Origin of the sequence: Peribacillus sp. NPDC097295 (assembly GCF_044761665.1) — a bacterium.
In the GTDB taxonomy this organism is placed as follows: Bacteria; Bacillota; Bacilli; order Bacillales; family DSM-1321; genus Peribacillus.
Genome location: NZ_JBIWCW010000005.1, coordinates 120,469 through 178,139 on the forward strand (window position 1 = coordinate 120,469; position 57,671 = coordinate 178,139).

The following is a 57,671-nucleotide window of genomic DNA, read 5'->3' on the forward strand; positions in this document are numbered from 1 at the left end:
AGTCATACTCTTTTCCAATCTATGAACTTAACTTGATGATCACACAAAGTGGAGTGGAACGGAAGGTACGAGACTCCTGCGGGACATGCGCGTCTAGGTGAGACCCCACAGGCGAAGCCGAGGAGGCTCACCGACCGCCCGCGGAAAGCGAGTGCCTGAAGTGAAAAGCAACATTCCATGTAACCAAGTCATACTCTTTTCCAATCTATGAACTTAACTTGATGATCACACAAAGTGGAGTGGAACGGAAGGTACGAGACTCCTGCGGGACATGCGCGTCTAAGGGAGACACCGCAGGCGTAGCCGAGGAGGCTCCCTGACCGCCCGCGGAAAGCGAGTGCCTGAAGTGGAAATCAACGTTTTAATTGATAAGCACATTTTTATCGAACTAGTCAATAGTCTAAGCAGAAGGCGTTTAGGAGCCTTCTGCTTTTTTGCTATACCTATCAGTTGTTCGCAAAAGGAACTTGCTACACTAGGAATTTCCCAAAGGTAACCAACCTTTTAAGATTGCACCACCTTCTGGATTATTCCCAACTACTAATTCTCCACCATGCTGTCTAATGATTCGCTGAGAAATGGTTAGACCTAACCCTGCTCCTCCGGTTGAGCGATTTCTCGATGCTTCCCCGCGATATAGTGGTTCGAATACTCGTGGCAGGTCTTCCATAGAGAACCCCTCCCCTGTATCTTGTACGGTAAAGATCACTTGTTTATCCTCTCTATTGCAAGTAATGAATATTTCTCCATTCCTAGGTGTATGCCTTACCGCATTATCTAGCAAGTTATTCAGGGCTCGCTCCAATAAGTGCGAATCACCCTTGATATGGACGTCACAAGTAAAGTTATCCGCAATGATGGAAATCCCCTTTTGCTGAGCCTGCAGGCGCAGACTTTCTATGGAGTTCTTGAGAACATAGCACAGATCAATCCTGTTTTCAGGCAGATTCACTTCTTGGTATTCCGTCTTCGCAAACGTGAACAGATCCTCCACTAATCGATCCAACTGCGCCGACTTCTCCTTACATACCGCCAAATACTTTGCTTTCTTTTCAGGTGTATCAGCAATGCCTTGCTCTAAACCATCTAGGTACCCCCGCAAAGCAAATAATGGCGTTCGTAAATCATGTGCCACAGCAGTAATCACAAATTTTCTTTCCGCTTCCAATTCACCCTGTTTCTGAAAAGATTTTTTTAGACTATCTACCATAATAGTAAATCCGTCATGAACCTCAGCAATTTCTGAAATCCTTGATGTAGGTAACTGGATATCCAGATCTCCCTCTGCAATCTGTCGAGCACATAGGCCCGTTTTCTCCAAAGGAGTGAGAATATATCTTCGCATTGCATAGGTAATGACCAAAATCGCCACAATTAGGCCAGAAATGACTGCGATTATTTGAGTCATTTTTGAATTATCTTGATAGATGACAACCCTTCCAAGAATCTGCCCATCCTGTAAGATTGAAAACTGTTCCACGCTCGCAGAGGACGGCCCTCGGTCAGAGTCCGTTTGAAAAATCTCCTGATTAGATCCGGATAGTATCGACACCCCCATATCTGCTTTCTCTAACTGCCCGCTTAATTGGTCTTGCCAAGCAGGACTTTTCCATTTATCAGTATTCGTTTCGATTAAGTGAGTTATCGCTTCCATATTCTCCTGTTGTGATTCATCCATTCCGAGATTGAATGACTGTGTTTCAAGAATATGCCCACCTACATAAAATACCCATGGGAAAGTAAGGATAATGAGTAGGCAGAGGATGGTGAAATTACGAATTCGAATAGTTTTCATTTTATTCTCCTTTGAAACGATAGCCTATACCCCATACATTGACTATAAATTTCGGTTCGTTAGGTTCCGCTTCAATTTTCTCCCGAAGTCGGCTTAGATGGACTCGAATCGTATGTTTATCACCAATCCCTTCCCAAAACTTTTCGAGTAATTGCTCGTATGTAAAAACATATTTCGGATGTTCCGCGAATAATTGCAGTAAATCATACTCTTTCGGTGTAAGTGAGATGGGCTGCCCTTCTATAGATACTTCTCTTGTGGCTAAATCCAACGAGAGGCGTCCATAATCCAAGACCTTTCTCTTTAACTCCTGCTGAGAACTGGAGCGCCGTAATACCGCCTTCACTCTTGCAACAATCTCTCCAGGCGAAGCGGTTTTGACTATATAATCATCTCCTCCAAGTGCAAGGCCTCGTATCTTGTCTACATCATCACTAAGTGCACTCAAAAAAATTATCGGGACATTGCTTTTCATACGAAGCTGCCTACATAACTCAAAACCATTTTGTCCCGGCATCATGATATCAAGGACAAGGCAATCGATTCTACATTGCTTTAACACGTCAAGCGCCTGAGTAGTATCATAAGCAAGTTTCACCTGAAAACCCTCATTCATTAAGAAATCCGTCAATAGTTCAACAATGCTATGGTCATCGTCCACAACTAAAACGGTATATACATCCTTCACCAATCTATTTCCCCTCTCTGATGGATCTTCCTTACAATTGATTTAATTTTATCACTTTTTTGAAAAAGGAAACGTTTTAGGATGGATTGTGATTCTTTTGTGATGGTTTCATACCATTTTTTGAGATATGTAACGGTTATTCTTTAACTGTGAAACGAACTTCAACTATTGTAAGATTTCGTTCCACAATTTTAAATACTTCGAGGGGGATTTAATAATGGGTGTTGAAGATCAAAGTTATTCATTTTTTCCATTTGGTGCCTTGTTCTGTCTAACACTATTTTGTTTTGTAGTCGTTCGCATATTCGCCATACGATCTCGTTATAAGGATTTCGATCCACTTACCCATCTAAAAAAGCTGGTAAGTAAAGGGGAAATGACAGAGGCTGAATATCAAAGATTTAAAGAACTTCTTACTAAATAAACACATAGGAAATTAAATTTTGGAGGGAACATGTATGCATATCCAAATTGCATTGTTTGATGGATTTGATTTGTTAGATGCTATTGCACCTTATGAAGTGTTTACTGCTGCTGAGATGTACTTTAAAGATGATTTAACCGTCACACTCGTTTCAGCAGAAGGGGAACGAATGGTGACAAGTGGAGTGAATGGTTTACAGATTCAAGCAAGTGGTAAACTGGACGTAACTCGTAAAGGAGTCATTCTTATTCCGGGAGCCTCCGGTTCTGTTCATGATACCGGAGCCGAATCGATACCGGTTAGACTACAGCAAGCATCTGAAACGAACTTAAGGCAATTATTAAAAGAGGCCATTGAAAACCCAGATATATTACTATCCACCGTTTGCGGCGGTTCCCTTATATTGGCCATGAGTGGCTTATTGGAAGGGCGGCATGCCGTTACCCATCACATGGGAGTAGGGGTTTTAAGTGCGACAAATGCGATTCCTGTTCATGCTCGAATTGTAGATGATGGGGATATTGTTACTGGCGGTGGCGTTACCTCTGGACTCGATGTTGCCCTTTACCTGGTTGAACGAGAATTAGGCCCCCTAATAGCCATTGCGGTGGAGCAGCTGTTTGAGTATGAACGTAGAGGTACGGTTTGGAGAAATGAAGGAAATGTCCCGAAAGAAGTCCAGCAGGAAAATCATATGGTAACGACAAGTAATGATTCCATTATCCCAACTGATTCAAGAGATGACTTCCAAGGCAAATGGGATACCACAATCTCCACTCCTATCGGAAGGCTTCCGGTTTTAATCAATTTAACGAATAAAAATGGACATATCGTAGGGACCGCAAAGCAAGGAGATGATATTGTCTCTTTGGATCATCCAGTACTCGAAGCGAATCAACTGAAGTGGTCCATGAAGGTGTCTAAGCCCCTGCCTCTTACTTTAAAATTCAGTGTATCTATAGACGGAAACAAGATGATCGGTGAAGCAAAGGCAGGAATGTTGCCTTCATCAAAGTTAGTTGGGCATCGAATTACATGATATGAGGCAACTCAATCTATAAATTGTCAAAAACAGATTCCAAATTTTAGATTGCTCTACAAATAAGTAAACGACTTAAGATCTAGAAATTCAGAACTTAAGTCGTTATCTAAATCATCACCAGTCCCACATTATTTCTACTTCGGGAGTCGCTTTTATTACTGATGGATTTTTCAACATGAATTGGTATTCTAGATGGTTTAACGATTTAACTACTGTCTACTCATATTAGCTCATTTATTTGTTTCGTCAACTCGTTAAATCTTAGGTCCAGCTCCGTGTACGCTTTGTCTTTAGGAGTCATGAAACTGAGTTTCCCCAACACTTCTTGCCTTTCATTTTCTAACTTTAATCGCTGTTCATCCTGACTATCTCTTTTTTGTGGCGCTTCCTGCCATTGCTTTTGGATGCGATTGTTTGAGATGACAAGTTGACTGCTCACTGTTTTATCAAGGAAATACCGATCATGCGAAACGACAAGCAACGTGCCATCATACTGCGCTAATGTATCTTCAAGCTGTTCGCGTGAAGGTAAGTCCAGATGATTCGTCGGCTCATCTAAGATAAGCGCATCTTTCTCTTCTAAAATATAGACCATCAGCTTGCACTTCACCCGCTCACCCATGCTCATTTTTCCAATCGGTTCTGTCCACTGGGAGGCCGTAAACCCTAAATGCTTCATTAAATTCTGGACTTTTCCTCTCGCTTTGAATGTCTCTTTATAAAATAGCTGCGCAGGTGTTTGATTCAGAGGTAAATCGAACACTTCCTGCGTCAAGTAACCGATATTGGCAGACGGTGACATCCATACATCACCTTCAGCCGTTTCCCTTCCACACATCACATTCAACAAGGTCGTCTTGCCACTACCATTTGGACCCATCAATGCAACCTTCTCCCCATGTTGAATCGTAAAATTGACGTCTTTGAATAACATCCGTCCGTCAAACTCCTTGGTCAGGTTCTTCACTTCCAAAAAACGTTTTCCGACCTTATTATTCGGTTTTATAGAAAAATGCACAGTATATTCGGACTCAACACGTTCTACTTTAGCCTTTTCAAGTTCTTTTTCAAGACGCTTTCGCTTTGATTTTACTTGGGCATCCATCCGCTTTGCTTTTACACGATAATATTCTTTCTCTCCTTCCTGTTTCGTCGATTGAGCATGAGCCTTTTTTGACCAGGAAGTGAGCTCGTTCATTTGTCCTTCAATGTCTTCAATCATTCTCTGCTGTTTTTCATAGGCACGTTGCTGGGACTGTCTTTTCTGTTCACGCACCTCCATATAACTAGAATAATTCCCCTTGTGCTCCAACACCTTTTTACTTTCAATGGCCCATATTTTTGTTGCAACCCTATCCAGGAAATAGCGATCGTGCGAAACCAAAATAATCGTCCCTTTGTATTTCTTGATCTGTTCGATAAGGAAGTCCGTACTTTGCTCATCAAGGTGATTCGTCGGTTCATCTAACAATAGAAGGTGGGCATCGGTTGCAAACCCCTTTGCAAGTCGCACCTTCAATTTTTCTCCGCCGCTTAATTTTGAAAAGTTCCTGTTTGGTACATGCCACTTTTCTAATAAAGCACCCTCTAATGGTGTGACGGCATCAGAAGAAAATGACTCGGTCTCTTGTACAACTATTTCAACTTCCACGTTCTTTTCCATCCACTGAATATGCTCCTTTTCAGGCTCCAATTCATCGGTAAGCAATTGCAACAAGGTCGATTTCCCCGCACCATTTTTTCCGATGATTCCGATGACCTCTCCTTGTTGCACACTGACATTCACTTCTTCAAACACGGTATAGTCGTTTATGACATAGCTTATATTTCGTAATTTCAACAGTTCCTTCATGCCTTCCATCCTCTCTGTAAGGGGAGAACAAAAAAATCCTCCCAATTCAATTGGAAGGATTAGTCGCATTTTCATCATACTCAAACAAGCCAATTCAAATGGCTCAACCGCTTAGAGAAAATGGGCAGACTAATCCTATTTCGTAAAAATTTGAAATATGCCATTTCAAACTTAAAAAATAAGATTATTTATCCATCGTCCACCCATCATCCCTTCTTTTATTAGTAAAAACATTGTAACATAATTCAACGAAAAAAGAATCGTCATTTTACATAAATTATCCATTATAGATTGATACTACCATATACAAACAAAGACTAATCATAATCATTCACTCATATAAATCCTTTTTCTTCATTAATGCCCTTTTCCGCTGAATGATTTTTATAATGGGAATGGCGATAAGAAACGCTACGGCTACGTTAAAAATACCAACAGCTGAGTTAAAGAATTCTGGCAGTGACTGATCCCCTAAAACAAATACGTTCAAAATACCAGACCATACATTAACGAAAAAGAGCAAGAGAAAAATATTCAACATGCGCTTATAATAGTCAATCTTTGAATGTGTATCTGTATATAATTCAAAAGGGCCTTCCGCTGCCGCCTTCTTCATGTAAACCCAGCCACCCAATTCATAAATGATGGTAATCCCGCTGTCTTTAAGCAGTTCAAAATAATCCTGCTTCTCCTGTTTAGAGATTGCACCGAGAAATTCATTACGGTAAGTGAATGCACCCTGCTCTCCCTTTGTAAAGGTGAACCTGTTCAAAAACCATTTTTCTAAGTGCCACCCTTGTGCGGCCATCTCATTAATCCACTTTTCTTCTTTTTCATAATCCAAATACAAGCGATACCTAACTTCCTTCATAGCTATTTCTCCCCCTTCGTAATGAGCAAACCGTTGTGATACAACTCATGAAGTCGTTTCATTTCCTTTTCAACCGTCAACTTCCCAGCATCCGTAATGACGTATTCCTTTTTTCGGTCACCCTCATCTAAAGGAATAATCCATTTTCGCTTAACCAATGTTTTAATCGCTCCATAAATCGTTCCAGGGCCAAGCTCAACACGACCATCGCTAAGCTCGGAAACATACTGCATAATTCCATATCCATGTCTTGGCTCATATAAAGATACAAGGATATAATAAACACCTTCTGTCAAAGGAGCATTATCGTCCATCGTTACACCACCTATCGTCTGACGTTATATCGACTGTTGATATATTTATTATATCAGCAGTCGATATATATGTAAATTGTATACATATATAGTTTTTATTTCTAAATAAAACTCATTCCCTTAAGGTTCAGCTCAGGGAGAAGGATTCTTTCTAGGAGGTAACAAATAATTGATTGGAACGGAAGGCGCGAGACTCCTGCGGGAAACGCGTGTCTATGTGCGACCCCGCAGGCGTAAGTGAAGTGCAAGCCGAGGAGGCTCGTGGACCGCCCGCGGAAAGCGAGTGCCTGGAGTGGAAATCAACGTCCTCCTATTCAACATCCATGACTTTAGGGAAAGGATTATATCTAGGAGTTAATACATAGTTGATTGCAACGGAAGGCACGAGACTCCCGCGAGAAACCTAATGTGGTTGCTTTTTAGAAAATTACCAATATTACTATATCAACTAAAAAATGTATATGATAGTATTAATCAACAGGTATTTTTTACTAGTCATAAGTACCCACATTTAGCGAATAGCGAATGAACTCAATCCCTTGGTCTCTAACGTACTATCATAAAAGGAGCTAATTTTCTATGATCAAGAAACTCAACATGTCTATTAAAGCAAAAATCTATACGATTATTACTGTCGTAGTGGCAACAAATATACTATTAGGATTAATCGGGTTATACAATCTTCATAATGTCGAATCGTCATTGGAAGATAGTTTAGAAAGTAGGGCAAAAAATATTAATCTACTACGAACGGCTGGTATTGACTTTCACCAAATGTACTTGGCCGAGAAAAATTTATATTTATATGCCCCGGGTACTGATGGATTTAAAGCCCAATTAGAAGAATATAATAGTCAGATAGATGATATTGAAGAAAGATTTTCCGATTACTACTCTAATATCATAAATCTCCCGAATGAGAAAGAACTTGCCCAAACACATATCAAGCTAAAAGAAGACTATTTTGCGATATCTAACGAAATTATCCAGTTATATTCTTCTTCCAAGCCTAATGACCGTGAAAAAGGCCTTCTCCTCTCTCAAAGTGAAGGATTCAAAAAGTTTGAAGCTGCAGAAGATTCTTTGGATGTGATCGGAGACTTATATTTCAGTAACAATGAAAAAATGCTAAAGGATGTAAAAGAGGAATACTCCTTTCTCTTTATCATGACGTGCATCATTATCTTCTTATGTTTACTTGTTAGTTCATGGCTGGGCTTTTTAGTCATCCGTTCTATCAATCGCCCTATTCTAACTTTGAAGAACAATGTTAGAAAGATGGCAGAGGGAGACCTGACAGTTAAGATAGATTCGTTCGCCAATGACGAGTTAGGTGAATTATCTGAGGACTTCAATTTAATGGCCAAGCAGACAAAAGAATTACTATCGACTGTGAGAAATACCGTCGATGATCTTAGTGATTCTTCCCAACAACTTCGTTTAATCTCAGAAGAAACGAGTGAAACAGAGAGTAAAATCAGTAAAGAAATTTCAGAAATTGCGGATGGTGTTGCCAAGCAGGTAGCACTATCTGAATCGACGGACCAAAAGACCTTGGACCTTTCAAGTATCATCGATAAATTAAACAAGAATAATATTCATATGGATCAACTATCATCCCATGCAAAAATAGTCCTTCAACAAGGTTTAGGAAAACTGAAAGACCTACAAACTAAAACAGAAACCTCCACGGACGTTACACAAGAAGTCGTTAAAATGGTCCAAATACTTGCAGAAAATATGAAAAAAATCAGTTATATTGTCGGAACATTAAATGATATATCTAGTCAAACGAATTTACTCGCTCTGAATGCAAGCATCGAAGCAGCAAGAGCAGGCGAGTACGGAGTTGGATTCGCCGTCGTTGCATCGGAAGTGCAAAAATTAGCGTCACAATCTTCAATGGCCTCAAAAGAAATAGAAGTCACCATCACTGCAATAGAAAGTGATACTGTGAAAACCCTAGAATTAGTGAAACAAACTGAACGGGTAAACAGCGATCAAGGGAATATCGTAGTAGAAACGAGTGAAGCATTTCATTCAATAAATGAAACGATTAGCCATATCCTTCAATCGCTTGATAATATTCATGACGAAATTTCTTCAGCAAACCATATTAAAGAAGATGTCGTTAGAGCAATTTCCGACATATCTAATGTGGCAAATGAAGTGTCACTAAAGACTGAGTTAATCCATACTTCTGTTGGCCAGCAACATGAGGCATTTAGAAAGCTTCAAAAATCTGCGGAAATGTTAAATGAGTTAAGTGAAAAAGTAAATCAAATGATCCGTAGTTTCCATATTGAATAATAAATCACTGATCCGTTGTTTTCATTCTATCTGACGATGCATTATGGTTATAAATAAATTTGTTTCTTTTTAGAGGGTATAGATAAATAAAAGTTTTCAGCATACTGAACCCCGAATAGGTCATTTTTACAGAAGTGACCTATTCGGGGTTCTCATATTTAGTCCTTCTTCAAACCAAAACCTCACTTACTAATCCATAAGGTTCACCGTAAATAAATGAGATTCATTACTCCCTTTGGCTTTTTAGCTGAGTCGATTACTTAGAACTCCATCCACCATCAATGATCAATTCTTCACCAGTAACAAACTTTGATTCATCAGATGCCAAATATAAATTTCCATTAGTAATATTAATGGCTACCCAAATAGCTGAGAATGATACATAGTTTATGAGATTGTCTACGGGAGGCTCATGCATCGCCCGCGGAAAGCGAGTGCCTGTAGTGGAAATCAACGTCCTCCTATTCAACACGCACGACTTTAGGGAAAGGATTCTTTCTAGGAGTTAATACATAGTTGATTGGAACGGAAGGTACGAGACTCCTGCGGGAAACGCGTGTCAACGGGAGTCCCCCGCAGGAGCAAGCCGAGGAGGCTCGCGGACCGCCCGCGGAAAGCGAGTGCCTGTAGTGGAAATCAACGTCCATATGGAACAAGCCATAAAAAAAGTAGACAAACCGATTTTCAAGTTTGTCTACTTTCTGCATACCCAAAGCTATGAGATGTGGTTTGCATTCTTTTCTTCTTTTTTCAAATGGACGAACATCCCTTTCGAAACAATCAAGCCGAATACCGAAAATGCAATCAAAATGTACATAGTCACTGAGTACTGAATTTGTAGGCTGATAATGACCGATGCGGCTATTGAACCGAAGTAGCGAAACATCGAATAAATGCCAGAAGCTACCCCTGTTAATTCCTTCGCAACAGACTCAAGAGATGCCGCTTGCATGGAAGGAACGCCCAATCCCGAGCCAATCCCACCTAGAAATAAAATCAAACCGGCAACGACTAATATATCAATCGTCGGAAGAATAACATATAATCCTAATGCCAGAATTAATAGGCTAAAAGATAGTCTAACAGTCCTACCCTTTCCCATATTACCTTCTACATATCCACCTAGCCATGATGCAATCGAAATAGCTAACGAGAATACGAACAACAGAAGTCCAATCGAACCGATAGAGTATCCAGCATCTCTTTCTAGCATCATCGGCATTATTAAAATGGTGCAATACATGATGGCATTGTTCAGTAGGATCGATAGATTTGCACTTGTAAAACTAGCGTCTTTAAAGAGTGAAAAATCAATGATTGGATGGCCATATCGCTTCTCTCTATATACGAATAGAACGAAAGATAGTAAGAAAATCAACCAAAGCCAAACATTCGTGTACCATTCATTTGTCACAATCAGGACAAGGACCGTTAAGAATGTACCTAATAGAATGGACCCTTGGATATCTAATCGGGTATGGCTTTTCGGTTCGATATTCGGTAGGTATTTATAGGCAATAAGGAAGGACAAAACCGTAAAGGGAATGTTTATCCAAAAGGTGGACTGCCAACCCCAAGCTCCAATCAGGAAAGCTCCAAGAAGTGGTCCAAGCGCCGCCCCAATGGACATCGCAAAACCAAACACACCGAATGCTTTGGTTAACTTAGTCTTAGGTGTGATAAAACGAATGATTGCCGTCCCATTAGGGGTAATAAAAGCCCCACCTAAAGCTTGAATGGCTCTACCAATGATCAATACAGGTAAATTAGGTGCAAAAACACATACTAATGAAGCTCCTAAAAATAACAGCAAGCCAAGTAAGAACAACTTGCGTGTTCCATACATATCCCCGAGTTTCCCCGCTATTGGTTGAGCTACGACCATGATAATGAGATACACCGTCACAATCCAGGAGACATTGGCTACATTCGTCTGAAAGTAGTCCATGATGGTAGATAAACCAATTGTAATCATTGTTGAATTCAACGGGACTAGAAAAGCCCCCGTTAAAATCGCCAGCAAAGAAATAGTATTATTCTGCTTTAACAATGTACACGACTCCGTTTGTTCCATCCACACGTACTGTATCACCATCTTGTAACATTTGCGTTGCCACTCTTGTACCTAAAACAGCTGGCAGTTTGTATTCACGTGCAACGGTTCCAGCATGAGAAAGGATTCCTCCTGCGTCCGTAATAACAGCTCCGGATATTGAAAATAGTACGGTCCATGGTGGAAGTGTAGTTTTACATACGAGTACGTCACCCTTCTGGACTTTAGAGAAATCATTCTGATCACGAACGATTCTTACCGTACCAGTGTGTACTCCTTTTGAGGCTGCATATCCTTTAAAGCTTTGTTCTTGTTCATCCACTTCCGCGGTTCTTGTTCCAAAGATTCTTTCGATAACAGGTGCCGTTTCCTCTTGTGGTGCCACGCCATATGTTTGAGGAACATTTTTCTTCGAATCTCGCTCATGTACAATCTTACGTTCCACAATTTTGGTGGTTATATCTATTGGATTACTTACTAATTCGACTAATTCACCCAGGTATAAAAAGAAGATATCACTATTCTCTTTGATTGATTTTGCTTCAACTAAGCGTGTTCCTATTTCCAGTAGAACCATTCGAGCTTTTGCAGGAAGCATGGCATCGATATAGAAATGATGGTCTTCATCCACACCCCAATACGCTAACGCCCATTCGTGGATCTGCTTGAACCTTGCTTTTGCATCACTCTCCGGATACTTCTCTAAAAGAGCTGTTACCTTATGTTCACGTTCCTCTACAACCTGTGCAAATTCTTTGTCGAAATTAAAGTCTTTCTTAATATATTCCGCAATAACAGCTAAGGCATATTCAGGATTCTCAACCCATGTTTCTTCAGAAAACTCATGGGAATTTGCGATACGCCAACCGTAAGTTTCTAGAATATCTTGTATTAATAAAAGGAAGGATTGACCCTCGGGAGATGATTGAAGCACCGATACTAACCCTTCATTAGGAACTGAAGCGAAACAGTTCGATAAAACCGTAGATTCATTAGCGACCTTTGAAATCATATATAAAGCTCGATCCGTTTCTAATGATTTGTTCATCACTCCTTCGAGGAGATCATACACGTAGGTTGTATTCTTATCACCCGTTAAATTCTTATAGGCATCTTCCAAAACTAAACCGACAGAGCCTCTTGGCATGACGACTTCAAAATGAATTTCCCACGCACGTTTGAAAAATTCAAATAACTCTACAAGAATTCCCTTGGCCTCTGTCAAAGCAATGCCATCTTTACGATATTGATCGAGTGTATGGAAGTACGGCATCAATTCTTGATTCATATAATTCCAGAATATATCACTTAAGTTCGGCAATAACGCTTCTATCTTCTCGGCGTTTTCTTCCAACCGTTTCGCGATATCCCCTTTATATGAAACAGTATTCTGATAATAGTGAGAATCAGAAATTTTAATATGGAATTGATGGATAGGGAGTTTTAACGTTTCATAAGCCTTTTTTGTCCCTTCTGTCACAGCGGGTGCCATATAAGACGCAAACAGGGGGGTTAAAGCTCCGGGTAGATGCAATTCATCTAGAAACCAAAATCCATTTTGTTTATCTTCTTCGTTAAGCATTAATTCATTTTGAAAATTTTTAACATTCAACATATAGCTGTACCTCTTCCTTGTTTCTAAGATGTAATGGGTCTAGATTGAAGAACAAAAATTGTGTCATCTTTAATGGCAAACTCTATATCAACGGGAAACTCGTAAAATTTCTCTAATTTACTTGTTACAGACTCCAAAGATAAAATGCCATCTTCATTAAGACAGAAGGAGTCACTTTCTTCTGGTGTCGTTTCCACTTCAATGATTTGATTATCAAGAGGCAATATCTTCACTTCTTTTAGACCTAAATCTTTCATAATGGACTTTGTTTCTTTATTCACGATGAAAGTATCGGGGGTCACAATCCCTGAAACTATCGATTCACCCAAGCCGTAACTCGCATTAATGATGATTTCATTCGTATCTTGGGTAATCGGGTTCAAACTAAAGATCACTCCGGATACATCCGGGAACACCATTTGCTGAATTAAAATCCCCATCGGAAATGCATCTAAAGAAATATCCTTTTGTGCTGCATATTCACGAACACGATCAGAGAACAGGGATGCCCAGCATTGCTTGACTGCATAAAGCAATTGTTCTTCATCACAAACGTTCAAGATTGTCTCATATTGACCGGCAAAGGAAGCATCTTCTAAATCTTCCGCAGAAGACGAAGACCTAACAGCGACCGACAAGTCAACGGATCCTGTCAGTTCCTTCAATTTTTCATAAGAAGCTAAAACTTCCTTTTCTATTTCTTTTGGAAGAGGAGCCTCCATGAACACGTCAATAAATTCCTCTTTATGTACTTGGGTATGTAAAGAATGTTCTTTCATGAAAATTTTCAATGCATTTGCTTTAAGAACAAATCCATTAGGGATATTAACTCCCTCGTTTATTACATTTGCCAAGTGCAATGCTTTAGACCCTACTTCTAGTAGTGATTCTTGGTTAGCTTCTTTTAGGAATACTGTAAACACTGAAAAATAAACCCCTTTTCTTTATTAACACTGTAATGATAGTACAAAATACACAGTAATATATAACCACTTTTTCTATTAAACTCTAATATATTATACTTTGCAATCCATATTAGAATATATTCTCATAAATAACTAAGTTTTACTATATAACCATTTACTTAAAAATCCAATTTTCCTATCTAAGTTATTCCATGAAGACGAACACAAAAAAGGGCTGTCTCAAAAGGGTGAAGATTTCCGTTCCAGGCGTTTCGCTTTCCGCGGGCGGGCGGTGAGCCCCCAACGCTCACGCTCTTGTGGTGTCTCACCTGACCCTCACCTCCCGCAGGAGTCTTCACGCCTTCCACTGCAATCTTTCTTATTACATATGGTGGGGAGGTAAGAAAAAATACCGTAAACAGTACCCGGTGTTCCCCGAGTTTGTTTACAGCCCTTTACTTTATACGTGAAGAATAGAAAACGAACGGAACAAAAAAGAAACCTGTAGCCACGGCACATCATTTATTGAAAGAAGCTTGCTTGAGTCAGCTACTTTCATGGAAACATGATTAAAATAGAAAAAAAGGTGGAGAAAAACGATTCTTTTTTCTCCACCTTTTTTATTTTAGGGACTTTTTAGACAGCCCCTTTTAGCTTGCTAACGGTACGTTTCCCGTATTTGTGCTATCAAGCTACTTTAACTAAACGTACTTTACTCTTGTTCCCCGCCTTATCCTTTGCGAATACGGTTAAGGTAATGCCTTTCTTTTGCTTCGCTATAGTGATCTTGATATTGCCCGATGCATCAACGATCCCTTTATTTACATACTTCTTGCCATTGTATATATAGACGGTTGCTCCTTTTTCCGCTTTACCTGTCAGGACTTTCGCATTCGACGTCACTTTATTGATCTTTGGTGTCGGTGGCGCCGTTTTATCGATGACTGTAACCGTCTTTGTTTTACTGATATGGTTTAAGGGATCTTTTGCGTATACTGTGATTTTTGTACCCGCTTTTTGTTTGGGAATTTTAATACTATAGTTCCCTTTGCTAGAAGCCTTCGCCGAGTTAAGGATGGTTTGGCCTTTTTTCGCAAAAACTGTCGTATTCGGTGTCGCTTTTCCCTTCACTACTTCATGCGAATCCGAGACAGTCTCTACTATTGAAATCTCTGGATTGCCTTTAAAAATATTCTTGATTGTAATCGATTTTGTCGTCACATTGCCAGCCGCATCTTCTACTGTGAATGTGTATTCCCCTGATTTGCTCACGACATAGATCGCATTTGAGCCATTTATACGCTTGCCATCAGGTAACTGAATGCTTTTCACGCGAATGTTATCGGCGGTATTTACGACAATCGTGACATCTTTCTTCGTAGGTTCCGTCGTACTCGCAGATAATACGATGGTTGGTTTTACTGAATCGATATTGTTAATTTGGATTGATTTTTTATTAGTATTCCCCATTAAATCTTCAATCTCGAATGTATACGTTCCGTTTCGACTCACTGTATACAGCGCTTTGTCGTTATAAACGATATCGTTATTCGGCAGAGTAATGGAGCGAATCCCCAAATTATCGTACCCTTGGATGGTAATATCGACAGGTTTACTCGTTGGTGAGGTGGTACTTTGCATAATTGTCATAACTGGCAACTCTTCATCCACCACCGTCACCTCCATCCTATATGCTTTATCTAATACCGCTGCGGATTCTTTGCTCTTCGCCGATACCTTCACCGTATACGTTCCTTGATGGCTTGGACGCCACAAAAAATTCGGCGATGGACTGAATGTTTGTAGGACGCGTCCTTGACTGGAGTATCCTTCGAACACTTCGAATTGATACAATGGATCACGGCCACCCGATGCATTTGCTGTGAACGTATACGCTAATGGCGCTTTATTGCTGTTCAAGGCCATCGTTAGCTCTGCGACTGGTGCGACGGCTGTGGTAAATTGAATTGTATGATCTTTCGCCAGTGACTTTCCTGCATAATCAGCCAAAGCCCCTTTTCCAATCGTCAACGTATAGGTTGTATAATCCATTAAATATTCTGGGGCAATCGTCAATTGATTCTTATTTACCGCAACCCTCACATTCATATTCCCAGTAGGGCTTTTCAGCGTTATTTTCCCTTTATCTTTTAGGGTCATTTTATGGTTAAACGTCAACTTGAATTCGCTCGATGTCGGGATATTTTTTGTTTGGTTGACTAATTCTTTCCTTCGTAATGTATCGCTTTTATCATAGGCCGTAAAAGATTGCTCATCCACAGAAAACGGACCTGCGCTATAGTCTTTCATATACTCTAGTAAATGGTTCCCTTGACCATCTGAATAAAAAGCTAATAAACCATTTTTAAACAATAATTTATCCACCGTGACGTTACGCTTTAGCGTATATACATATTCATTCGTATCATATGTATACACATGAATACCGCCATCCCGACTTGCGGCAAATGTGAGATTGTCTTTCAAGCTAAACTCAAAATCGTTATATACTTCATCAAAGGTATATTGAATAAGTAAGTCCTGTTCTTTCTCTTTCGCCAAACTGAATACCGACGAAGCACTATAGATTCGTTTGTCATCCGGTGAGATCTTCGCCTCCTTACTCATCTGGAAATCTCCATGATAAGGCGAGTCGTGTTTACTCGATATGACCCCCTGATGGACATCGTAAGCATCAATGTCTCTTGGCGATATGGTCGAATCCGTTGTATAGAGCCTAGAAAGCGTTTGATTATACGTAATGGAGGAACTTTGATAGATGCCCGCAAGAGAACTATTTTTCACCTCTGTTTTATCCGCTAGTGAGTAGACCCTTATATACGAATGCTGGCCCGATCCGGATGTAATATATAAATAACCGTCCTTATCCACTATCAGATCATAGGGATCGATCGACACCGGCAACATCTCTTGAAACGAGAAGTCACGCGTCGAAACCATGGCCACACTGCCATTATACGGACCGAAATTTGTCGAACTATGCTTAAACTTAAGCTGTGTAACATAAAGCGTGCCATCATATATCGTTAACCTTTCCGCTATATACGGCAATTCCAATGTCTCGATGACACCCGTTTCATAATTGACACCATAGATCACCCTACTACCACTTTGCGTCATGTACACAACAGGCTCATGCGGATCTAAAACTGTATCAAATGGCTCAAAGCCAAGATTAATAGATTTACTGGCTGCGTTTGCACGGTCACTAAAACCACCTGAAAGTAAAAAGCACAAAACTAAAAACGACAAAACAATAATACGTCTGCTATTCTTCAAAAAAACCCTCCTCATGTTGTACCTCGAATATTATAACATCTACCAAATTTAATAATCATTCTCAGGAAAAATATTTTTGTGTAACTACACCTAATTATGGTAAAGTTCACCGTGATGTATGTAAATGAGGTTTCATAGCATTCTCAAGGTATACGCACTAGCTACTTTCTTGCTTTTGCCCATGCATTCACAAGCTCTCGTTTACCATCAGATTTTATTAATGTACCCTCAAGCTTTTGGATCGGATAAGATTTTAGTGAAATTATGCGTATATTCGAATTGTTTATCTCGATTCCTTACCTATCCCCAATCTCTATAGTCCCTCATATATCTCCGAAAACATCCAATTTATCGAATATGCTAAAATAATAGAAAAAACCTGTTTCAGCTTACGATGAGAAAGGAATCTCTTAATGGAAACTTCTTTAGATATGTTATTGCAACTGTATGAACGTGCAGCCTTACTTCTAATTTGTTTGTTTTTTATTATCAGAATACCTCGATTTAAGGAAACACTTCAAAGTGACAAACATTCTCCATCGGAGCTTACACTTTTTACAATTATTTTTTGCCTGTTCGCTATTTTTGGAACATACTCTGGGATTGAAGTAAATGGCTCTCTCGTAAATATTCGAATTATTGCCGTCGCTTCTGGAGGGATATTGTTTGGTCCTTGGGTAGGTATAGTTACTGGGATTATCTCAGGTTTACATAGATATCTAATTGATATGGATGGAATCACCGCTATCCCCTGTCTTATTACAAGTATCATAGCGGGTATTATTTCAGGATATATTAATAGAAAGGTTAAAAAGTCATTGCATTGGATTTATGGCATCATTGCTGGAATGCTATGTGAGGTGTTAACGATGTTATTAATTCTTGTAATGGCTGAACCTTTTGAGCTTGGATTAAACATCGTTTCGAAAATTGCCTTTCCTATGATTGCAGGGGAAATCAGTATTGGCTTCATCGTATTACTTGTTATGAGTGTGGAGAGCGAAAAAGAAAAGATTGCTGCGCAACAAGCGCAAATGGCACTGGATATTGCTAATAAAACCTTACCTTATTTTCGTTCTATTAATAGTGAATCGTTAAAAACCATCTGTACCATCATTAAAGATGAAATTAAAGCAGATGCTGTTGCCATTACGGACACCGAAAATGTACTCGCCTATGTAGGTACTGGGGAAGAACAATATATAATTGGCGAAGGGATTATGAATAACTTAACAAAATCAGCAATTGAGAGCGGGGAAATTATCATCTCTGATCATGTGGCTGAGCATAATATCCCTCCATTTCAGTACTACCTTATTATGCCGCTAAAAGAGGGCGGTATTGTTACGGGGACCCTCAAAGTGTACTTTTTGAAATCATATAAGATAACATACCCTATTCAGACAATGGCAATTGGTTTGTCTCAAATCGTTTCCACTTTAATGGAAGTTTCAAGGGTTGAACAAATTAGAGAAGATGCAAATAAAGCAGAATTAAAGGCATTGCAAACGAAAATCAATCCCCACTTTCTATTTAATGCCTTAAACGCCATCGCTTCTACTTCTCGGAAAAACCCCGAGAAGTCTCGTGAATTGATTATTAATCTAGCCAGCTATATGCGCTTCAATTTAGAATTAAGTGGTGAATTGATAGATATTAAAAAGGAACTTCAACAAGTGAAAGATTATGTTGAAATTGAAAAGGCTCGTTTTGGCTCTCGTCTCCAAATAGAGTATATTATTGATGATGTTTCCTTAATGATACCCAGTCTACTCATTCAGCCGCTTGTAGAGAATGCCATAAACCATGGGATATTAAAAACAAAGGGCCCCGGAGTCGTTACTATCTCAGTGAAGGATTTCGGTGGAAAAGTAAGGATCAGCGTGAAAGATACTGGTCCAGGGATTGAGGAAGAGGTCATTCGAAACCTCTCAAGTGATAATGTTCCAGCGAAAAAAATTGGTTTATATAACGTACATCAGAGGGTTAAACTCATTTATGGCAAGGGACTTGTTATTCAACATCTATCTCCTGGAACAGAAATTTACTTTGATATAGAGAAGGTGACCAAATGAAGGCTATCATTGTCGAAGATGAAATACCTGCACGTGAAGAACTAGAATATTTAATTGAAACCTACAGTGAAATCGAAGTTACAGAATGCTTTGAAGACGGTTTAGATGTATTGAAGTTTCTGCAGGAAAATGAAACAGATGCGATTTTTCTGGATATTAATATCCCTTCATTAGATGGAATGTTATTAGCAGGTAACATCAATAAATTTAAGAAAAAACCTTATATCATTTTTACGACAGCTTATAAAGAACATGCTGCGCATGCCTTTGAATTAGAAGCATTTGATTATATCCTAAAACCATATGATGAAAAACGGATTGCAGCGATGTTAAATAAGCTCGAAAATTCATTTATACGTGAGCAATCAAACAAGGATAAAACCGTTAACCCTTCCATATCAATGAATCAAGGAGAAGGATCAATAGGAACGAACAACCGCATCAATCTACGTAAGAATAATTCTATTATCGTAACTGATGTGAATGATATTTTTTATGCTGTAGCAAATGAAAAGGTTACGTTAGTGTATACACTCGATGAAGAATATACAATGCCAATGAGTATATCCGAATTCTATTCGCGTCTTCCTCAAAACTTATTTTTCCATTGTCACCGGTCATATACAGTTAACTTATCCAAAATCTCTGAAATCGTTCCCTGGTTTAACCAGACCTATATCCTGCGCTTAAAGAATCTTAAAACGGAGATTCCAGTTAGTCGAAGTAAAGTAAAGACATTCCGGAAAATAATGGATCTACAATAGCACTTTTATCCACGTAATTAGTAAATAGGTATATTTAACTCTGATTTTTTTATTAAAAAAGTCAGAGTTTCTCTCTATATTCCATGTTGTGAATCCCCCTTCAATATCCTTTCTTGAAAACGTTTGCAACAGATCATGCATTTACCGCGACCGTTCATTCCCTATTCACGTCATTTCATTCCAAAAATGATCTATTCTCTTTTTATGGTGTTATGATTCTTTTCAAGACAGCATCAGAACAGATTGCTAACATCGTCTAACCTTCGAGAGAAAAGAGGAGAACATTATGAAAGAAAGTAAAATTAACCGAATTTCTATAATAGTGGGAACCATCCTCGTCATGCTAGGACTAGGAACTATCTATACTTGGAGTTTATATAATCAGCCTTTAGCAGATCTTTACGGGTGGAATGTAAGCGCTGTATCCACAACCTTCTCTATCATGAGTTTTGCTCTTGCGTTCTCAACATTATTTTCCGGTAAGATTCAAGAAAAAATAGGATTACGTCGTTTAATCGCTATTTCAGGGATTACGCTGGGAGCCGGATTGATGATTAGCTCCCAAGCTACATCGATTGCATTACTGTATATATTCGCTGGTGTTGTGGTAGGGGCCGCAAATGGCGTTGCCTATATGACAACCCTGTCCAATATCATCAAATGGTTCCCTGAAAAGAAAGGACTCATATCAGGTATTGCGATTGGTGCATACGGTAGTGGGAGTTTAGTATTCAAATATATTAACAGTTTCATAATTGAATCAGCAGGTGTTAAAGCGGGATTTTTCTATTGGGGTTTGATTGCTCTAATCATGATTGTCGCTGGATCCTTATTAGTGAAGGAAGCAAAAGTTAGTGGTAACACTAAAACAGCTACTGCAGCCATGCAAAGGGATTATTCACTAAAAGAAATGCTGAAAACAAAAGAAGCTTACCTATTATTTGTGATTTTATTTACAGCTTGTATGAGTGGATTATATCTCATTGGAAGCGTCAAAGATATTGGTGTTAGTATGGCTGGATTGGATATTACATCTGCAGCGAACGCAGTTGCCTTAGTTGCAATATTCAATACACTCGGCCGAATTATTCTTGGTGCCCTATCTGATAAAGTCGGTCGATTGAATGTGGTAGCTGGAGCCCTCCTCGTAACAGCTATTGCGGTCATAGTACTTAGCACAGTTGAATTAAACTATGGAATATTCTTTGTTTGCGTAGCTACAATTGCCTTCAGCTTTGGCGGTAATATCACAGTATTTCCAACAATTGTTGCAGAATTCTTTGGTTTAAAAAATCAAAATCAAAACTATGGAATTGTCTATCAGGGCTTCGGATTAGGGGGACTATCAGCATCCTTTATCTCGGTTATTCTGGGAGGCTTTCAACCAACTTTTAAATTTATAGCGGTCTTGTGTTTTATCTCTTTCATCATTTCCATGACACTAAAAGCTCCAGGTTTAAAAACAAAAAACAAAAAAAATTGGACAATGGAATCCTATCAAGAAAAGCATGCAAACTAATGTTACTCAAAAGACTGGAGCCATACCGATTGGTGTAATAAAAACAAATTGAAGATCGGTGGGATTTAATCTTATTTCATGAAAAGTAAAAAGTCCCCCCTCAATAACGGTAAATTGATGATCAGAAATATAAATACAAAAAAGACTAGGCTAGCTATTTTTTTAGCTAGCCCAAAACCTCATTTACTTATGGTACAGGTCTCCGAAACTCTCTAAAATCGATTATATCGATTCATTTCCCCATATCGATTTTTCTTGCCCATCCAATCGTTTGCTTCTCTCCACTTTAGATTTTTTGCTGCTCCTATTCACGTAAAATTGACCTGAAACAGAACTCGCAGAAACAGCACAGCAAAAAGCGATTGCTCAACATCTAGCAATTGCTCCCTCGTTCTTTTTATCATGGTTTCGTCTTGATTTCCGTCGATAACTGGGACGGAGCCTTGGGGACTTTTTTCCGTTCGTTATTAATCATATCAGAGAAGTAAAGTGTGACAATCATGCTTAAGGGGATAGTTTTAAAGACTTTTTCCTCTACTGAAAACAAAGGCAAGAAGCCAATCCCCCAATGATTGTTTACCGCTTTTTTTATCGTTTCTACACTGCTTAGTTCCATGGATATAGTATGAGATATAGTGTTTTCATTTAATTTTTCAAACAAAAAAGCCCGATACGTATAACCTTTTTCTGTTAGAATAAATGATTCATCTTGTAGATCTTTTATTTCTAACTCACATCTATTAGCTAATTTATGATCATGCGACACAACAAGACCCATGGACTGTTTCTCTAAAGATTTTCAACTTCAGGGATATGATAGGGATAATCTAAAGTCAGACCAAAATCAATCGACTTTTCTTTGATCATTTTTATTTAGAGATAAAGTAACTCTTCCATTCTAATATTGCACTATCCCCATGCCAGTACCTCTCCTCTTTTTCGCAGTTTCCCACTCTAAAAAGAGGCTACAGGACAGTTCTTTTAGTTGCAGGGAGTCCATTTCAGAATAGAAAGGGTTCAAAGCCATTTGACGGTAATTATAGTTAAAATATTTTTCAAAAAATGGTTGGTTATATATGCTACTATTATAGAAAAAGACACAGAGGATAAATTCATGAATGGACTAGTATTTGAAAAGAGGGATTTTACTCCTGATCATTTACATACTCTAAAGACACTACATCTAAATAACTATCCGATTTTATATATCCTTTATAATGAGAAAAAAAGACCCTCTGCTTATATTGGGCAAACGGTTCAAGCTTCACGACGTTTAAAAACTCATTTAGAGGATAAAAAACGTAATAATTTGAATCGTTCTATTTTAATTGGGCATGAGAAATTCAATCAGTCTGCGACGTACAATATTGAGTCGAACTTAATTAACTACTTCATCGCCGATAACCACTATCAACTGCAAAATGTGAGCCAGACCAGATCAAGGGTCATGCATAATTACTACCAGAAATCGTTTTATAATGAAGAACTCTTTCAAGTTATTTGGGAAAAACTTAGAGAAGAGAACATTGTCAGCGATACAGTCGAGAACCTTAGAAACAAGGACATTTATAAGTTATCTCCTTATAAGGAGCTCTCTCCTCAGCAGCTTGAAATCAAAAATGAGATTCTCGATTTTTGCAAAGAACATATTAGAAAAGACGGAAATCACGTAATTGCGATTGAGGGCGATGCAGGCACAGGTAAAAGCGTCTTATTAAGCTCTCTGTTTAACACGATTCAAGATTTGGCTAAAGATGATGGATCTCTTAAAAATAAAGATAATTACTTGCTAGTAAATCACACGGAGATGCTGAAGACATATAAAAGTATTGCCAACAGCTTACCCAACTTGAAAAAAAAGAATCTAATGAAGCCCACGCCCTTTATTAATGAGAAGACAAAAACGGGAGAAACAGCCGATATCGTATTGGTTGACGAAGCTCATTTGCTTCTGACAAAGGAAGATTCTTATAATAATTTCCGCTATCAAAACCAACTAGATGAAATCATTAAGCGTAGCAAAATCACCATAGTCATCTTTGATCCAAAGCAAGTGCTGAAGATTAAAAGCTATTGGAATGATCAATTGCTAGAGGAAATCACAAAGCAATACAGTGCGAAAACTGTTAAGCTTACGGATCAAATGAGAATGAATGCGAATCCAGAAACCATTAAGTGGATTGACAAATTTATTGCAAAGGAAGTTCTTCCTTTACCGTCAGAGGAAGACTCCTCCTTCGAACTTGAATTGTTTGAAGATGCTGAGACGTTTAAACACGCTATAGAAAATAAAAACAACGAAATCGGTCTTTCTCGCATTGTCTCAACCTTCGATTATCTACATAAAAAAGATGGAAAAACTTATATTGTCGATGAAGAGGGAATTAATATGCCTTGGAATATCACCCAAGATAGTGTGACGTGGGCAGAGAATCCGGGCTCCATTAAAGAGGTTGGTTCCATTTATACCGTACAAGGTTTTGACCTAAATTACGTTGGAGTCGTTCTTGGCCCTTCCATAAGCTATGATGAAGGCAAGAAAGAATTAATCATTGATTCTTCCAAATACAAAGATACAGGTGCATTCATTTCACGGACGGATTTATCACCAGAAAAAAATCAAGAAATTAAAGAAGAAATCATCTTGAATTCCATTAATGTCTTGATGAAACGGGGTATACATGGTTTATATATTTATGCCACAGACCCAAAACTAAGACAAAAACTACTTGAGCTAAAAAGGGGAAAATGATGATGAACGATATTCAAGCCTTAATTAAAGCAATCAATGAGTTTAGAGATGAAAGAGACTGGAGACAATATCATAACCCAAAAGACCTTGCTATCTCTATCTCCATAGAAGCAGCAGAACTTCTAGAAGACTTTCAATGGGTTAACAATGAACAAGCACTTAAGGATAATAAAGAAAACATTCGTGAAGAAATTGCTGATGTTTTGATTTACTCATTCATGTTATGTTCCGATCTAGGGTTAGATGTAAAAGAGATTATCGAAGAAAAGATCGTGAAAAATGGGAAGAAGTATCCCGTTAATAATAAATAATCAAAAGACAGCCAAGCTCATCTTCAGGATAGCTTGGCTGTCTTTTGGTATAGGATTTTTTAATACTTCCTAATCACAATCAGTTTATTGTGGATTGATCTTGATCTCTTTCGGTAATTTAACTGGCGCCTTGGGAACTTTTTTCTGTTCGTTATTAATCATGTCAGAGGAGTAAAGTGTAACGATCATGCTTCCTCCATAGCGTTTGGCCCGAATCAATACAGGCTGATTATATTTGTTCACAAAGCGAAAGTCAGGTCCGTACCAGCTTACCGTCGCGTCACGCCCCGGTGGCACATACGGTACGCGCCTACTATGCGAATAGCGCTCGGCAATCTCGAGCCCGGCACGATCAACCGCATTAAACAAGGTGGATGACACCTGACAAATCCCCCCACCAACCCCTTCTGATAATTCACCTCGAACGATAATCGGCGCACTCTTATACCCCTTATCTCTCGTCCTCTTCCCCACAACTTGGTTAAAAGAGAAAATCTCATTCGGAAAAACAACATGATTATCAATCGCTTTGGCCGCAAGTGAGATATTATGTGAACGACTTTTATTGTTAGAATTAAAATATGTCACGTATTGACCAATCTTCTGGTGGCGAATGTGTGCAAGTATTTCACTATCCACTTTAGGATAAACGTCCATCTCCGGAACCTCGATCTTCGAGGGTCCCTTCCCAAAGAAATAGGCATAAAACTGCTCCTTGAATGCCTGTCGGTACAGTTTGTAACCTACCTGACCTGGAACAATTCCTCCTTGATCATTAAGCCTCGCATTTATAGGAGCTTGATATACTTGTTGATCGAGTTTATCAATGAACGTACGTAACTTTTCATCATCAACCATTGGAGTACCAGGAAGGGGCAGTGAAAAGTTTTCACGCTCCACACTAGCTATGGGTTTCCCTTGTTGAGTCACCGTCAAGCTGTCCGACAGCTCGGCGGGTTGTGCAAATAACAAAAGACCAGTTAACCAAATATGTATCATAAATCGGCATACCTCCCAACATTAGTATGAACGGGAGGTAGTGCTTTGATGTAATGCTTCCTTGATAATGTCGGAAGTATATCTAAAAAGTTATACACAAACAGGCTCGATGATCAGGATTTCCCTTTATCACTCAAGCCTTCATCCACATCTTATGCACAAATTGAAATATCGTCGCGTATTGTTTATAATTTCGATGTGCTTCTTTTCTTAAGAAGCGCCTAATTCCCCTTTGGTAATATGGACTCCTGCATCTTCGAGTATTTCGATCACGTTGTTTCCTCCAAAAATAGTACTTAGTACAATTGTTGCATAATTGCTATATGGATTCGCTATATATAAATGGGAATCCAATGTAAAAAGGAGCACCTGTATAAATAAGACAGATGCACCTATACTCCTTACAACAATTCTTCTAAATTTATTGAGTTTATCAATTCTTTCATCTTTTTGGGGCTCGTTGAAGATGCATTGTATTCAGGGTCTTCAAGATATGACTGTTTAAATAGAGAAGAAATATAACCTAGAAACTTTTCTAGGACCAATTCATTATCTAAAGTATCTAACGAAATTCCACCATAAATCATTTTATGAAAAGTCCCTGCTAACAACATCCCAATTGAAATTTGGAATTTATAATTCCTACTTGAAATTCCATAAATTTCCTTAGAAAATGGGAATTCTACTTTTTTACCTATTGACTCAATAACTTTATTAAAACTCTCAAACCTGTCTTTTACAAATAGAAAATTATCATGTGCATTTTCTGATTTGTTTTTCTCTAATCGGGACTTTTGCTTCATGTATTCCTCTGCATATATAGAAGATTTAGAGTAGTTCTCATTTAAGCCATTTTCTAAAATATTCATTATAACAAAGATACTCTCTTGAATTTTCTTCTTTTGATATCTATCTTTTGTAGCGTTATAAGCATTCTGAAGTTCTTCAGAGGTCTTTTTATCAACCATATCTTTAGCAAATTTATTAACATAGTTATTTAAATTAGAGTTATATACTGCATGTCTAATTTCTTGTGGTGTTAACGGTTTAGTCCCTTTATTATACCTGTTGAAAATTTCCAATTCAAAATCAAGTCCAGGGAAATCAGTAAATACAATAGCCGCAAGTTTATGTGTTAAAATTTTCTCTTTTATACTAAACTCTAAATCACTGAATTTGCTTCCGTTTAACCCATCTAACAATTTCAATCCAGATAAGCTGAATTTATTTTCCTTAAATCTATAAAAAGCTCTAAGTCTATGTTGTCCATCAACTACATTTAAGACTTGTAGTCCCTCAAACCTATCATTAGCTAAAAAGACCGGAGGAATTGGTATACCAACTAGTATAGATTCTATTAGTGAACTTTCATCCATAACTGAGGCTCTATAATCCCTCTGGTAATCTGGTGCTATAATAATAGAGTCTGATAGTTCTAATTTTAAATCTTCATCCAAACCACCAACATCTTCTATATTTTGCAATTTAAAACCGTTAGTTATTTGGTTAATTATGTCTTTAATTGCTATGTCTTGTGACTTATGATTTGCTGCAGTAAATTCTGTCATTCTATTCATCACCTGCTCTCAAATACTCTTGAATATTCAGCTTCATTATTATATCTTTTGAAACAGACTGAAGCTCTGGATATAGAGTGGTAAATCCTATACCCATTGAATATAAAGAAGAGAGAATATCTTTTTTGTATTCACCCTTTATTACTAATCTCTTTAAAATATTTTCATCAACAATCTTATTTAGTGGAGATTCAACGGGGTTAATAACATCTTGAAAGTAGACAAATAAGCCATTTTGGGCATTAATTCTCTCATTTAATTTCCTTGATTTAATTGCTATAGGCCCTTCATAATTTTCCAAGTTTAAGCTTTCACCATTTGCAATATTTAATATCTCAGAACGATGTGCAAATTTATTATTCAACTGTATTGGATTTAAAAACCATACTTCAGCATCTTTATTCTCTTCATCTTCAAAAGCATTTTCTACTGCGAACATAAGAGATACTACGTGAGAAAATGTAAAATCTAATAATCTAGTTGGTATTCCATAGTGTTGAGCGTAGACCATCCACTCATATTCACTATTTATATCAGTTGGAAACCTCATATAATTATGTGAGTTTATTTTAAATTCATTTAAAAAATATTGTGATGCCATTCTGGAGTATTTTCTAATATTACTTTTATCCAGTCTTAGTGAACTAGGTAATAAATCATATTCTCCAGCTTGTCCTCTAGATAACATAAATTCATTGGGTAACGACTCTACAAATTCAGTAAATTCACTTAATTTCTCAATCGGTTCATTGCTAATCACTATTATCCCTCTTTTCTAACAAAAAACTCCTTTTTCAATAATAGCATATATTTTAAAGGTAATTTTACATCTTTATACAATAAAAACCATTTAATTATGGTAAGGCTCTCTGTAATTATATTAAACAATTATCCCTCTACGACTTCCGATCCCCAGCCAGCAAGTAACCTATATTCATTCAATAGACAAAACACCATAATCCCATCAATCAGCTACAATGCTTTCTCTGGTTCTTCATTAATATAGCTTTTTAATTAACACAGAAAGTTATACACAAAAAGGCTCAAGCAATAAGAATCTCTCCTCATCACTCCAGCCTTCATCCACACCTTATACACACTTGGGCGCGTTTTACTTATCCCCGATATTTCAACGTTAACCCTTTTAAGAAGTTACGAGCGTAGCGGTCTCCGCATTGTTTATAATTCCGGTGGCCTTCTTTTCGTAAAATGGCGCCTAGTTCCCCTTTGGTGATATTGACTCCTGCGTCTCCCAGGATTTCAATCATATCCTCGCTTGTTAGAGTTAGCGCGATTTTCAATTTCTTCAGAAGGACGTTGTTCACACTTTCCTTGCCTGTTGGTGCCGGGCTTTCTGGTTGTCCCGGTTTTGGATCTTGTTTGCCTCTTTTGAAAATGATCAAACCATTCAGGAAGGATTCCATCATCTTGTTATTGCATTTAATTGAATCGTCTTCGTATTCGTAAAAGTCAACATCATCGTCTTCGTACTCGTCATAGTCTTCTTCTTTTGGCTTTGTGAGCATCTCCATCACTTCTTCTTGTGTCACGTTCACGCCGCCAAGTTTAAAGATCTCTACCATATCTTTATTTTTTATATCGAGAGCATATCGCACCCTGATTAAAATATCATGATTATGCATCCATAAACCTCCTATATTCGCACCCTTTTCAGTCGCTTTCTCTTTATCATTGCCCGCGTAAATTCTTCCAATACTAAAAATGAAGGCAACTGAAAATCCGAGAATCGTCTACAGATTCCCGGATGCTGTAAGTGTACTGTATGTTTTATTATACCTAAAAAAGCTCGCTACGACATTAAGTTTGGGTGAATCACTTCAAAGGCTTACGATTCCTCGCCGCCCTCTGCTTCCCATCTCGCAATTTCCTCCCGTACTATTGGGGCCACCTCTTTACCCAGTAGTTCGATGGCTTTCATCACATCATCATGTGGCATCGATCCAACGGGAACATGCAGCATAAAGCGTGTGACTCCTACCGTTTTACGAAGATGAATGATTTTTTTCGCCACGGTCTCCGCATCACCGACATATAGGGCGCCTTCTAAACTACGGGCCGAATCGAACGTTTCACGGGTGTATGCTCCCCACCCACGCTCTCTTCCTAACACGTTCATCGCCTGCTGGGTGGACGGGAAAAATTTCTCTGCCGCAACATCTGTGCTCTCGGCAATGAATCCGTGTGAATGGGAAGCAATCGGCAACTTGCTTACATCATGCCCCGCTTCTTTGGCCGCCCTTTTATACAGTTGGACGAGCCCTGCAAATTGCCTTGGGCTTCCGCCAATAATCGCAAGAACAAGTGGCAGGCCAAGCATGCCAGCGCGAACAACGGATTGGGGAGTTCCGCCGCTCCCGATCCAAACCGGTAGTGGATCCTGAACCGGAATCGGGTAGATCCCACGGTTTTGAATGGATGGACGATGCTTGCCACTCCATGTCACCTTCTCAGACTGCTGGATTTTTAATAGCAGATCCAACTTCTCATCGAACAATTCATTGTAATCGTCCAAATCATAGCCGAATAGCGGAAACGACTCGATGAAGGACCCCCTTCCGACCATGATTTCTGCGCGACCATTTGAAATCGCGTCAAGTGTCGAGAATTGCTGGAACACTCGTACCGGGTCGTCTGAAGACAACACCGTCACCGCACTGGTCAGACGGATCCGTTTTGTCCGTGAAGCTGCGGCGGCCAAAATGACGGCTGGTGCAGAAGCCGCATAATCCCTCCGATGATGCTCGCCCACTCCATAGACATCGAGCCCCACCTGATCCGCCAATACAATCTCCTCCACTACCTCGCGTATACGTTCGGCATGGCTAAGTACCTGACCCGTCTCGACATCCGGCGTCGTTTCCACAAATGTCGTCAACCCAATTTCCATTGCCCTTCCCCCTCTATGTATGGTTTACATACCATATTTCCGTTCCTATCATTTTTATAAGTTCCTATCATTCATCATACAATATCATGTGAATATTTCTCAAATTCCCCATCCACTTATCCACAGTAAAAAAGGCAGCGCCCCTAATAAAGGGCTGACTGCCTGTTGGTAGAACTATTTAATAGATGAATGGCTTTTTCTCTCCTTAAATCAACTGATAAAACAACCCGTGCTGCGTACAGTACCAAAGCAACATGCCGTGTTTCCTCTTCGGAATGCGGGTTTGCAGTCCCCATTCCGGATATTGTTTGATAAGTTGCACCTGATCTCCTGTAGCAAAGGCAATAAATGAAATATAGTGATCCTTGCTCATAGGATGGTTGCTTGAAATGAACCAATCCTCTTCAACCTGTGTAACCTCTAGCTTCTCTTCGTCCGTCGCTTTCTTCGGTACAAGTGCCTCCAACTTTCTTCCACAACAAGAAACAGCAGCGTTACCGGTGCTTAAGGTAATATTCCCACAAGATGGACACACAAAATAGTTTGACCGTTTCATATTTCCTCCTACAAAATCATTGGATGCGAGTTCGCCCTCCAGAATATGTTCAATGTTTACACCCAGGAGGGAGGACAATTCCGGTAACAGGGAGATATCCGGACAGCCTTGACCACGCTCCCATTTTGAAATGGTCCGATCAGAAAGATTCATCCTGTCAGCCAACTCCTTCTGCGTGAACCCTTTTTCCCTCCGCAATCGTAAAATCAAATGGCCCACTTTGCTACTATCCATTGATTCACCCCCTACTCATTACATCATAAGAGGTGTGACCCAAACCGGCAACAAACGCTCCGTTGAGTTTTAATTCATTCTACGAACAGCAAAAAACCTGTTCCAATCGAAACAGGCTTTTTGCTTATTTATTATTATTTTGTATTCGTGAATCCGCCATCGATGCGAATCACTTCTCCATTAATATATTCAGCTTTAGACGAGAAGAGGAAGGTTACAAGTTCTGCAACTTCTTCTGGAGTTCCCAATCGTTTTTGAGGAATCCCGCTCGTTGCGTTCTCTTTCATTTTTGGGTTTGCTTCATAGAAAGCTTTGACCATAGGTGTCTCAGTAGGTCCTGGGGCAATTGCATTCACTCTTAGACCATCTTTTGCGTATTCAGCCACCATGGACTTCGTTAACCCAACGATAGCGTGTTTCGTAGCGGAATAGGTCACTACTGAATCTTGTCCGATCACACCAGCACTTGAAGCGGTATTAACGATCGATCCGCCACCATTTTTCAACATAACCTCGGCTACATAACGAACACCATATAAAGCACCCATTAAATTGATTTGGACGATCTTTTCAATTTCTTCCACGTCCGTATCCAAGTAGTATTTACCACTACCAGAGATCCCTGCGTTGTTAAAGAAATAATCGATCTTTCCGAATCTCTCTACTGTTTGATCCACATAATTCTTCACTTCTTCTGCTTTAGAAACATCCGTTTTGATGAAGAAAGAATCCGCTCCTAAATTTTTCACCATTTCAACCGTTTCGTTACCGCCCTTTTCATTGACGTCCACTACAACGATGTTGACTCCTTCTTTAGCCAAACGAACCGCTGTCGCTTGTCCTAAACCACTTCCGGCTCCTGTAATGATTGCTACTTTATTCTCAGTTGTCATAAAAAAACCTCCATGTAAATGAATGAGGACCGGGTAACCGGTACTATTCTAGTATATATACTCTCGTGATAAAATACCCACAATATGCCTGGCACATCATGAATAACTCTAGTTTTCTTTACCCCGTGGGTATGATTTAAAACTGTAAATATCCGGAGGATTAACTTGCTAAAGTTCTGTTAAAAAGTACATTATCCAAAAAACCTAACCGTAGTACCTGTCAGGTTGGAGTGAAGGTGACATTTTTCATACAAGGATACTCTGTGTGCCATAATTTAATTGGACACTCAAAATTCCACTTCAATCATTTAAGCATTTTAGTCATAACAAGATCGGTTTGTTTTTCATCTCCCATGTAAAAGGAATGCGTTCCACTCTGAGTAAAGCCCATTCTTTCATAAAATTTGATGGCCCCCTCATTCTTTTCCCAAACGCCTAACCAGATTTTCTGCTTATTTTGTTCTTTCGCCAATTCCAATGCTTTATTTATCAGATGATGACCCAATCCCTGCCCTTGAAATTCTTTTCTTATATATATCCTCTCAATTTCTAGTGAATCATTCCCCTCCTTTTCCGTCTGGGCTTCATTCACATTCACCTTTAAATACCCGGCTACTTCTGCATGAACATAGATAAAAAAGAATGCCGACTCGCTATTGGATAATTCCGTTTCTAATTGATTTGCGTTAAATGCCCTATCCAAATAAACCTTCATATTTTCAGGTGAATTCTGATCCTTAAAGGTCTCATTAAACGTTTCGCAACCAATCTCTTGGAGTATTGGCAAATCTTCAAGGGTACACTTTCGTATATGTATCGTCATTTATTCCGCTCCTCTACTTATCATCTTTTTAAAAATATTTGAGTTCAAACTCTTATGTATGGATTATCTCCACGAGACGTTTTAATCTCGTATCCTCTTGAAAACAGTTCTTCTGAGAGTTTATTTACCTGAAAGTCCGACTTCTCCAATTACTTATACCGTTTCAAAATTTCAACAAAAAGGCGAATCGCTTCTGGGAACACGTCCTCATCAAGGTCGAACCTTGGATGGTGATGCGGATACTGGCTTTTTTCTCCGTTCATGCCGACAAAGATGAACGCCCCTGGCTTTTTCGTCAGATAGTACGAGAAATCCTCCGATACCATGATTGGTTCGACAGGCTCAAATACATCTTCACCAAAACGATGACAAATGAGGTCTTCCATGAAGGCCGCTTCTTTCTGATCATTGACGAGTGGAGGCGTTCCAACGATGAATCGCACATCTCCTGTGGCTCCAAAGGATTGGCAGATGCCTTTCGTCAGCTTGACAATCTTATCTTGGATCAGGTCAACCGCTCCCGGAGACAGCGCACGGATCGTACCAATGATTTTAGCTGAATCGGGAATGATGTTATAGGTGGTGCCGGCCTCGATTTTCCCTACGGTTATCACACCAGCCTCCATCGGATTCAAGGACCGGCTGATTATGCTTTGTAGTGCCTGAATGATATGGGTCGAGATATAAATCGGATCGACCGTCTCATGCGGCATCGATCCATGGCCGCCCGAGCCTTTGATGGTAATCTCAAAATCATCGACGGATGCCATCATCGGCCCTCCCCGCAAGCCAATTTTCCCTTTAGCCAGCCCCTGCCACAAATGAATCCCGAAAATGGCATCAACCTCATCGAGGACACCCTGCTTAATCAGTTGATCGGCTCCACTCGGTGAAATCTCTTCTGCGGATTGGAAAATCAGCATGATATTGGGCTCAATTTCTTCACGATGCTTCGTAATCCATTCAGCAACAGCAAGCAAAACAGCCGTATGTCCGTCATGGCCGCACATGTGAGCGACCCCGGGATTTTTTGAAAGATACGGCTTATCCCCTTCTTCCATAATTGGCAGCGCATCGATATCTGCCCTGAGAGCAACCGTTTTGGTACCTTTCGTTCCTTTGAAAAATCCGACTGTACCGGGCGGCTGATAATTAAGAATTTCAATCCCGAGCGTTTCCAGGCGACGGCGAATGAAAGCCGTCGTTTCATATTCTTTTCCTGAAAGCTCAGGATGCTGATGCAGATGGCGGCGGTCCTCGATCGCCTGATTGATTAAATACTGATCGATCATGCTTAAATTACCTCATTCTTTCATTTTATTTTTTATTTTGCACATGCCAAGACTGATTCCCTGACTTTTATGTCTCTAAATTTTATCAGAAGCAGCTAACTAGAAAAAAAGACCTCCATGCCGCTACACGAAAGTCTTCACTCCGATTATTTCTTCTTACTCTTTCTTTTCACAATCAAGACCACGGCCCCGATAACCAAGACCACTACAATTCCGGCCGTTATGCCGATCGTTTTACCCTTCGGAACAATCACTTCAAACTCAACAGGCGTCTCATTTGTGGCCGAGATATCCCAGGATAGGGTTTTGCCATTCTCCTCATCGGCATTATTGGAGCCAAAGAGCTTATACGGAAGCGCAACCTCCAGTTTCAGATTGGCTTGATCCAGCTTTTGAAGAATGATGGATTGGATGAAGGTGTTACCTGATACACCCTCTATGTACCGACTGATTTGACTTTGTAAATCAACGGATGCCTTCACATCATAGGCGGTATAAAAGAAAGATTCCTTCTCATCTACGGAAATCTTACTCTCACCTGTTCCGTCCCCTATATTGGACAGCGTTTCAAGCGAAGGGTAATGTTTCGTCACCTTGATGCCATTCTCGCTCTGTTCCAGCTTGTATTCCGTTCCCTCCAATGCTTCTTCAATGTATGGACCTGCCAGCGAATACATATCACCGTCCATGGATGCTTCAAGCGAGAGATCCGCACTTTTATCTTTATTTATTTCAACCCGCGCTGTGGAATCCACACATCCTGAAAGGATCAATCCCAATAAAGGAATCGCGAGCCATTTCATTCGCTTCATTCTGGTTCCCCTCTCCTTACATTCAAAATGAATAAACGGTTATTTACTATTCATAATGTATCACGCATCTGCTTTTTAAAGGAAATAAAAAAACGACCGCTTGGCATGACCTATTTTTTGCAGGTAGAAAGATAAGCGAAGAATATGTAAATAACAGGTAAACACTTAGATGGAACTACTTAGTTTTTATAGGAAAGATGATGATTTCACCCTTCTTTTATCCCTTTTTCATCCTAAAACAAATCGTAAAATATGAGTACTATGCGCGATTGATATCATTTTTTCATAAATATACACTTACATAACAGGAATGAACAATCATTCCGTTTCTTGTAAATAAGGGGTGAATCACACTGATGACAATTGTAAATAAGCGAAATGATATAGTCGCAAGCGCTTTACTATTATTTGCAGAAAGAGGATTTGACGCGACTACCATCCCTATGATAGCTACTTCTGCCGGAGTTGGGGCAGGAACCATATATCGTTATTTTGAGAGTAAGGAATTGCTGGGCAATAAGATTTTCCAAGAGTACCTGGACCTTTTTACTGAAACGGTACAGGATGGATTTCCTCATGATGATACAATTCGCCATCAGTTCCGTCATATATTTAATTCGATGGTGCATTTTACTACCGATCATGGCCAAGCTCTTTATTTTATTAAATTACATAGTGGGGCCTATTTTTTAAATGATGATAGTCAAGCGAGCTTTCAAAGACTATTGAATATATTTATACATTTCTTCGAGAGTGGAAAAGAGAAACAGGTCATTAAGAAACTCCCTACCTCTGCCTTGATAGCCATTATTTACGGAGCATTTCTGGAGCTTGAACGCCTGGTGCGTATCGGAGAACTGAATCCGGATACGAAACTTTTGGCCGAAGTGGAAGCGAGCTTTTGGGATGCCATCCGTTTACATGCTTGAATCTATTTAAATCAAGTCCGGAATGAACGTTCATTCATTATTTTGAAAGAGGTGCTAATTTTATGGAAACCCACAATCAATTTCCACAGCCCAAGACATATGGCCCCCTAGGCAGCCTCCCGATTATCGATAAAGATAAGTCGATTCAGTCATTCATGAAGCTGTCGCGAGAGTTGGGACCAATCTTTCAGTTTCAGTTTCCTGGTAGAATCGCTACATTCGTCTCAAGCGCTTCTCTTGCTGAAGAAATTTGTGATGAAACACGGTTCGATAAGAAAATCGGCCCAGCCCTACAAAAGGTACGAGCATTTGGCGGCGATGGGCTCTTCACAAGCGAAACGACCGAACCCAATTGGAAGAAGGCCCATAACATCCTGCTGCCTAGCTTCAGCCAGCAGGCAATGAAAGGCTATCATGCTAAAATGTTGGATCTCGCTACTCAACTCATCCAAAAATGGGCTCGTTTGAATCCAACCGATGAGATAGATGTTCCTGAAGATATGACACGATTGACCCTGGATACGATTGGGCTATGCGGATTCAATTTCCGATTTAACAGCTTTTATCGGGAGGACCCGCATCCTTTCGTCACCAGTATGGTACGTGCACTTAATGAAGCGATGAGCCAAACGCAACGACTTGGCATCCAGGAAAAATTGATGATCAAATCAAAAAAACAATTCAAGGAAGACATTCAATATATGTTTTCCCTTGTGGATGAATTGATCGCTGATCGTAAACAACATGGTGACCAAGGAGAAGAGGATCTTCTTTCCCATATGTTAAAAGGAATCGATCCGGAAACAGGAGCTTCACTTGATGATGATAACATCCGTTACCAAATCATAACGTTCTTAATAGCAGGACATGAAACGACAAGCGGTCTCCTGTCTTTCGCCATCTATTTCCTCATGAACAATCGTGACAAGTTACTAAAAGCGCAACAAGAGGTCGATGAAGTATTGGGTGATGACATCCCGGATTATACGCAAGTGAAAAAGCTGAAATATGTCCGGATGGTGCTGAATGAAGCACTTCGTCTGTGGCCAACCGCTCCATCATTTTCCGTGTACGCAAAAGAGGACACCACGCTTGGTGGAAAATATACCGTGAAGAAAGGCGATGTATTTTCCTTATTGATTCCCGAGCTTCATCGTGACCGTTCCGTTTGGGGCGATGAAGTGGATGCATTCATTCCGGAGCGATTCGAGGACGCGGATTCTATTCCCCATCATGCTTTTAAACCGTTTGGAAACGGACAGCGCGCCTGTATCGGACAACAGTTTTCCCTACAAGAAGCCACACTTGTACTCGGCATGATTTTACAACATTTCGACTTGATTGATCATGGTGGATATCAACTGGATATCAAAGAAACGTTGACCCTAAAACCGGACGGATTGAAGATGCGCGTTTCACCGAGAAAGAAAGTGATAGATTTTGCGACCGTTTCGCGTCCGGAACCGAACCCTGTCGAAAAACAATCCAAGGCCGCCATTCCATCTTCTACACATGGCACTCCATTGCTCATCCTGTATGGATCAAACATGGGGACGGCAGAAGGGATGGCCAGGGACCTTGCCGAAACAGGGAAACGATTAGGCTTTGATACTAATCTGGCTACTTTAAATGGATACACCAACCAGCTTCCACACAAAGGAGCGGTTCTCATTGTCTCGGCATCTTATAATGGAAATCCCCCAGATAATGCAGATGACTTCGTTTCTTGGCTTAAGGAAGACAAGGATGAAACATTGGAGGGTGTTCACTATGCAGTATTCGGCTGCGGAGACCGAAATTGGGCCACTACATACCAACGGATTCCAAGCTTCATCGATGAGCAGTTGGAACAAAAAGGAGCCGTGCGATTCTCGGATACAGGATATGGAGATGCAAGCGATGATTTCGAAGGGGCTTACGAGAAATGGACCGAAACACTTTGGCAGAATCTTTCAGAAACCCTACACATTGAAATGGATGGCAGTGATCAGGAAAGCAGCTCTATCACGATGAACTTCGTGAGCGATGTGAGCGGTACACCTCTTGCCCGTATCCATCATGCATGTACCTCCATTATTAAAAGAAATGTTGAATTACAACATGTAGAGAGCGGAAGAAGTACACGCCATATAGAATTGACATTGCCTGAAGGGGTGAAGTACCAAGAAGGCGACCACCTAGGGGTACTTCCGCAAAATCCTACGGAACTTGTCGAACGGGTGCTCCGCCGTTTCAAACTGAACAGCCAAGATTATGTACAACTGACGGGGGAATCCGGAAAAGCAGCCCATCTTCCTACAGAAAAACCTGTCAAAATCGAGGAGTTGCTGTCAAACTATGTGGAACTGCAAGAACCTGCCAGCCGGTCCCAAATTCGGATGCTTGCCACCTATACCGTATGTCCTCCACATGTAAAAGAACTGGAAGATTTACTTTTGGACACTACCTATAAACAAGAAATCCTGAATAAGCGCATCACCATGCTCGACCTAATCGAACAATACCTTGCATGCGAGATTCCGTTTGAACGTTTCTTGGCTTTACTGCCACCATTAAAAGCCAGATACTACTCCATCTCTAGCTCACCTTTCCACCATGAAGGAGAAGCAAGCATTACAGTCAGCGTAGTTCGTGGGGAAGCTTTGAGCGGAAACGGAAAATATAAAGGCATTGCATCGAATTATTTGGCAGGGCGCTCCCCAGGAGACAAAATCGCCTGCTTTATCCATACGCCGCAATCCCATTTCCAGCTTCCGAAAACACCGGAAAAATCGATCATCATGATTGGCCCTGGAACGGGAATTGCACCATTTAGGGGATTCATACAGGCCCGTCACGCTTTAAAGGAAAAAGGTGCAGCATTAGGCCCTGCCCATCTTTACTTTGGATGCCGTAACCCAGAACACGATTTTCTTTATCAAGAAGAACTTGTGCAAGCCGAACAAGATGGTCTTGTCACTCTAAACACCGCCTACTCAAGATGTCCTGGCCAAGAAAAAACATATGTCCAGAATCGCTTGGCAGAAAACGCCAATGAAATCCTTGCTTTATTAAAAGAAGGAGGACACCTATACATCTGCGGAGACGGAAGCAAAATGGCCCCTGATGTTGAACGAACCTTAATCGACAGCTATATGCATATCTATCAAACACCAAAAGAAGAAGCCACCGAATGGCTACAATCATTAGAGGAAAATGGTAGATATGCAAAAGACGTCTGGGCAGGAGCATAAATAGAACAAAGCAGCGATTTTGGGATCGCTGCTTTGTTTGTCGACAAAAGGGTATCGCCCTTTTAAAAAAAACTCGCTTAGATTCATCATCCACCCTATACTCATATGCCCGCGAAACACTTCAAATATATAGATTTTGCTTGATCCTAGAATCGTTGTTTTAGACTGTAGACAAATTCGGATGAAAAATGCGTTTGTCCATGTGAACGTTGATTTCCACTTCAGGCACTCGCTTTCCGCGGGCGGTCGGTGAGCCTCCTCGGCTTCGCCTGTGGTGTCTCCCCTAGACGCGCATTTCCCGCAGGAGTCTCGTACCTTCCGTTCCAATCAACTTTGCGTAATCATCCTGCTTTGTTTATTAATATACTTACCTTAAGAACTTGCAATACACCTACATCAAGTTAGGAAACTAATTACATACATTTTTCATACTTAAATAGCAAAAGCTTTTCAGTTAGCTGAACTTCTCCTATTTTTTCATAACCGAATTTTTCATAGAAATATTGATTTCTTTTATTTAAATATGGTGTATATAAACGCCAAATTTTTATTGATGGAAATTCAGCCTCCAATAATTTCATGATCTTTGTTCCGATACCTTTATTTTGATATTCATTTGCTATGAATAGTTTGTCTAATAAGACAACATTTTCTTTTTTACGAATATCTATTCCACCAATCACGTTATCATTTGACCATATTGTGTAATGAATAGAGTGTGCTATATTTTCGATTATTTTTTCACGTGTCTCATTTACAGGAGATGTATCGTGGTCTTGGTACAAGTTATAGTCTTCTGCAAAAGCCTTTTTCTGAATAGTCAACAACACGTCTACCTCAGTTAAACTTGTTCTTTTGATGGTAATTTCCATCTGTGATATACAACACCCCTTTTATAAATTGAAAGTCACCATACTGTTTTAAAACGATTATGGCGTGATAGTAGTCGCTTCTTTATTTTTTCGAAAAGGCGCATAATCCTCTTCAAAGGTCATAAACCAGTAGCCGGAATCATCCACGCCACAGATTGCCTTCCTCTCTTCCGTAAGACCAGTTGGAGTAAAGCTAACTGCGCAAACTCTTTGTACACCAACTTGGGCGTCATAATAACGATAGACCATCAGGACATTCGAGTTTTGCACGGCGTTCCTCTTAGCCATTAATTCATTCAGGTGCTTCATTCTTTCTTCCGATTGTATGTATTGGATCCCTATCACATTATGAGGAATGAACCCTTCTTCTGTATCTGAAAACAGCTTGTCAATTGTATCTATATCCTTAGCCCAACTGGACTCCCTTTCCAAATGAAGGGCAAGGTATAAATAATTCTCTTCATCCTTTCTGCCATCGTATTTCCACCAAGACAAATCCATCGGTCTTGAACGCCCCATTTTTTTATCAAACTTGGTATCTTCGATAAATGAATCAAATCCCAACATCTCACCTAGATTGGCGAAGTAATCGATTTCGCGTTTCGTGAACATGGAACGGTTATGTAATTTGGCCAGGTTCATTCTTCGGTAATTTCGTACATAGCCATCAAAGAATGGCATCAAGTCAAAATATTGCTTTTCCATTAAGAATCTTCCTTCCTGAATGCAGGTGATAATTGTTACTATTTTACCATTACATGTCATTTTTTTGTAATAAAAAAGACCCAGATTCGGAAATGTCACTCTTCCTAATTCCAGGTCTGATACAAATACAGGACAAAGTCTTAATACGAATTTCCTAATTAGTATTTTTTTCCGCTTGTAAACATACAACTTTGCTTGCATAATAAGGTCTTTGTAAAACCAATACAACCAAGGGCGGTAAAACACATGATTAGAAACAAATTAATGCTAGTGTCTGTAATATTTTTAGCATGTATGACAGGGTGCGCATCGAAACAAGAACCCGTTACAGTCGAAGGAATTACTAAATCCTTTGCCGAGGCAAAACTTCCAATAGGAGATATTGAAACATTCAACAAAGATACGGATCCAAACGAACAGCTTGGCAAACCTGGATATTATACAGAGAAAGCAGATTTTGCCGATAATCGATTGGAACAGGTTGAAGATGAATATTCTGATGAGAAAGATCTTATCGGTGGAAAAATTGAAATCTTTGAAAGTGAAGAGGATGCTCAAAAACGGTTTAATTACTTAGAAAAAATGAACGACCCCGAATTAGGACCCCTTGCATTAGACGAATATGTGTACTTGCAGGACAATGTTCTATTAAGAATTACCTATGATTTGAGTGAAAAACAAGCGAAAGAATATAATAAGACATTGGAAAATTATTTAAAATAATTCTGTAAATAGTAATAACATGAATAGAAAAACAGGTGCGGAGTATATGTATTCCGCACCTGTTTTCATTTAGATATTTTGATAGAGGCTAGGGATTGCAAGAGCTCAACGTCCCCCTTTACTGCTGTTCTTCCACCTCAACCGGATGTTCAAAAGCATCAAGCAAAGCGCGTACTTCATCCGTTGATTTGGTGTTCATCAATTGATTTCTCAGCTCACTTGCCCCTCTGAATCCACGGACATAGATCTTGAAAAAGCGAGGTAGGGGCTTGAACGAGCGTGGTACGATTTCTGAATATTTATCGTGAAGGTCCATATGCAATCTTAAGAGACCAAGCAATTCCCTACTAGTATGCTCTTTCGGTTCTTTCTCAAAGGCAAATGGATTGTGGAAAATGCCACGTCCAATCATGACTCCATCCACACCATATTTACGTGCGAGTTCCAAGCCCGTTTCGCGGTCAGGGATATCGCCATTAATCGTCAGAAGGGTATCTGGTGCCACTTCATCACGAAGTTTCTTGATTTCGGGAATCAGTTCCCAATGAGCGTCGACTTTGCTCATTTCCTTCCTTGTACGCAGATGAATGGAAAGGTTGGCAATGTCTTGTTTCAAGATATGTGTTAGCCAGTCGCGCCATTCGTCGACTTCCGTGTAGCCAAGTCTTGTCTTCACGCTTACAGGTAAGCCGCCTGCTTTTGCGGCTTGGATTAATTCTGCTGCAACTTCGGGACGACAGATAAGGCCACTACCTTTCCCATTCCCTGCTACATTAGGGACGGGACAGCCCATATTGATATCAATGCCCTTAAATCCTTGTTCTGCCATACCAATGCTCATTTCCCTGAAGTTTTCAGGTCGATCTCCCCATATATGGGCAACAATCGGTTGTTCATCCTCTGTAAAAGTCAAACGACCACGGACACTTTGCTTCCCCTCTGGGTGACAATAACTTTCCGAGTTTGTAAACTCTGTAAAAAACACATCAGGTCTGCCTGCTTCTGCCACTACATGGCGAAACACAACATCCGTCACTTCTTCCATTGGAGCCAGTACAAAAAATGGTCGTGGCAATTCACGCCAAAAATTATCTTTCATCTTCAGATTCAAGTCCTCTCATTAGGGGTTATCAGTTTCCCTCTATTTTTACTGGATATTCTATAAACATCTTCGAAAAGGAAAAGACAGTCCCGCCAAGGGCTGCCATGAAAAAGGCCCGGAATTCGGTCATGTTATGAACCGAAAACCGAGACTGAATGGGACATGTTTTTTATGTGAATTACTTTTTCAACGTCAATTTCGTGACGACTTCAACATGACTTGTCTGCGGGAACATATCCACAGGCTGCATGGTTTCTACGTTATATAGAGCGCTCAATTCATGCAGGTCTTTTGCCAATGTGGATGGGTTACATGATACGTACACAATGGTTTTTGGTTTGACCTTCAGGATCGTTTGCAGTAACGATTGGTCCAGGCCGGTTCTTGGTGGATCGACGACTAATACGTCTGGTTTCCAGCCTTCTCTGATCCAGCGTGGCAGGATGTTTTCGGCTTTTCCTGTTTCGTAGTGCATGTTGGTGCGTTTATGTTTGATGGCGTTTTTCTTGGCGTCTTCGATCGATTCTTTGATGACGTCCATGCCGCGTACTTCTTTTGCATCTTCCGATAACCAAAGTCCGATCGTCCCTACGCCGCAATAAGCATCGACGACTTTTTCCGTACCGGTTAGGGCTGCCGCTTTTTTCACTTCTTCGTACATGCGAACCGTTTGGACCGGGTTCAATTGGAAGAACGTGCGCGCCGATAGTTCATACGATAGGTCACCCAATGTTTCGTTGATGACTTTTTCGCCAGCAAGGTGGATCGTCTTTTCGCCAAAAATCAGCGATGTATTTTGGTTATTGACGTTTTGAACAACTGATTTCACTTCTGGCAGTTGGTCGCGGATTTGTTTAAGCAATTGATCTTTTTGTGGAATTTCTTCCGCTCCCGTTACTAAGACCACCTGCACTTCACCCGTTTCGAATCCAACACGTGTGATGATCGTACGGATGACGCCTTTTCTTTTTCTTTCATTATAGATCGAGATGTTCAGGTTCTTCAGGATCTTTTTCACCGTACGCGTGATTTTATTCGTCGCCTTATGCTGCACTAGGCAGTTCGGGATATCGATCAATGTATGGGAATTCAAGCCGTAAAGTCCGGCAATCAGCTTGCCATCTTTCTGGCCGACTTGGTATTGGCTTTTGTTGCGGTAGTTCCAAGGATCTTCCATGCCGATCGTTTCCTGGATATCCAATGAATCAATCGGGAAATCCGTATGGCGTTCCATCGCTTGGATGACCATATCGCGTTTTTGGACCAACTGTTGGTCATAGCTTAAATGTTGCAGCTGGCAGCCACCACATTGTTCGTAGACCGGACATGGCGCGGCAATGCGATGCGGTGATTCTTTCCGGATCGTCTTGATTTTTGCTTCGGAAAAATTCGGCTGCACCTTTGTGATCATCGCAACGATCTCTTCACCAGGCAAGGCTCCAGGGACGAAGACGACTTTCTTTTTGAAATAGCCGACTCCCTCTCCGTTGATGCCAAGGCGTTTAATCGTTAATGGTAAGGTTTGATTTACTTCTAGGATTGTATCTTGAAAGTTTGTCATTTCTTTTCACTCCGTTTTTCGATGCTTCTCCACAAATAGAGGGAAGCGTAGCTTAGATATGGGGCCCACTTTACACTGTAGGTCTCCATTTCTTCTTGGGTCGGCTTTTGCGGTAAGCCATATAATTGTTTCATGGCATTTTGGATGCCAATATCGGCTTTTGGGAAAAGGTTCGGTCGCCCTAAGCCAAATAGCAGGAAATTTTCCGCCGTCCATCTGCCGATTCCGCGTATTTTTATAAGTGTATCCATAATCTCTTGATCGGATAGCTTGTCCAGCTCATCTACATCAAGGTGGCCCTGGACGATTTGCTGAGATAAACCGATGACGTATTCCGCTTTTCGGCCGCTGAATTGAATCGCCCTCAATTGTTCGACCTGAAGCTGTGCAGTCGTTTCCGGTGTTGGATAAAACCAGGCCCCATCGATTTGGTAGCCAAAGGTTTTAACGAATCGTTCCGTTAATGTATGAGCAAAAGCCAAGTTCAATTGCTGATGAATGATGCATTTGACGAGGCAGCTATAATAATCGAAGTCCAAGACAATGGCTGTGCCGCGGTGTTCTTCAAAAATGTCCCGTAAATCAGACTCCAGGAAATGCTGAGAAACGGCTTCTAATGGCTCATGCCAATGGAAAACTTTTTTTAAGCGTAGCAGCGCTTTTGGCTTGTTTTCCTCCGATTGACCTTTGATGATGAACACCGGATTTTCGGTATCACCGATTGCCTGTACCTGCAAAACATTCGGTTCTTTTTCTATATATAATGGAACTTTTACCGTCCTGTTAGTAAAATCAACTACTTGAAGTGGGTCCAACGATAATCGTTCGAGTACAAGATCAAAATTATAGGGTCCTTGGACCTCTAATTTTTCCGTCCACACAAGCGATCCATCCTTTAGCAGTTTTCCAGGTATTATAGCATGTTTCCGAAAATATTACTTGTAAATGAGGATAATGGCAAAAAGCGGAACCTGATTTTTCTTGTCAGGTTCCGCCTTTCATGTTAATACAACATCCGGTTCGGCAGTTGTTTTTCGATCATTAAATCATCCAGACTTTTGAATGAGTAGCCTTGTTTCTCAAGATCCGTGAGAATCGAATCGAGTGCCTCGGCATTATCTTTTGAAACGGTATGCAGCAGTAAAATCGCCCCCGGATGGATTTGTCTCATCACTTCATCATGGGCGAAAGCCGCTCCACGCTGTTGATCCACGACCCAGTCCTTATAAGCAAGTGACCAAAAGATATGATAATATCCTTCTTGTTGGGCAATCTTCATGGTTCGTTCATTAAAAACACCACGCGGCGGTCGCAAATAATTCATCCCTTTTTGCCCCGTCAATTTTTCCGTCGCATCCTTGACCCGAAGTAACTCGGTACGGATGACTCCGTCTGTCACGCTCGTCATGTCCGGATGATTCCAGGAATGGTTTCCGACAATATGGCCTTCATTCGCCATCCTTACGACAAGTTCAGGCGCCGTCTTTAAATAATGACCGGTGACGAAAAAGGCCCCCGGTGCTTTATGTTTTTTGAGCACATCTAAAATCCGCGCCGTATAGCCATTTTCATAGCCATTATCGAACGTTAGGTAAATATCCTTTTTCGAGGTATCTCCTTTATAAATCGCTTCATATTTAGGCAGCATCTCATTAAAATTCTTACCCGCATCCGCCGGAGTTCCGTTTTTCCCTTTATTGAAGCCCCAATTATAGGACTCTGCAAAAGCCGGACTCGTGAAAGACCAGAGTAAACAGAGAATAGCCGACATCATCGCCATCTTTTTCATTGAATTCGTCCCCCATATTCCTTTTTCTTAGTGTTTGAAACGATGAGATTTATATGCACGCTTTTGCTTTTGGTCGAGTTTCAATTTTTATTGGCCGAATGTTGAATTATCGCTGTATATGTTGAAATAATCTCCTGAATGTTGAATTATCGATCCAAATGTTGAAATATCACCCGTAACGGTCGAATTATAACTGGATCCAAGCAAAACGGGGAAAAAACTTCCCTGCACCGATAGATTGTACTTTTTTCAGGTAATAATGGCCTTTTTTTTCATATACATAAGAAAAGGGGGCGTATGTCATGCTTGATTGGTTGATTACAATGGGGTTTATCGGTTGTCTTGCGCTTGGTGCTGGGGTGTTTATTTATTTTGTGAGGAGCGGTTTTGATTCTAGTGATATTTCGCGAATTGATCCGTTTCCAGAGCCAGAATCAGTGCCGGAACCGGAACCTGAGTCTTTACCTGATATGGAATCACCTGAAACAGGTTCGGAATCTTCCTCTGAACCAGACCTTGAATCGGAATCTTTCCCCAATAAGGAAAAGTAACATAAAGAAGACGCTCGACCGAATTGGTGAGCGTCTTTTTCTATGATTTAGTTGAAAACGGGTTCTTTGAATTGAGCCAGTTTGTCCAATGAAGACTGTTGAACATCTTTGTGTAGGCTGTTTCCGTGTGAATCCATCGTCACGACAGCCGTGAAACCTTCGACGTTCAGGTGCCACATCGCTTCTGGAATGCCGAATTCCGTGAAATTCACGCCTTCGACGGATTTAATGCAATCTGCATAGTATTGAGCGGCTCCACCGATTGCGTTCAGGTACACGCCACCATGTTCGCTCAAGGCTTCTAGCGTTTTAGGACCCATTCCGCCTTTACCGATGACTGCGCGGATACCGAAACGTTTCATGATATCACCTTGATAAGGTTCTTCACGGATGCTTGTTGTCGGTCCAGCTGCCTTCACGTGCCATTTGCCTTCTTCGTCCTTCAGCATAACCGGTCCGCAATGGTAGATGATCTGTCCATCGAGGTCGATTGGTGATGGATTTTCAGATAAGTGCTTATGGATGGCGTCACGGCCAGTGTACATTCTGCCGTTGATATGTACGACATCGCCGACTTGAAGCGCGCGGATTTGCTCTTCTGTGATTGGTGCTTGAAGCGTAATTTCACGCGGTGCTTCCACATCATCTTCTATAGATACGGCCACTTCTTCTTTCGCCGCTTTTTCAGCTTCACGAGCGAAGTCGATTTTCTCGCCTTCTTGATACAACCATTCGTTGATTGCACCCGTTTCTGGGTTCACTTTCACGCCTAGACGGCGGAAAGCCCAACAGTTGTAAGCAACGGATACGAAGAAACTTGCAGGGATACGGTGCATGACGCCAATTTTACAGCCAAGCAATGTCGTTTCACCGCCGAAGCCCATCGTTCCGATTCCAAGCTCATTTGCTTTTTCCATAATATACTCTTCCAGCTTGCGAAGATCCTCATTCGGATTCACATCTTCATTGCTGCGGAAAAGTTGTGCTTTTGCCAAGTCATATCCGGAAGAACGGTCTCCCCCGATACCGACACCGATGAACCCGGCACTACAGCCTTGACCTTGCGCTTGGTAAACAGAATGAAGGATGCATTTACGGATTCCGTCCAAGTCGCGGCCCGCTTTCCCTAATCCTTCAAGCTCCATTGGTAGGCTGTATTGAATATTTTTATTTTCGCAGCCGCCACCTTTAAGGATCAAGCGCACATCAATGTAATCTTTTTCCCATTGATCGAATTTCATGACAGGAAGACCTTCCCCAAGGTTATCCCCACTGTTTTTGCCTGTCAAAGAATCGACGGCATTCGGACGAAGCTTGCCGCCCTTTGTCGCTAAAATCATGGCATTGCGGATTGCTTCTTTTATTTCAAGTTGGTTTACGCCAACAGGAGTTTTAATTTTGAAAGTAGGCAGACCTGTATCTTGGCAAATCGGCGATACATTGTCGTCAGCCATTGTAATATTGTTCGTGATGGTCGCCAGGCTCAATGCTGATCGCGTACCTGCATTCTCACGTTGTTTCGCGCTCTTGACCGCACGACGAACATCCTTTGGAAGATTCGTTGAAGTTTCAACGATAAGACTGTACATGCTTTCTTGGAATTTTTGAATATCCAAATTTCTCTTCCCCCTCTTAATCCCCTTGATATATCACGACAAAAGTTGTCACGATTTGACACCCGTCTTATTATACATCTTCCATAATCTTTCGAAAACAAGTAATTCATTATCTTCATAAATATTGGCATATAAAAAGGGATGACGTTTTCCCGTCATCCCTTTTGAGCATATTCCTATTAAAAAAATCATAGTATCGTACAGGTATTATTCTTCTGAACGAGTTTTGAATTGTACTACTTTATCTTCAAGATCATCTAGCATGCCGATTAGACGGTCGATGTCTTCCAGTTCTGTACTTTCGGGTTCGATATGATCAAGAACCTCCATGAAGATCGTTAGGCGTTCCTTAAGATAGGATAATTGGTCGTTTTTATCTGTAATTGATTTTCCCATGAGGCACTCTCCTTCTGTTCTTCCTTCCATCGTAACCAAAAATGATTCAAAGTGCAATGGCAAGCTATTGTACGGGGTTCGCCATTTGACAATTTTTGTCCCCATTGTTCATAATGGGTTAGTGCATTATTACGTAAGGAGTTTTAAACATGTCCATAATGAAGCAAGATCTCTTAACACCTATCACTCCCAAGCATGATCCTTGGGAAGCATATATGGACGTTGATCAATACGGGAAGCTCACTCTTACCAATGTGGAATTCACAACCACCACCCTATGCAACATGCGTTGTGCACATTGTGCAGTCGGTTACACACTGCAGCCGAAAGATCCCAATGCCCTTCCTTTGGAATTGTTGATTCAGCGCCTTGACGAAATCCCTTCGCTCCGCTCGCTAAGCATAACTGGCGGCGAACCGATGCTTTCAAAAAAACAAGTGAAAAATTATGTGTTGCCTCTATTGAAATATGCACGCACCCGTGGAGTCCGTACCCAGATGAATTCCAACTTGACCTTGGACCTGGAAAGGTATGAGGAAATCATCCCTTATTTGGATGTTCTACATATTTCCCATAACTGGGGAACGATTGATGAATTCATTGATGTCGGCTTTGCCATGATGGACCGAAAACCGACCCGTGAGCAACGGAAGAAGTTATTTGATAAAATGATCGAAAATTCTCGTGCCCTGACAAAAGCGGGCGTGCTGGTTTCGGCAGAAACGATGCTGAACAAAAGCACATTGCCCCATCTCGAGCATATCCATAAACAGATTGTCGAGGAAATGGGCTGTCAGCGCCATGAAATCCATCCGATGTACCCTAGTGATTTTGCTTCGGCCCTTGAAACATTACCGCTGGATAAAATGCGCGAAGCCATTCATCACCTGCTTGATATCCGGGATGATAATGTTTGGATGCTGTTCGGCACGCTACCTTTCTACCCTTGTAACTCCCATCCCGAAGACCTGGAACTTCTGCAACGCCTTTACAGTACAAAAAAAGTGACAGTTCGGAATGACCCGGATGGACGCTCACGCCTGAACGTCAACATCTTTACCGGAGAAGTCATCGTCACCGATTTTGGGGACGCGCCAACACTCGGTAACATTCAGGATCAGCCCCTGACTGAATCCTATGAAACATGGATGAATTCGAAACTGGCCAATGAGCTGAATTGCCACTGCTCAAGCGTAAAATGCCTGGGACCTAACGTCCTTGTTAAAAATGCTTACTATCCAAAAGAAGACTTCAAAACGAGAAAGTCTTTTATATAAAATTAAAAACTCGCCAAATCGGCGAGTTTTATTTTTATCTTGGCTGCTGTGTAACTGTAAAGCTAAAGGAAATATGATCCTGTACGGGTATCCAAGCCCCGATGCCTTGCGAAGTGATGTTTTTAATCACAATCTCGCGCTTATTTCCCTTCAAGTTCAAATATACTTCCCCATAGGTGACTTTCCCTTTTTCATTTACGGCTGATGCATAAGCGGATAAGTAACCAATTCGATTTGAAGCAATATTATATACTTCATCCTTTTTGGTCCCTGCTCCGACGATTGTCTTAAATGCAAGCGGCAAATTGGTCTTTTCCGTTGCCTTTAACAGCATCATTTTTTGGACATCTTCCGACTTTGGAATTTTTGCGGTTAAGCCCCCGCTTACTTCCTTCTGACTTTCTTGTACATAACGGATTCGGTAGGGAGCTTCGCCACCGCGGTTATCATAGTAATTCGTGTTGATCTTTTGATACTCCCAATTGGGGGACGTCTCTAACGACTCATAATTCAACGCCCAATGACCAAGGTAAATGGTCGCCCTATATCCAAAGGCAAGTGGCGCTTTTGCAATCGCTGATTCATTCAGCATATGAATGAGTTCTGGATTTTCAATTTTTGTATCCGATGAATCAATCAATTGTTGGGCAAATTTGCTTGCTTGCAGCATAGGCAGATCTTGAGTCGGATTAGGATAGGTATTTTCCTTGGCAACATTTAAAACGGAAGGTGGGATATTCACTTTGTTCCGGGTTTGTTTGTCTTCTGCATCCACATTTACATTCGTCTGAATGAAAGCAACTAATGTAATCAATGTGATAAGAATAAGTCGTCTCATGCTGTCGTCTCCTTTAAAGGGTTCCATCTTTTGTTTATAGATTTTGTATCTATTCGACATTCTATACATGTCGGGTAGAAGTCTATTTTGTAACATATTTGTAAAGTTCAGAATATTTACTTTTCTTTAAAGATGAAGTATACTTAACTTACCTTATAAAAAGGAGGCGAAAACGTTCATACCTAATACCATTCAGGAGGTATGCTTATCGATCAATCTACGACACCCTTTCAAAGGATGACAGAAAACGTATTCGCCACTACTTAAATTCACTATGCGAAAGGACGGTGTAACCCTCTAGAATATTTCACCACTTTAACAGAAGTATCTTTTTACTTTAACAGAAGCATGATGAAAATTTTGGATGAATCTATGGATTGTACTATACCTATATAAAAATGACTCTGCTACGTCTTTAATCACAGCAGAGTCATTTTTGTATGCCTATTGTATGCCTATATAGTTAAAGACCTCCCGAATTCGGAAGGCCCTTCTTTTACAATGGCTATTTTCTAATAGATTGTTGTTTATCACACGGTGTATATTGAAAAACTTCATATGGTTGATTGGAGCACAAGTGCGAGACTCCTGCGGGAGCAGTGGGACAGGTGAGACCCCACAGGCTTTTACGCCGAGGAGGCTCACCGCCCACCCGCGGAAAGCGAGCAACTGGAGCGGAAATCAACCACTCGCAATACTTGTTTAAATAGCAACAAAATTTGCGGAAAGAGCCTTTACAATAGATAAAAACCGATTCCCATTATGAAATAGGCGGCCAATAGCGTAAGCCCTTCAAACCAGTTCGTCTCCCCATCATTCGAAATCATGATCATCAATAGAACGGCCGTGACCATCGAAATCAACTCTGGCAGTGTGAAGACAAGTGGCATATTCGTTGAGAACATTAGCGAGATCAACACAAGAACCGGTGCGACGAACATCGCTACTTGTAAGGTGGAGCCGACAGCGATTTCGACGGCGACATCCATCTTGTTCTTGTAGGCCATGATGATGGCGGAAGCATGCTCAGCAGCATTCCCTACGATGGCCACGATAATGACCCCGATGAACAACTCCGACCACCCGAAGGTTTCACCGACTTCACTGAACGTATGTACCAGTTTTTCCGAAACGAAAGCAACAGCTAGTGTAGCCAAGGCAAGTACCGTAATCGCCTTTTTCTTGTTCCATTCTGGTATTTCCTCTTCGTGCGCCTCTTCTCCGACGCCTTTTTCAGAAGGCTGGTATACCCCTCGGTGTGTCACTAATTTAAAGAACAAGGCAGCTAAGTATAATAAGATTAAGATAATGGAAATTCCGACACTTAACGACATCGTGCTAGATTCACCCATATTCTGAGAGAACACTTCAGGGATAACAAAGGCTACAACGACGGCAAAAATCAATAATCCGGCGTTATGTCTTGCATCATAAACATTGAATTTCTGACGCTTGTATTTCGTCCCCCCGATAAAGAAAGATAATCCAGCGACCAGCAATAAATTTCCTATAACCGATCCTGTCAAAGAGGCTAATACGACGCCAATCAGCCCAGCTTTTATTGAGAAAATCGAAATGATCAATTCAACGGCATTACCAAAGGTAGCGTTCAATAAACCGCCGATCCTTGGTCCCATCACGATTGCTAGGCTTTCCGTTGCCCGGCCCATGAAGCCCGCGAGCGCAACAATCGTTAAACAATAAATGATAAACATCGCGACACTCGGCCAATGGAGAAATGAACCAATGAACGATAGAGGAACCCCTAATACGACGAGCCCCAAAAATATTTTATCCACAAATTTCCCCTCACTTTTCAATATTCATTTTTATATGTAGCAAAATTAATCATACCTATCTTTCTTGAAATGAAAAAGATAATTTTCTTAAAAAAACCTTTCCATGTCATTATTTACCCAATCTTCTATTGCTTAATCCTCTTCCATGCATGTAACATCAACTAGGTATACAAAAAATAGGAGACGAAAAATCATGAATCAAAAGTTGCTTATCCCTGTATTAATCGTTATGGTCGGCATATCCGGTTTTTCTCAAGGCATGCTCCTCCCAATCATCGCCGTCATTTTTGAAAACGATGGACTCAGCTCATCATTAAACGGATTGCATGCCGCTTCCCTTTATATTGGCATTCTTTTAATTTCTCCTTTTATGGAAGCGCCTCTCCGTAAATTCGGTTATAAACCATTGATTCTGTTTGGCGGATTAACCGTGGTTCTTTCGCTTGCCCTATTTCCGCTTTGGAAGTCATTCTGGTTTTGGTTCGTGTTGCGCTTTTTCATCGGAATTGGCGATCATACGCTACACTTCGCAACCCAGACATGGATTACGGCCATCTCCCCTTTAGCAAAAAGGGGTAGGAATATTGCCATATATGGCTTGTTTTTCAGCCTAGGTTTCATGATTGGACCGTTAATGACAAAACTGCTTGATGTGAATCAATCTTTGCCCTTCATCATCACTTCCATTCTCAGCCTACTTACCTGGCTGACTGTATTCCTGATTAAAAATGAGTTTCCAGAACAAGATGATCCTGAAAGCACATCATTTATCGATACGCTTAAGCGATTCGCTAAAGTGAGCCGGATCGCCTGGGTTGCCTTTTTACTACCATTCACCTTTGGCGTGCTTGAAGCATCTCTTAATAGCAACTTCCCTGTTTTTGCGTTGCGTTCCGGCATCGACCTGACTGCCGTATCGGTCATCATCCCTGCATTTTCTGCTGGTACATTGCTTACACAAATCCCGATAGGCATCCTTAGCGACCGTTACGGCAGGAGGAATATCTTGCTGATCATCATTTTTTCAGGGTCCATCATCTTTACCGCAGCGGGATTCCTTTCTCCCTTAGTCAGCGGCCTGTTTATCTGCTTCTTACTTGGCGGAATGATGGTAGGGTCGACCTTTTCTCTCGGCATCAGCTATATGGCTGATATCCTGCCTCGAAATCTTATGCCGGCAGGGAATTTATTATGCAGCATTTTCTATAGCGTGGGCAGCATCGCCGGGCCCTATATCGGTGGATTGGCGATTGAATACTTACAAGGCGGAAGCTTTTTCTATCTGATCGGCAGCATGCTGTTGCTTATCTTCTTTGCCCTGATTTTTTTCAAAAAAAATAAGCCAGCTGTCGGAGTCTAATTGTTCTGTAGTATCATGATTCTTCCATATATTATTCAAGCTTCTTTGCTTTACATATCCTATAAATAACTTTTCTGGTGATTTATATTTTCTCCTAGATTAGAATCATTCTTCTTTATTTTTCTCTGATAGATGTGTTAATATAAAACTACCATATGAAACAGATTTAACAAAACACTTGGAAAACGTTGATTTTATGCTTATTCAATGTTTGATTCTAAATACCCACCAGAGAAAAGACGTTGATTATCTTTCTCAATTAGCCATCTTGTAAATGATAATTAATATCAGTTACGATTAAAAGAGAGAAGAATACGGGAGGAACAAAATGACAACAGACACTAAACAATTAGCACAACAGCCAGCTGAATGCAGTACCCCGTGGCTTGAGAAGACAAAGCCACATCTTGAACTTATTGCCGCTCTATTAAGTGGTGTATTGATAGTAGTAGGTTGGTTGCTCGCCAAAAATGGGATGGAGACACCTTCCGTCATCATCTATCTAGCCTCCTTTGTTATCGGGGGATATGCCAAAGCAAAAGAAGGCATTGAAGATACGATTGCGGATAAAGAACTGAACGTGGAAATGTTGATGATTTTTGCAGCGATCGGCTCCGCCATTATTGGGTACTGGACAGAAGGTGCGATTTTAATCTTCATCTTTGCCTTAAGCGGAGCGCTTGAAACCTACACCATGAATAAAAGTCATAAAGAAATCTCGGCCCTTATGGACTTGCAACCGGAAGAAGCGCTTCGTATCACTAATGGCTATGAAGAAGTCGTCTCCGTTTCCAAATTGGTTGTCGGTGACACGATTTTGGTCAAACCAGGTGAAAGAGTCCCATCAGACGGAAAAATCACGGAGGGACGCACGAATATTGACGAAGCGGCCATCACAGGGGAATCCTTTCCTGTCAGTAAATCCATCGACGATGAAGTGTTCGCCGGTACGGTCAACCTGCGCGGAACAATCAACGTGGAAATTACAAAGCCAACAAGCGAAACCCTTTTTCAAAAAATCATCACGCTTGTTCAATCGGCCCAAAGTGAAAAATCCCCATCCCAGCTATTCATTGAACAATTTGAAGGGAAATATGTAAAAATCGTATTGACTGTCGTAGCCTTGATGATGTTCGTTCCACATTTTGCATTGGGCTGGAACTGGACTGAAACCTTTTACCGGGCCATGATTTTACTTGTTGTAGCTTCTCCTTGTGCCTTGGTTGCCTCCATCATGCCGGCCACGCTTTCCGCCATTTCAAATGGCGCACGTCATGGCATCTTGTTTAAAGGCGGGGTCCACCTTGAAAACCTTGGTAACCTGAAGGCCATTGCCTTTGATAAAACAGGAACCTTAACAAAAGGGAAACCCGAAGTGACGGATGTCATCATCCGTGAAGATTTGAACGAAGAAGATTTCCTCTTCCATATTGCATCGGTTGAGAATTATTCGAACCATCCGCTGGCAACTTCCATTGTCCGCTATGCTAAAACGAAAATGGATAGAGACATCATGAAACCCGAGGACATGGAAGATATCTCTGGTAACGGCGTGCAAGCGTATTTCAACGGAGTCCTTTGGCAAGTCGGTAAAGCTGATTTCGTCGGCCGCAGTGAAGCCGAACGATTCCATAATGGAATTGCGCTTACATTGGCAGAAGAGGGAAAAACGGTTGTCTACGCACGTGACGATAAAGGGATTGCCGGCATTCTCACATTGAAAGATGTGGTCCGTGAAGAAACAATCAAAGCGATTGAAGCCTTGAAGCAAGAAGGCATCCATACCGTCATGTTAACGGGAGATAGTCAAAATACGGCAAAAGCCATTGCATCGGAAAGCCATATCGATGCGTATATAGCCGAATGCCTACCTGAAACAAAAGTGGATGAAGTGAAAAAACTTAAAGACCAATACGGTACGGTAGCGATGGTAGGCGATGGAATTAACGATGCACCTGCCCTGGCAACGGCCTCTGTCGGTATCGCCATGGGTGAAGGCACGGACGTTGCCTTGGAAACGGCGGATGTCGTCTTGATGAAGAACGATCTACCTCGTATTGCCGAAGCCGTTAAGTTATCCAAAAAAATGAATCGCATCATCAAACAAAACGTCATTTTCTCGATTTCTGTGATCATGATTTTGATTTTATCCAACTTCCTGCAATTCCTTGACCTACCATTTGGCGTCATCGGTCATGAAGGAAGTACGATACTCGTCATTCTAAACAGCTTGCGATTACTAAGGAACTAACAAAAAGGGAGCCCGACAAAGGCTCCCTTTTTCTATATGGTTGACATTAATGATAACCATTCTTTCCATTAGCGGAACCTGATGTTTTATGGTCACCTTTTTTACCTTTGTGCTTCCCTTTCTTACTCATGAAAGAATCCCTCCCCACTTGCAAGAATGATGGTTCTTGGATAGTGTGTGTCGATGGGACATTAGCTAGTACGGTAAGTATTGCCGGAGATGGCTGTCCGTCGGAATACCTGGGTTGAATGTTGAAATAATCATGCTCACCGTTGAATTATCCGGCCCAAAGTCCAATAAAAACCCTCTGAACATTGAATAAGCTTTTCACGCGAAGGTCAATCACATGCTGGATCCTTATTGCTCAAGAAAGCATTGATCTCCCCACCGACGATGATGATGAGTCCGGATAAGTAAAACCAGATCATTAGTACGATAATCCCACCGAGACTGCCGTATGTAGCGGTATAATTGCCAAAGTTGTCTACATAGTAAGAAAACAATAAAGAAACGAGGGCCCAGCCAAAGGTCGTGAAAATGGCCCCGGGAAGAACCGTCAGACATTTCAATCGCTTGTTAGGAGCTAACCAATATAACATGGTGAAGACAATGAATAATACAATTGTGCTGATCACCCAGCGAAGGTTATTCCAAATCGACAAAAACTCCTCGGACAGCCCCATTTCGTCAAATAAGAAGACACCGATTTGCTTTCCAAACACAGGAAGCAAAAGTGCGACAATAAAAACAAATATCATGGCAAAAGTGAGAATAATCGACATTCCCCGGGCAATATAAAAGGGACGGTTTTCTTTCACACCATATGCATGATTAAAGGCTTTAATAATGGCATTCATCCCATTCGAAGCCGACCAAATCGTCCCGATGATACCAAACGACAGCAAAGTGCCGTTTGTTTGCATCACATCTCCCAAGGTATCCTCAATAACCGCCATGGAATCGTCGGGCATGTAGGAACGCACCAGATTCAGGATATCCGCTTGAGTATATGGGAGATAGGCCAATAAAGTAAAAAGGAAAATTAGTAACGGAAACAGGGAAAGCAAAAAGTAAAAGGACAGCTGAGCAGCAAGCCCCGTTACCTCATCAATCTGGAGTTGTTTGATAAACTTGCTGTAAAAAGACCATGTCAGCCATTCCTTTTCATTGGCCATCCCTTCACCTCAATTCCTAATTTAGGGGATTGCGTTTCTCAGAACCTTGATGATCAACCGTCGTTGGCATGACTTCTGAAGCGAAGGCTTCTTTCGTTTCCATGACTACGTTCGCAACCTGAGTTGGAATGCTCTTCATCTCTTCCACCCTTTTAGAGATGAACGAAACATCATTGGAAATCTTCTCAACAGTGGAACGGAATTCAGAAGATGTTTCCTGTACTTGCTCTAATATGTTAGTTGGGTTTTGGATAAGGTCCTTCATGTATGTCCATCCATCTTTACCATTGGCAATCACTGTTTTTCTTGTATTTTTATCAAAAAGGCTTACAGCTGCCCCTGTCAAAGCGCCGATCAATACAGCCTTCATGAATTTACTTTTCTTTTCGCCATTCTTTTCACTTCTATATTCTTCTCGAACATTACTCATATATTCTCCTCCTCGGTATATTTTATTGATTGTGTATTCTCATTATACTATTTAACTACCTAGTTTTTTTATCTTTTCCCAAACAGGAGCCCTTTAAAACGCTTTAAAATAGGATCTCATCCAGTTTGTCCGAATCAATTACCATTGACTTCTATGTGCAATCATGCAAAGATAAAAATAATTTAGAAATGTATGAGAGGATGAGAGAATTGGATTTATCACAGAATTCAGCAGAGAGCGTCGAGTATATGGTCGAAGCAATCAAAGACAAATTAAAAGTGATGAACTTTGGCGCAATCAAATCGACCCATTTCGATATCGAAATGTATGAAGAACTTCATGATATTTATAATTTGGTCATGAAGAAGACGAATTTCAGT

Annotated in this window: 49 protein-coding genes (1 of these 49 running past the window's edge); 16 read left to right on the plus strand and 33 right to left on the minus strand. The window is 40.6% G+C overall.

The genetic code is table 11. From position 1 onward, the window contains the following. Positions 1–475: 475 nt before the first annotated feature. Positions 476–1,795 carry a sensor histidine kinase gene (locus tag ACIQXN_RS11345; RefSeq protein ID WP_402966347.1) on the minus strand — a complete coding sequence of 440 codons (1,320 nt, stop codon included), beginning with the start codon at positions 1,793–1,795 and terminating at the stop codon, positions 476–478. A 1-nt stretch (position 1,796) separates the two neighbouring features. Beyond that, entirely contained in the window at positions 1,797–2,483 is a 687-nt protein-coding gene (locus tag ACIQXN_RS11350) for a response regulator transcription factor (protein WP_402966349.1), read from the minus strand. 217 nt (positions 2,484–2,700) lie between these two features. On the opposite strand from ACIQXN_RS11350, the gene ACIQXN_RS11355 reads away from it, so the two are divergent. Continuing rightward, positions 2,701–2,907 carry an SHOCT domain-containing protein gene (locus ACIQXN_RS11355; protein WP_402966351.1) on the plus strand — a complete coding sequence of 69 codons (207 nt, stop codon included), beginning with the start codon at positions 2,701–2,703 and terminating at the stop codon, positions 2,905–2,907. A gap of 34 nt (positions 2,908–2,941) precedes the next feature. Then, the gene (locus ACIQXN_RS11360; protein WP_402966353.1) at positions 2,942–3,946 is read left to right on the plus strand and encodes a DJ-1/PfpI family protein; all 1,005 of its coding nucleotides are present in this window, start codon (positions 2,942–2,944) and stop codon (positions 3,944–3,946) included. A 223-nt stretch (positions 3,947–4,169) separates the two neighbouring features. On the opposite strand, the gene abc-f is transcribed toward ACIQXN_RS11360, so the two are convergent. The 3 genes from abc-f to ACIQXN_RS11375 all read right to left on the minus strand — a co-directional run bounded on the left by abc-f (position 4,170) and on the right by ACIQXN_RS11375 (position 6,986). Then, complete coding sequence (gene abc-f / locus ACIQXN_RS11365; protein WP_402966355.1) at positions 4,170–5,801, minus strand: ribosomal protection-like ABC-F family protein; 1,632 nt, start codon at positions 5,799–5,801, stop codon at positions 4,170–4,172. Between the two features lie 331 nt (positions 5,802–6,132). Beyond that, on the minus strand, positions 6,133–6,672 hold the full coding sequence (locus ACIQXN_RS11370; RefSeq protein ID WP_402966357.1) for a DUF2812 domain-containing protein: 540 nt from the start codon (positions 6,670–6,672) through the stop codon (positions 6,133–6,135). A 2-nt stretch (positions 6,673–6,674) separates the two neighbouring features. After that, positions 6,675–6,986 (minus strand): PadR family transcriptional regulator, encoded by a 312-nt coding sequence (locus ACIQXN_RS11375; protein ID WP_402966359.1) that lies wholly within the window; start codon positions 6,984–6,986, stop codon positions 6,675–6,677. Positions 6,987–7,565: 579 nt separating this feature from the next. Between ACIQXN_RS11375 and ACIQXN_RS11380 the strand changes: the two genes are divergently transcribed. After that, positions 7,566–9,296, plus strand: coding sequence for a methyl-accepting chemotaxis protein (locus ACIQXN_RS11380; RefSeq protein ID WP_402966361.1), 1,731 nt, complete (start codon positions 7,566–7,568; stop codon positions 9,294–9,296). Between the two features lie 256 nt (positions 9,297–9,552). On the opposite strand, the gene ACIQXN_RS11385 is transcribed toward ACIQXN_RS11380, so the two are convergent. The 5 genes from ACIQXN_RS11385 to ACIQXN_RS11405 form a co-directional block, all read right to left on the minus strand. Then, positions 9,553–9,750, minus strand: coding sequence for a hypothetical protein (locus ACIQXN_RS11385; RefSeq protein ID WP_402966363.1), 198 nt, complete (start codon positions 9,748–9,750; stop codon positions 9,553–9,555). Positions 9,751–10,011: 261 nt separating this feature from the next. Then, on the minus strand, positions 10,012–11,346 hold the full coding sequence (locus ACIQXN_RS11390; RefSeq protein WP_402966365.1) for an MFS transporter: 1,335 nt from the start codon (positions 11,344–11,346) through the stop codon (positions 10,012–10,014). Beyond that, on the minus strand, positions 11,330–12,964 hold the full coding sequence (locus ACIQXN_RS11395; protein WP_402966367.1) for a PEP-utilizing enzyme: 1,635 nt from the start codon (positions 12,962–12,964) through the stop codon (positions 11,330–11,332). Before ACIQXN_RS11395 ends, ACIQXN_RS11390 begins: the two co-directional genes overlap by 17 nt. Before the next feature lie 23 nt (positions 12,965–12,987). After that, complete coding sequence (locus ACIQXN_RS11400; protein ID WP_402966369.1) at positions 12,988–13,887, minus strand: PEP/pyruvate-binding domain-containing protein; 900 nt, start codon at positions 13,885–13,887, stop codon at positions 12,988–12,990. A gap of 669 nt (positions 13,888–14,556) precedes the next feature. Continuing rightward, positions 14,557–17,169: an Ig-like domain-containing protein gene (locus ACIQXN_RS11405; RefSeq protein ID WP_402966371.1), complete on the minus strand. Its 2,613-nt coding sequence runs from the start codon at positions 17,167–17,169 to the stop codon at positions 14,557–14,559. Positions 17,170–17,582: 413 nt separating this feature from the next. Here ACIQXN_RS11405 and ACIQXN_RS11410 point away from each other — a divergent pair, with 413 nt between their 5' ends. The 3 genes from ACIQXN_RS11410 to ACIQXN_RS11420 all read left to right on the plus strand — a co-directional run bounded on the left by ACIQXN_RS11410 (position 17,583) and on the right by ACIQXN_RS11420 (position 21,527). Continuing rightward, positions 17,583–19,244: a LytS/YhcK type 5TM receptor domain-containing protein gene (locus ACIQXN_RS11410; RefSeq protein WP_402966373.1), complete on the plus strand. Its 1,662-nt coding sequence runs from the start codon at positions 17,583–17,585 to the stop codon at positions 19,242–19,244. Next, positions 19,241–20,008 carry a LytR/AlgR family response regulator transcription factor gene (locus ACIQXN_RS11415; RefSeq protein ID WP_402966375.1) on the plus strand — a complete coding sequence of 256 codons (768 nt, stop codon included), beginning with the start codon at positions 19,241–19,243 and terminating at the stop codon, positions 20,006–20,008. The genes ACIQXN_RS11410 and ACIQXN_RS11415 overlap by 4 nt, the downstream gene beginning before the upstream one ends. A gap of 286 nt (positions 20,009–20,294) precedes the next feature. Continuing rightward, on the plus strand, positions 20,295–21,527 hold the full coding sequence (locus ACIQXN_RS11420; RefSeq protein ID WP_402966377.1) for an L-lactate MFS transporter: 1,233 nt from the start codon (positions 20,295–20,297) through the stop codon (positions 21,525–21,527). Between the two features lie 400 nt (positions 21,528–21,927). Here ACIQXN_RS11420 and ACIQXN_RS11425 read toward each other — a convergent pair whose 3' ends face one another. Beyond that, entirely contained in the window at positions 21,928–22,305 is a 378-nt protein-coding gene (locus ACIQXN_RS11425; RefSeq protein WP_402966379.1) for a LysR family transcriptional regulator substrate-binding protein, read from the minus strand. Between the two features lie 336 nt (positions 22,306–22,641). Here ACIQXN_RS11425 and ACIQXN_RS11430 point away from each other — a divergent pair, with 336 nt between their 5' ends. Continuing rightward, entirely contained in the window at positions 22,642–24,279 is a 1,638-nt protein-coding gene (locus ACIQXN_RS11430; RefSeq protein WP_402966381.1) for a DUF2075 domain-containing protein, read from the plus strand. Between the two features lie 2 nt (positions 24,280–24,281). Beyond that, the gene (locus tag ACIQXN_RS11435; RefSeq protein ID WP_402966383.1) at positions 24,282–24,590 is read left to right on the plus strand and encodes a nucleotide pyrophosphohydrolase; all 309 of its coding nucleotides are present in this window, start codon (positions 24,282–24,284) and stop codon (positions 24,588–24,590) included. Positions 24,591–24,674: 84 nt separating this feature from the next. On the opposite strand, the gene ACIQXN_RS11440 is transcribed toward ACIQXN_RS11435, so the two are convergent. The 10 genes from ACIQXN_RS11440 to ACIQXN_RS11485 all read right to left on the minus strand — a co-directional run bounded on the left by ACIQXN_RS11440 (position 24,675) and on the right by ACIQXN_RS11485 (position 34,684). Then, on the minus strand, positions 24,675–25,589 hold the full coding sequence (locus ACIQXN_RS11440) for a VanW family protein (RefSeq protein ID WP_402966385.1): 915 nt from the start codon (positions 25,587–25,589) through the stop codon (positions 24,675–24,677). Between the two features lie 401 nt (positions 25,590–25,990). Continuing rightward, positions 25,991–27,157, minus strand: a complete 1,167-nt coding sequence (locus ACIQXN_RS11445; RefSeq protein WP_402966387.1) for a DUF262 domain-containing protein — start codon at positions 27,155–27,157, stop codon at positions 25,991–25,993. Position 27,158: 1 nt separating this feature from the next. Next, a complete protein-coding gene (locus tag ACIQXN_RS11450) occupies positions 27,159–27,926 on the minus strand; it encodes an FRG domain-containing protein (protein ID WP_402966389.1) in 768 nt (255 codons plus the stop codon). Between the two features lie 355 nt (positions 27,927–28,281). After that, the gene (locus ACIQXN_RS11455; protein ID WP_402966391.1) at positions 28,282–28,809 is read right to left on the minus strand and encodes a YehS family protein; all 528 of its coding nucleotides are present in this window, start codon (positions 28,807–28,809) and stop codon (positions 28,282–28,284) included. Between the two features lie 203 nt (positions 28,810–29,012). Further along, positions 29,013–30,074, minus strand: coding sequence for an LLM class flavin-dependent oxidoreductase (locus ACIQXN_RS11460; protein ID WP_402966393.1), 1,062 nt, complete (start codon positions 30,072–30,074; stop codon positions 29,013–29,015). A gap of 205 nt (positions 30,075–30,279) precedes the next feature. Further along, positions 30,280–30,864 carry a helix-turn-helix domain-containing protein gene (locus tag ACIQXN_RS11465; protein WP_402966395.1) on the minus strand — a complete coding sequence of 195 codons (585 nt, stop codon included), beginning with the start codon at positions 30,862–30,864 and terminating at the stop codon, positions 30,280–30,282. Positions 30,865–30,998: 134 nt separating this feature from the next. Then, positions 30,999–31,757, minus strand: coding sequence for an SDR family NAD(P)-dependent oxidoreductase (locus ACIQXN_RS11470; RefSeq protein ID WP_402966397.1), 759 nt, complete (start codon positions 31,755–31,757; stop codon positions 30,999–31,001). Between the two features lie 304 nt (positions 31,758–32,061). Further along, the gene (gene paiA, locus ACIQXN_RS11475) at positions 32,062–32,580 is read right to left on the minus strand and encodes a spermidine/spermine N(1)-acetyltransferase (protein WP_402966399.1); all 519 of its coding nucleotides are present in this window, start codon (positions 32,578–32,580) and stop codon (positions 32,062–32,064) included. Between the two features lie 149 nt (positions 32,581–32,729). Further along, positions 32,730–33,872, minus strand: coding sequence for a M20 metallopeptidase family protein (locus ACIQXN_RS11480; protein WP_402966400.1), 1,143 nt, complete (start codon positions 33,870–33,872; stop codon positions 32,730–32,732). Between the two features lie 146 nt (positions 33,873–34,018). After that, positions 34,019–34,684, minus strand: coding sequence for a hypothetical protein (locus ACIQXN_RS11485; protein ID WP_402966401.1), 666 nt, complete (start codon positions 34,682–34,684; stop codon positions 34,019–34,021). Between the two features lie 356 nt (positions 34,685–35,040). Between ACIQXN_RS11485 and ACIQXN_RS11490 the strand changes: the two genes are divergently transcribed. After that, complete coding sequence (locus ACIQXN_RS11490; RefSeq protein WP_402966403.1) at positions 35,041–35,613, plus strand: TetR/AcrR family transcriptional regulator; 573 nt, start codon at positions 35,041–35,043, stop codon at positions 35,611–35,613. Between the two features lie 62 nt (positions 35,614–35,675). Next, positions 35,676–38,846: a bifunctional cytochrome P450/NADPH--P450 reductase gene (locus ACIQXN_RS11495; RefSeq protein ID WP_402966405.1), complete on the plus strand. Its 3,171-nt coding sequence runs from the start codon at positions 35,676–35,678 to the stop codon at positions 38,844–38,846. A 413-nt stretch (positions 38,847–39,259) separates the two neighbouring features. Here the strand turns inward: ACIQXN_RS11495 and ACIQXN_RS11500 are convergent, their stop codons facing one another. Beyond that, positions 39,260–39,718 (minus strand): GNAT family N-acetyltransferase, encoded by a 459-nt coding sequence (locus tag ACIQXN_RS11500; RefSeq protein ID WP_402966407.1) that lies wholly within the window; start codon positions 39,716–39,718, stop codon positions 39,260–39,262. Positions 39,719–39,775: 57 nt separating this feature from the next. Beyond that, positions 39,776–40,423, minus strand: coding sequence for a hypothetical protein (locus ACIQXN_RS11505; protein ID WP_402966409.1), 648 nt, complete (start codon positions 40,421–40,423; stop codon positions 39,776–39,778). A 246-nt stretch (positions 40,424–40,669) separates the two neighbouring features. On the opposite strand from ACIQXN_RS11505, the gene ACIQXN_RS11510 reads away from it, so the two are divergent. Beyond that, positions 40,670–41,146 (plus strand): hypothetical protein, encoded by a 477-nt coding sequence (locus ACIQXN_RS11510; protein ID WP_402966411.1) that lies wholly within the window; start codon positions 40,670–40,672, stop codon positions 41,144–41,146. Positions 41,147–41,264: 118 nt separating this feature from the next. On the opposite strand, the gene ACIQXN_RS11515 is transcribed toward ACIQXN_RS11510, so the two are convergent. From ACIQXN_RS11515 to pdaA, 4 genes are all read right to left on the minus strand, one after another. Further along, complete coding sequence (locus ACIQXN_RS11515) at positions 41,265–42,245, minus strand: tRNA dihydrouridine synthase (RefSeq protein WP_402966413.1); 981 nt, start codon at positions 42,243–42,245, stop codon at positions 41,265–41,267. Positions 42,246–42,426: 181 nt separating this feature from the next. Then, positions 42,427–43,809, minus strand: a complete 1,383-nt coding sequence (gene rlmD / locus ACIQXN_RS11520; RefSeq protein ID WP_402966415.1) for a 23S rRNA (uracil(1939)-C(5))-methyltransferase RlmD — start codon at positions 43,807–43,809, stop codon at positions 42,427–42,429. Then, on the minus strand, positions 43,806–44,690 hold the full coding sequence (locus tag ACIQXN_RS11525; RefSeq protein ID WP_402966417.1) for a DNA-3-methyladenine glycosylase family protein: 885 nt from the start codon (positions 44,688–44,690) through the stop codon (positions 43,806–43,808). Before ACIQXN_RS11525 ends, rlmD begins: the two co-directional genes overlap by 4 nt. Positions 44,691–44,812: 122 nt before the next feature. Further along, positions 44,813–45,589, minus strand: coding sequence for a delta-lactam-biosynthetic de-N-acetylase (gene pdaA, locus ACIQXN_RS11530; protein ID WP_402966660.1), 777 nt, complete (start codon positions 45,587–45,589; stop codon positions 44,813–44,815). 311 nt (positions 45,590–45,900) lie between these two features. Between pdaA and ACIQXN_RS11535 the strand changes: the two genes are divergently transcribed. Beyond that, entirely contained in the window at positions 45,901–46,149 is a 249-nt protein-coding gene (locus ACIQXN_RS11535; RefSeq protein ID WP_402966419.1) for a hypothetical protein, read from the plus strand. A gap of 47 nt (positions 46,150–46,196) precedes the next feature. On the opposite strand, the gene ACIQXN_RS11540 is transcribed toward ACIQXN_RS11535, so the two are convergent. Then, positions 46,197–47,765: a fumarate hydratase gene (locus ACIQXN_RS11540; RefSeq protein WP_402966421.1), complete on the minus strand. Its 1,569-nt coding sequence runs from the start codon at positions 47,763–47,765 to the stop codon at positions 46,197–46,199. Between the two features lie 207 nt (positions 47,766–47,972). Next, the gene (locus tag ACIQXN_RS11545) at positions 47,973–48,161 is read right to left on the minus strand and encodes an SE1561 family protein (RefSeq protein ID WP_402966423.1); all 189 of its coding nucleotides are present in this window, start codon (positions 48,159–48,161) and stop codon (positions 47,973–47,975) included. A 158-nt stretch (positions 48,162–48,319) separates the two neighbouring features. Here ACIQXN_RS11545 and yfkAB point away from each other — a divergent pair, with 158 nt between their 5' ends. Next, positions 48,320–49,438, plus strand: coding sequence for a radical SAM/CxCxxxxC motif protein YfkAB (gene yfkAB / locus ACIQXN_RS11550; RefSeq protein WP_402966662.1), 1,119 nt, complete (start codon positions 48,320–48,322; stop codon positions 49,436–49,438). A 34-nt stretch (positions 49,439–49,472) separates the two neighbouring features. Here the strand turns inward: yfkAB and ACIQXN_RS11555 are convergent, their stop codons facing one another. Next, entirely contained in the window at positions 49,473–50,276 is an 804-nt protein-coding gene (locus ACIQXN_RS11555) for a YfkD famly protein (protein ID WP_402966425.1), read from the minus strand. Between the two features lie 734 nt (positions 50,277–51,010). Continuing rightward, positions 51,011–52,075 carry a calcium/proton exchanger gene (cax, locus tag ACIQXN_RS11560; protein ID WP_402966427.1) on the minus strand — a complete coding sequence of 355 codons (1,065 nt, stop codon included), beginning with the start codon at positions 52,073–52,075 and terminating at the stop codon, positions 51,011–51,013. Between the two features lie 193 nt (positions 52,076–52,268). On the opposite strand from cax, the gene ACIQXN_RS11565 reads away from it, so the two are divergent. After that, positions 52,269–53,435, plus strand: coding sequence for an MFS transporter (locus ACIQXN_RS11565; protein WP_402966429.1), 1,167 nt, complete (start codon positions 52,269–52,271; stop codon positions 53,433–53,435). A gap of 328 nt (positions 53,436–53,763) precedes the next feature. Beyond that, on the plus strand, positions 53,764–55,686 hold the full coding sequence (locus tag ACIQXN_RS11570; RefSeq protein WP_402966431.1) for a heavy metal translocating P-type ATPase: 1,923 nt from the start codon (positions 53,764–53,766) through the stop codon (positions 55,684–55,686). Between the two features lie 338 nt (positions 55,687–56,024). On the opposite strand, the gene ACIQXN_RS11575 is transcribed toward ACIQXN_RS11570, so the two are convergent. Together ACIQXN_RS11575 and ACIQXN_RS11580 are read right to left on the minus strand one after the other, a co-directional pair. Continuing rightward, positions 56,025–56,861 carry a YihY/virulence factor BrkB family protein gene (locus ACIQXN_RS11575; RefSeq protein ID WP_402966433.1) on the minus strand — a complete coding sequence of 279 codons (837 nt, stop codon included), beginning with the start codon at positions 56,859–56,861 and terminating at the stop codon, positions 56,025–56,027. Between the two features lie 16 nt (positions 56,862–56,877). Further along, positions 56,878–57,291, minus strand: a complete 414-nt coding sequence (locus ACIQXN_RS11580) for a YtxH domain-containing protein (RefSeq protein ID WP_402966435.1) — start codon at positions 57,289–57,291, stop codon at positions 56,878–56,880. Between the two features lie 209 nt (positions 57,292–57,500). On the opposite strand from ACIQXN_RS11580, the gene ACIQXN_RS11585 reads away from it, so the two are divergent. After that, on the plus strand, positions 57,501–57,671 hold the 5' portion of the coding sequence (locus ACIQXN_RS11585) for a DUF1128 domain-containing protein (RefSeq protein WP_402966437.1). The gene runs 54 nt beyond the window's last position; 171 of the gene's 225 nt are visible here — the first part of the coding sequence; its start codon is at positions 57,501–57,503; the stop codon falls past the right edge of the window.

Bases quoted from the DNA above. Each gene is read 5' to 3' on its own strand.
- yfkAB (WP_402966662.1), top strand. From the start codon at position 48,320: ATGAAGCAAGATCTCTTAACACCTATCACTCCCAAGCATGATCCTTGG.
- paiA (WP_402966399.1), bottom strand. From the start codon at position 32,580: ATGACGATACATATACGAAAGTGTACCCTTGAAGATTTGCCAATACTC.
- abc-f (WP_402966355.1), bottom strand. From the start codon at position 5,801: ATGAAGGAACTGTTGAAATTACGAAATATAAGCTATGTCATAAACGAC.
- ACIQXN_RS11415 (WP_402966375.1), top strand. From the start codon at position 19,241: ATGAAGGCTATCATTGTCGAAGATGAAATACCTGCACGTGAAGAACTA.
- ACIQXN_RS11370 (WP_402966357.1), bottom strand. From the start codon at position 6,672: ATGAAGGAAGTTAGGTATCGCTTGTATTTGGATTATGAAAAAGAAGAA.
- ACIQXN_RS11490 (WP_402966403.1), top strand. From the start codon at position 35,041: ATGACAATTGTAAATAAGCGAAATGATATAGTCGCAAGCGCTTTACTA.
- ACIQXN_RS11575 (WP_402966433.1), bottom strand. From the start codon at position 56,861: ATGGCCAATGAAAAGGAATGGCTGACATGGTCTTTTTACAGCAAGTTT.
- ACIQXN_RS11500 (WP_402966407.1), bottom strand. From the start codon at position 39,718: ATGGAAATTACCATCAAAAGAACAAGTTTAACTGAGGTAGACGTGTTG.
- ACIQXN_RS11410 (WP_402966373.1), top strand. From the start codon at position 17,583: ATGGAAACTTCTTTAGATATGTTATTGCAACTGTATGAACGTGCAGCC.
- ACIQXN_RS11420 (WP_402966377.1), top strand. From the start codon at position 20,295: ATGAAAGAAAGTAAAATTAACCGAATTTCTATAATAGTGGGAACCATC.
- ACIQXN_RS11545 (WP_402966423.1), bottom strand. From the start codon at position 48,161: ATGGGAAAATCAATTACAGATAAAAACGACCAATTATCCTATCTTAAG.
- ACIQXN_RS11485 (WP_402966401.1), bottom strand. From the start codon at position 34,684: ATGAAGCGAATGAAATGGCTCGCGATTCCTTTATTGGGATTGATCCTT.
- ACIQXN_RS11355 (WP_402966351.1), top strand. From the start codon at position 2,701: ATGGGTGTTGAAGATCAAAGTTATTCATTTTTTCCATTTGGTGCCTTG.
- ACIQXN_RS11535 (WP_402966419.1), top strand. From the start codon at position 45,901: ATGCTTGATTGGTTGATTACAATGGGGTTTATCGGTTGTCTTGCGCTT.
- ACIQXN_RS11510 (WP_402966411.1), top strand. From the start codon at position 40,670: ATGATTAGAAACAAATTAATGCTAGTGTCTGTAATATTTTTAGCATGT.
- ACIQXN_RS11465 (WP_402966395.1), bottom strand. From the start codon at position 30,864: ATGGATAGTAGCAAAGTGGGCCATTTGATTTTACGATTGCGGAGGGAA.
- ACIQXN_RS11460 (WP_402966393.1), bottom strand. From the start codon at position 30,074: ATGGAAATTGGGTTGACGACATTTGTGGAAACGACGCCGGATGTCGAG.
- ACIQXN_RS11495 (WP_402966405.1), top strand. From the start codon at position 35,676: ATGGAAACCCACAATCAATTTCCACAGCCCAAGACATATGGCCCCCTA.
- ACIQXN_RS11505 (WP_402966409.1), bottom strand. From the start codon at position 40,423: ATGGAAAAGCAATATTTTGACTTGATGCCATTCTTTGATGGCTATGTA.
- ACIQXN_RS11375 (WP_402966359.1), bottom strand. From the start codon at position 6,986: ATGGACGATAATGCTCCTTTGACAGAAGGTGTTTATTATATCCTTGTA.
- rlmD (WP_402966415.1), bottom strand. From the start codon at position 43,809: ATGACAAACTTTCAAGATACAATCCTAGAAGTAAATCAAACCTTACCA.
- ACIQXN_RS11380 (WP_402966361.1), top strand. From the start codon at position 7,566: ATGATCAAGAAACTCAACATGTCTATTAAAGCAAAAATCTATACGATT.
- ACIQXN_RS11565 (WP_402966429.1), top strand. From the start codon at position 52,269: ATGAATCAAAAGTTGCTTATCCCTGTATTAATCGTTATGGTCGGCATA.
- ACIQXN_RS11480 (WP_402966400.1), bottom strand. From the start codon at position 33,872: ATGATCGATCAGTATTTAATCAATCAGGCGATCGAGGACCGCCGCCAT.
- ACIQXN_RS11430 (WP_402966381.1), top strand. From the start codon at position 22,642: ATGAATGGACTAGTATTTGAAAAGAGGGATTTTACTCCTGATCATTTA.
- ACIQXN_RS11580 (WP_402966435.1), bottom strand. From the start codon at position 57,291: ATGAGTAATGTTCGAGAAGAATATAGAAGTGAAAAGAATGGCGAAAAG.
- ACIQXN_RS11515 (WP_402966413.1), bottom strand. From the start codon at position 42,245: ATGAAAGATAATTTTTGGCGTGAATTGCCACGACCATTTTTTGTACTG.
- ACIQXN_RS11555 (WP_402966425.1), bottom strand. From the start codon at position 50,276: ATGAGACGACTTATTCTTATCACATTGATTACATTAGTTGCTTTCATT.
- ACIQXN_RS11345 (WP_402966347.1), bottom strand. From the start codon at position 1,795: ATGAAAACTATTCGAATTCGTAATTTCACCATCCTCTGCCTACTCATT.
- ACIQXN_RS11360 (WP_402966353.1), top strand. From the start codon at position 2,942: ATGCATATCCAAATTGCATTGTTTGATGGATTTGATTTGTTAGATGCT.
- ACIQXN_RS11440 (WP_402966385.1), bottom strand. From the start codon at position 25,589: ATGATACATATTTGGTTAACTGGTCTTTTGTTATTTGCACAACCCGCC.
- ACIQXN_RS11425 (WP_402966379.1), bottom strand. From the start codon at position 22,305: ATGGGTCTTGTTGTGTCGCATGATCATAAATTAGCTAATAGATGTGAG.
- ACIQXN_RS11445 (WP_402966387.1), bottom strand. From the start codon at position 27,157: ATGACAGAATTTACTGCAGCAAATCATAAGTCACAAGACATAGCAATT.
- pdaA (WP_402966660.1), bottom strand. From the start codon at position 45,589: ATGGCGATGATGTCGGCTATTCTCTGTTTACTCTGGTCTTTCACGAGT.
- ACIQXN_RS11395 (WP_402966367.1), bottom strand. From the start codon at position 12,964: ATGTTGAATGTTAAAAATTTTCAAAATGAATTAATGCTTAACGAAGAA.
- ACIQXN_RS11435 (WP_402966383.1), top strand. From the start codon at position 24,282: ATGAACGATATTCAAGCCTTAATTAAAGCAATCAATGAGTTTAGAGAT.
- ACIQXN_RS11570 (WP_402966431.1), top strand. From the start codon at position 53,764: ATGACAACAGACACTAAACAATTAGCACAACAGCCAGCTGAATGCAGT.
- ACIQXN_RS11470 (WP_402966397.1), bottom strand. From the start codon at position 31,757: ATGACAACTGAGAATAAAGTAGCAATCATTACAGGAGCCGGAAGTGGT.
- ACIQXN_RS11455 (WP_402966391.1), bottom strand. From the start codon at position 28,809: ATGCATAATCATGATATTTTAATCAGGGTGCGATATGCTCTCGATATA.